The sequence below is a fragment of the Pseudomonas protegens CHA0 genome (assembly GCF_000397205.1).
Classification (GTDB): Bacteria; Pseudomonadota; Gammaproteobacteria; order Pseudomonadales; family Pseudomonadaceae; genus Aquipseudomonas; species Aquipseudomonas protegens.
In genome coordinates this window covers 6,619,715-6,674,068 of record NC_021237.1, presented here as the reverse complement: position 1 = coordinate 6,674,068, position 54,354 = coordinate 6,619,715, and the positions used below count along the sequence as shown (strand labels likewise).

Annotated in this window: 55 protein-coding genes and 2 pseudogenes (2 of these 57 only partly in view); 31 read left to right on the top strand and 26 right to left on the bottom strand. The window is 62.9% G+C overall.

Annotated elements, in window-relative coordinates; genetic code table 11:
• Positions 1–55, top strand: the 3' portion of a protein-coding gene (rph, locus tag PFLCHA0_RS30010; RefSeq protein ID WP_011064229.1) for a ribonuclease PH. 668 nt of this gene lie to the left of the window's left edge; 55 of the gene's 723 nt are visible here — the last part of the coding sequence; the start codon falls outside the window, past its left edge; the stop codon is at positions 53–55.
• Positions 56–85: 30 nt separating this feature from the next.
• Positions 86–454 (top strand): DUF4870 domain-containing protein, encoded by a 369-nt coding sequence (locus PFLCHA0_RS30005; RefSeq protein WP_011064228.1) that lies wholly within the window; start codon positions 86–88, stop codon positions 452–454.
• A 61-nt stretch (positions 455–515) separates the two neighbouring features.
• Here the strand turns inward: PFLCHA0_RS30005 and PFLCHA0_RS30000 are convergent, their stop codons facing one another.
• Positions 516–1,295, bottom strand: coding sequence for an exodeoxyribonuclease III (locus PFLCHA0_RS30000; protein ID WP_011064227.1), 780 nt, complete (start codon positions 1,293–1,295; stop codon positions 516–518).
• A gap of 81 nt (positions 1,296–1,376) precedes the next feature.
• Here PFLCHA0_RS30000 and pyrE point away from each other — a divergent pair, with 81 nt between their 5' ends.
• Entirely contained in the window at positions 1,377–2,021 is a 645-nt protein-coding gene (gene pyrE / locus PFLCHA0_RS29995) for an orotate phosphoribosyltransferase (RefSeq protein WP_011064226.1), read from the top strand.
• A 151-nt stretch (positions 2,022–2,172) separates the two neighbouring features.
• Here the strand turns inward: pyrE and argB are convergent, their stop codons facing one another.
• The 4 genes and pseudogenes from argB to coaBC all read right to left on the bottom strand — a co-directional run bounded on the left by argB (position 2,173) and on the right by coaBC (position 6,431).
• Positions 2,173–3,078: an acetylglutamate kinase gene (gene argB / locus PFLCHA0_RS29990; protein WP_011064225.1), complete on the bottom strand. Its 906-nt coding sequence runs from the start codon at positions 3,076–3,078 to the stop codon at positions 2,173–2,175.
• A gap of 24 nt (positions 3,079–3,102) precedes the next feature.
• Positions 3,103–4,503 (bottom strand): annotated as a pseudogene (locus PFLCHA0_RS29985) (phosphomannomutase/phosphoglucomutase); the annotation flags it as partial.
• A gap of 258 nt (positions 4,504–4,761) precedes the next feature.
• Positions 4,762–5,217, bottom strand: coding sequence for a dUTP diphosphatase (gene dut / locus PFLCHA0_RS29980; RefSeq protein ID WP_011064223.1), 456 nt, complete (start codon positions 5,215–5,217; stop codon positions 4,762–4,764).
• Between the two features lie 5 nt (positions 5,218–5,222).
• Entirely contained in the window at positions 5,223–6,431 is a 1,209-nt protein-coding gene (coaBC, locus tag PFLCHA0_RS29975; RefSeq protein WP_011064222.1) for a bifunctional phosphopantothenoylcysteine decarboxylase/phosphopantothenate--cysteine ligase CoaBC, read from the bottom strand.
• Between the two features lie 132 nt (positions 6,432–6,563).
• On the opposite strand from coaBC, the gene radC reads away from it, so the two are divergent.
• Positions 6,564–7,238 carry a RadC family protein gene (gene radC / locus PFLCHA0_RS29970; RefSeq protein ID WP_011064221.1) on the top strand — a complete coding sequence of 225 codons (675 nt, stop codon included), beginning with the start codon at positions 6,564–6,566 and terminating at the stop codon, positions 7,236–7,238.
• A 48-nt stretch (positions 7,239–7,286) separates the two neighbouring features.
• Here the strand turns inward: radC and PFLCHA0_RS29965 are convergent, their stop codons facing one another.
• Entirely contained in the window at positions 7,287–8,870 is a 1,584-nt protein-coding gene (locus PFLCHA0_RS29965; protein ID WP_015637469.1) for an ABC transporter substrate-binding protein, read from the bottom strand.
• Between the two features lie 475 nt (positions 8,871–9,345).
• Between PFLCHA0_RS29965 and rpmB the strand changes: the two genes are divergently transcribed.
• Both rpmB and rpmG read left to right on the top strand, forming a co-directional pair.
• On the top strand, positions 9,346–9,582 hold the full coding sequence (rpmB, locus tag PFLCHA0_RS29960; protein ID WP_011064219.1) for a 50S ribosomal protein L28: 237 nt from the start codon (positions 9,346–9,348) through the stop codon (positions 9,580–9,582).
• 11 nt (positions 9,583–9,593) lie between these two features.
• Positions 9,594–9,749, top strand: coding sequence for a 50S ribosomal protein L33 (rpmG, locus tag PFLCHA0_RS29955; RefSeq protein WP_003177274.1), 156 nt, complete (start codon positions 9,594–9,596; stop codon positions 9,747–9,749).
• 58 nt (positions 9,750–9,807) lie between these two features.
• Here the strand turns inward: rpmG and PFLCHA0_RS29950 are convergent, their stop codons facing one another.
• The gene (locus PFLCHA0_RS29950) at positions 9,808–10,170 is read right to left on the bottom strand and encodes a cupin domain-containing protein (protein ID WP_015637468.1); all 363 of its coding nucleotides are present in this window, start codon (positions 10,168–10,170) and stop codon (positions 9,808–9,810) included.
• Between the two features lie 238 nt (positions 10,171–10,408).
• On the opposite strand from PFLCHA0_RS29950, the gene PFLCHA0_RS29945 reads away from it, so the two are divergent.
• Together PFLCHA0_RS29945 and PFLCHA0_RS29940 are read left to right on the top strand one after the other, a co-directional pair.
• Positions 10,409–11,902: an aldehyde dehydrogenase gene (locus PFLCHA0_RS29945; protein WP_011064217.1), complete on the top strand. Its 1,494-nt coding sequence runs from the start codon at positions 10,409–10,411 to the stop codon at positions 11,900–11,902.
• 127 nt (positions 11,903–12,029) lie between these two features.
• A complete protein-coding gene (locus PFLCHA0_RS29940) occupies positions 12,030–13,175 on the top strand; it encodes an MFS transporter (protein ID WP_015637467.1) in 1,146 nt (381 codons plus the stop codon).
• A 4-nt stretch (positions 13,176–13,179) separates the two neighbouring features.
• Here the strand turns inward: PFLCHA0_RS29940 and PFLCHA0_RS29935 are convergent, their stop codons facing one another.
• Entirely contained in the window at positions 13,180–14,748 is a 1,569-nt protein-coding gene (locus tag PFLCHA0_RS29935; protein ID WP_015637466.1) for a phospholipase D family protein, read from the bottom strand.
• A 66-nt stretch (positions 14,749–14,814) separates the two neighbouring features.
• Positions 14,815–16,239, bottom strand: a complete 1,425-nt coding sequence (locus tag PFLCHA0_RS29930; RefSeq protein ID WP_011064214.1) for an aminotransferase-like domain-containing protein — start codon at positions 16,237–16,239, stop codon at positions 14,815–14,817.
• Between the two features lie 179 nt (positions 16,240–16,418).
• On the opposite strand from PFLCHA0_RS29930, the gene PFLCHA0_RS29925 reads away from it, so the two are divergent.
• The gene (locus PFLCHA0_RS29925) at positions 16,419–16,664 is read left to right on the top strand and encodes a DUF1127 domain-containing protein (RefSeq protein ID WP_011064213.1); all 246 of its coding nucleotides are present in this window, start codon (positions 16,419–16,421) and stop codon (positions 16,662–16,664) included.
• 27 nt (positions 16,665–16,691) lie between these two features.
• Here PFLCHA0_RS29925 and PFLCHA0_RS29920 read toward each other — a convergent pair whose 3' ends face one another.
• Entirely contained in the window at positions 16,692–17,984 is a 1,293-nt protein-coding gene (locus PFLCHA0_RS29920; protein WP_011064212.1) for an NAD(P)/FAD-dependent oxidoreductase, read from the bottom strand.
• 148 nt (positions 17,985–18,132) lie between these two features.
• On the opposite strand from PFLCHA0_RS29920, the gene PFLCHA0_RS29915 reads away from it, so the two are divergent.
• Positions 18,133–18,486 (top strand): YkgJ family cysteine cluster protein, encoded by a 354-nt coding sequence (locus PFLCHA0_RS29915; RefSeq protein WP_011064211.1) that lies wholly within the window; start codon positions 18,133–18,135, stop codon positions 18,484–18,486.
• A gap of 42 nt (positions 18,487–18,528) precedes the next feature.
• Here PFLCHA0_RS29915 and PFLCHA0_RS29910 read toward each other — a convergent pair whose 3' ends face one another.
• A complete protein-coding gene (locus PFLCHA0_RS29910) occupies positions 18,529–19,017 on the bottom strand; it encodes an Lrp/AsnC ligand binding domain-containing protein (protein WP_011064210.1) in 489 nt (162 codons plus the stop codon).
• A 156-nt stretch (positions 19,018–19,173) separates the two neighbouring features.
• Here PFLCHA0_RS29910 and dadA point away from each other — a divergent pair, with 156 nt between their 5' ends.
• From dadA to PFLCHA0_RS29880, 6 genes are all read left to right on the top strand, one after another.
• Complete coding sequence (gene dadA, locus PFLCHA0_RS29905; RefSeq protein WP_011064209.1) at positions 19,174–20,475, top strand: D-amino acid dehydrogenase; 1,302 nt, start codon at positions 19,174–19,176, stop codon at positions 20,473–20,475.
• Positions 20,447–20,800 carry a RidA family protein gene (locus tag PFLCHA0_RS29900; RefSeq protein ID WP_011064208.1) on the top strand — a complete coding sequence of 118 codons (354 nt, stop codon included), beginning with the start codon at positions 20,447–20,449 and terminating at the stop codon, positions 20,798–20,800. The genes dadA and PFLCHA0_RS29900 overlap by 29 nt, the downstream gene beginning before the upstream one ends.
• Positions 20,801–20,891: 91 nt before the next feature.
• Positions 20,892–21,965: an alanine racemase gene (alr, locus tag PFLCHA0_RS29895; RefSeq protein WP_015637463.1), complete on the top strand. Its 1,074-nt coding sequence runs from the start codon at positions 20,892–20,894 to the stop codon at positions 21,963–21,965.
• 131 nt (positions 21,966–22,096) lie between these two features.
• Positions 22,097–22,645 (top strand): cupin domain-containing protein, encoded by a 549-nt coding sequence (locus PFLCHA0_RS29890; protein ID WP_015637462.1) that lies wholly within the window; start codon positions 22,097–22,099, stop codon positions 22,643–22,645.
• A 182-nt stretch (positions 22,646–22,827) separates the two neighbouring features.
• Complete coding sequence (locus tag PFLCHA0_RS29885; RefSeq protein ID WP_011064205.1) at positions 22,828–23,244, top strand: c-type cytochrome; 417 nt, start codon at positions 22,828–22,830, stop codon at positions 23,242–23,244.
• Between the two features lie 136 nt (positions 23,245–23,380).
• The gene (locus PFLCHA0_RS29880) at positions 23,381–25,312 is read left to right on the top strand and encodes an acetyl-CoA hydrolase/transferase C-terminal domain-containing protein (RefSeq protein WP_015637461.1); all 1,932 of its coding nucleotides are present in this window, start codon (positions 23,381–23,383) and stop codon (positions 25,310–25,312) included.
• Between the two features lie 105 nt (positions 25,313–25,417).
• On the opposite strand, the gene PFLCHA0_RS29875 is transcribed toward PFLCHA0_RS29880, so the two are convergent.
• On the bottom strand, positions 25,418–25,990 hold the full coding sequence (locus tag PFLCHA0_RS29875; protein WP_011064203.1) for a xanthine phosphoribosyltransferase: 573 nt from the start codon (positions 25,988–25,990) through the stop codon (positions 25,418–25,420).
• 56 nt (positions 25,991–26,046) lie between these two features.
• Positions 26,047–28,056 (bottom strand): DNA helicase Rep, encoded by a 2,010-nt coding sequence (gene rep / locus PFLCHA0_RS29870; RefSeq protein ID WP_011064202.1) that lies wholly within the window; start codon positions 28,054–28,056, stop codon positions 26,047–26,049.
• Positions 28,057–28,324: 268 nt separating this feature from the next.
• Between rep and PFLCHA0_RS29865 the strand changes: the two genes are divergently transcribed.
• Positions 28,325–29,998, top strand: coding sequence for a putative bifunctional diguanylate cyclase/phosphodiesterase (locus tag PFLCHA0_RS29865; RefSeq protein WP_011064201.1), 1,674 nt, complete (start codon positions 28,325–28,327; stop codon positions 29,996–29,998).
• An 18-nt stretch (positions 29,999–30,016) separates the two neighbouring features.
• On the opposite strand, the gene PFLCHA0_RS29860 is transcribed toward PFLCHA0_RS29865, so the two are convergent.
• A complete protein-coding gene (locus tag PFLCHA0_RS29860; protein ID WP_011064200.1) occupies positions 30,017–31,423 on the bottom strand; it encodes a NorM family multidrug efflux MATE transporter in 1,407 nt (468 codons plus the stop codon).
• A 150-nt stretch (positions 31,424–31,573) separates the two neighbouring features.
• On the opposite strand from PFLCHA0_RS29860, the gene PFLCHA0_RS29855 reads away from it, so the two are divergent.
• The 4 genes and pseudogenes from PFLCHA0_RS29855 to PFLCHA0_RS29845 all read left to right on the top strand — a co-directional run bounded on the left by PFLCHA0_RS29855 (position 31,574) and on the right by PFLCHA0_RS29845 (position 35,751).
• The gene (locus PFLCHA0_RS29855; RefSeq protein ID WP_011064199.1) at positions 31,574–32,494 is read left to right on the top strand and encodes a LysR substrate-binding domain-containing protein; all 921 of its coding nucleotides are present in this window, start codon (positions 31,574–31,576) and stop codon (positions 32,492–32,494) included.
• Positions 32,495–32,686: 192 nt separating this feature from the next.
• Positions 32,687–33,808 (top strand): annotated as a pseudogene (locus PFLCHA0_RS32500) (Cache 3/Cache 2 fusion domain-containing protein); the annotation flags it as partial.
• Positions 33,803–34,663 (top strand): methyl-accepting chemotaxis protein, encoded by an 861-nt coding sequence (locus PFLCHA0_RS32495; protein WP_370059457.1) that lies wholly within the window; start codon positions 33,803–33,805, stop codon positions 34,661–34,663. The pseudogene PFLCHA0_RS32500 and the gene PFLCHA0_RS32495, both read left to right, overlap by 6 nt.
• A 119-nt stretch (positions 34,664–34,782) precedes the next feature.
• Positions 34,783–35,751, top strand: coding sequence for a Ca2+-dependent phosphoinositide-specific phospholipase C (locus PFLCHA0_RS29845; protein WP_015637460.1), 969 nt, complete (start codon positions 34,783–34,785; stop codon positions 35,749–35,751).
• Between the two features lie 3 nt (positions 35,752–35,754).
• Here PFLCHA0_RS29845 and PFLCHA0_RS29840 read toward each other — a convergent pair whose 3' ends face one another.
• On the bottom strand, positions 35,755–36,681 hold the full coding sequence (locus PFLCHA0_RS29840) for an ABC transporter six-transmembrane domain-containing protein (protein ID WP_015637459.1): 927 nt from the start codon (positions 36,679–36,681) through the stop codon (positions 35,755–35,757).
• A gap of 113 nt (positions 36,682–36,794) precedes the next feature.
• Here PFLCHA0_RS29840 and PFLCHA0_RS29835 point away from each other — a divergent pair, with 113 nt between their 5' ends.
• The gene (locus PFLCHA0_RS29835; RefSeq protein WP_015637458.1) at positions 36,795–37,373 is read left to right on the top strand and encodes a TetR/AcrR family transcriptional regulator; all 579 of its coding nucleotides are present in this window, start codon (positions 36,795–36,797) and stop codon (positions 37,371–37,373) included.
• A gap of 112 nt (positions 37,374–37,485) precedes the next feature.
• Positions 37,486–38,700, top strand: coding sequence for an aldose 1-epimerase family protein (locus PFLCHA0_RS29830; RefSeq protein ID WP_015637457.1), 1,215 nt, complete (start codon positions 37,486–37,488; stop codon positions 38,698–38,700).
• Positions 38,701–38,704: 4 nt separating this feature from the next.
• Here PFLCHA0_RS29830 and PFLCHA0_RS29825 read toward each other — a convergent pair whose 3' ends face one another.
• Positions 38,705–40,198 (bottom strand): YifB family Mg chelatase-like AAA ATPase, encoded by a 1,494-nt coding sequence (locus PFLCHA0_RS29825; protein WP_011064193.1) that lies wholly within the window; start codon positions 40,196–40,198, stop codon positions 38,705–38,707.
• 186 nt (positions 40,199–40,384) lie between these two features.
• On the bottom strand, positions 40,385–40,645 hold the full coding sequence (locus tag PFLCHA0_RS29820; protein WP_015637456.1) for an accessory factor UbiK family protein: 261 nt from the start codon (positions 40,643–40,645) through the stop codon (positions 40,385–40,387).
• A gap of 416 nt (positions 40,646–41,061) precedes the next feature.
• Between PFLCHA0_RS29820 and glnK the strand changes: the two genes are divergently transcribed.
• The 4 genes from glnK to sutA all read left to right on the top strand — a co-directional run bounded on the left by glnK (position 41,062) and on the right by sutA (position 43,832).
• Complete coding sequence (gene glnK / locus PFLCHA0_RS29815; protein ID WP_002555808.1) at positions 41,062–41,400, top strand: P-II family nitrogen regulator; 339 nt, start codon at positions 41,062–41,064, stop codon at positions 41,398–41,400.
• Positions 41,401–41,433: 33 nt separating this feature from the next.
• Positions 41,434–42,771 carry an ammonium transporter gene (locus PFLCHA0_RS29810; protein ID WP_011064191.1) on the top strand — a complete coding sequence of 446 codons (1,338 nt, stop codon included), beginning with the start codon at positions 41,434–41,436 and terminating at the stop codon, positions 42,769–42,771.
• 209 nt (positions 42,772–42,980) lie between these two features.
• The gene (locus PFLCHA0_RS29805) at positions 42,981–43,406 is read left to right on the top strand and encodes a secondary thiamine-phosphate synthase enzyme YjbQ (protein WP_011064190.1); all 426 of its coding nucleotides are present in this window, start codon (positions 42,981–42,983) and stop codon (positions 43,404–43,406) included.
• 102 nt (positions 43,407–43,508) lie between these two features.
• Positions 43,509–43,832: a transcriptional regulator SutA gene (gene sutA / locus PFLCHA0_RS29800; protein WP_007926654.1), complete on the top strand. Its 324-nt coding sequence runs from the start codon at positions 43,509–43,511 to the stop codon at positions 43,830–43,832.
• A gap of 126 nt (positions 43,833–43,958) precedes the next feature.
• On the opposite strand, the gene PFLCHA0_RS29795 is transcribed toward sutA, so the two are convergent.
• Genes PFLCHA0_RS29795 through lptM form a run of 6 tightly spaced genes read right to left on the bottom strand, consistent with a single transcriptional unit; the run spans position 43,959 to position 48,551 of the window.
• On the bottom strand, positions 43,959–44,663 hold the full coding sequence (locus PFLCHA0_RS29795; protein ID WP_015637455.1) for an HAD family hydrolase: 705 nt from the start codon (positions 44,661–44,663) through the stop codon (positions 43,959–43,961).
• Positions 44,663–45,559, bottom strand: coding sequence for a tyrosine recombinase XerC (xerC, locus tag PFLCHA0_RS29790; protein WP_015637454.1), 897 nt, complete (start codon positions 45,557–45,559; stop codon positions 44,663–44,665). The genes PFLCHA0_RS29795 and xerC overlap by 1 nt, the downstream gene beginning before the upstream one ends.
• 2 nt (positions 45,560–45,561) lie before the next feature.
• The gene (locus PFLCHA0_RS29785) at positions 45,562–46,287 is read right to left on the bottom strand and encodes a DUF484 family protein (RefSeq protein WP_011064187.1); all 726 of its coding nucleotides are present in this window, start codon (positions 46,285–46,287) and stop codon (positions 45,562–45,564) included.
• A gap of 13 nt (positions 46,288–46,300) precedes the next feature.
• The gene (gene dapF / locus PFLCHA0_RS29780) at positions 46,301–47,131 is read right to left on the bottom strand and encodes a diaminopimelate epimerase (protein ID WP_011064186.1); all 831 of its coding nucleotides are present in this window, start codon (positions 47,129–47,131) and stop codon (positions 46,301–46,303) included.
• 4 nt (positions 47,132–47,135) lie between these two features.
• Entirely contained in the window at positions 47,136–48,383 is a 1,248-nt protein-coding gene (lysA, locus tag PFLCHA0_RS29775; protein WP_015637453.1) for a diaminopimelate decarboxylase, read from the bottom strand.
• A 9-nt stretch (positions 48,384–48,392) separates the two neighbouring features.
• On the bottom strand, positions 48,393–48,551 hold the full coding sequence (gene lptM, locus PFLCHA0_RS31520; protein WP_011064184.1) for an LPS translocon maturation chaperone LptM: 159 nt from the start codon (positions 48,549–48,551) through the stop codon (positions 48,393–48,395).
• Positions 48,552–48,790: 239 nt separating this feature from the next.
• Here lptM and cyaY point away from each other — a divergent pair, with 239 nt between their 5' ends.
• From cyaY to rnk, 3 genes are all read left to right on the top strand, one after another.
• Positions 48,791–49,123 (top strand): iron donor protein CyaY, encoded by a 333-nt coding sequence (cyaY, locus tag PFLCHA0_RS29765; RefSeq protein WP_011064183.1) that lies wholly within the window; start codon positions 48,791–48,793, stop codon positions 49,121–49,123.
• Positions 49,124–49,127: 4 nt separating this feature from the next.
• Entirely contained in the window at positions 49,128–49,361 is a 234-nt protein-coding gene (locus tag PFLCHA0_RS29760; RefSeq protein ID WP_015637452.1) for a DUF1289 domain-containing protein, read from the top strand.
• Positions 49,362–49,503: 142 nt separating this feature from the next.
• On the top strand, positions 49,504–49,917 hold the full coding sequence (rnk, locus tag PFLCHA0_RS29755) for a nucleoside diphosphate kinase regulator (protein WP_011064182.1): 414 nt from the start codon (positions 49,504–49,506) through the stop codon (positions 49,915–49,917).
• A 7-nt stretch (positions 49,918–49,924) separates the two neighbouring features.
• Here the strand turns inward: rnk and PFLCHA0_RS29750 are convergent, their stop codons facing one another.
• The 3 genes from PFLCHA0_RS29750 to PFLCHA0_RS29740 all read right to left on the bottom strand — a co-directional run bounded on the left by PFLCHA0_RS29750 (position 49,925) and on the right by PFLCHA0_RS29740 (position 53,665).
• A complete protein-coding gene (locus PFLCHA0_RS29750; protein WP_015637451.1) occupies positions 49,925–52,771 on the bottom strand; it encodes a class I adenylate cyclase in 2,847 nt (948 codons plus the stop codon).
• A gap of 169 nt (positions 52,772–52,940) precedes the next feature.
• Positions 52,941–53,186, bottom strand: coding sequence for a TIGR02647 family protein (locus PFLCHA0_RS29745; protein WP_011064180.1), 246 nt, complete (start codon positions 53,184–53,186; stop codon positions 52,941–52,943).
• A gap of 194 nt (positions 53,187–53,380) precedes the next feature.
• A complete protein-coding gene (locus PFLCHA0_RS29740; RefSeq protein WP_011064179.1) occupies positions 53,381–53,665 on the bottom strand; it encodes a hypothetical protein in 285 nt (94 codons plus the stop codon).
• A gap of 125 nt (positions 53,666–53,790) precedes the next feature.
• Here PFLCHA0_RS29740 and PFLCHA0_RS29735 point away from each other — a divergent pair, with 125 nt between their 5' ends.
• On the top strand, positions 53,791–54,354 hold the 5' portion of the coding sequence (locus PFLCHA0_RS29735; RefSeq protein ID WP_015637450.1) for a glutathione S-transferase. It continues 84 nt past the right edge of the window; the window shows 564 of its 648 coding nt (coding positions 1–564); it begins with the start codon at positions 53,791–53,793; its stop codon lies beyond the right edge, outside the window.

Here is a 54,354-nt window from a genome sequence, read left to right as displayed (position 1 = left end):
CCAGCAAGGCATGAACGAGATTTTCCAACTGCAGCAAGCCGCGCTCGCCGATTGATGGGCGCAGGTCTTCAGCAAGGAGAGCACCATGAGTGATGAACAACTGCCGCTGCCTACGCCGAGCCACGAAGTCCGGCAATGGGCGATGTTTTGTCACCTGTCCGCCTTACTGGGGATCTGGGTTCCTTTCGGCACACTGATCGGACCGTTGATTCTCTGGCAGATGAAGCGCGAAACCGATCCCTTTATCGATGCCCAGGGCAAGGAAGCACTGAACTTCCAGCTAACCGTCGCCATTGCGTCGGCGGTGTGCTTCCTGTTGATGATCGTGGTGATCGGGTTCTTCATGTTCGGCCTGCTGGCGATCGGAGCCCTGGTGCTGACCATCATCGGCGGAGTCAAGGCTGGCGAAGGGGTGCCTTATCGCTACCCCTTCACCTGGCGCCTGATCAAGTAGCTCGAGCAAGCACAAAAAAGCCGACAGCGATGTCGGCTTTTTTGTGGCGGTGAAAGGACGCTTAGATGGTCAGCGTCCAGTCATAGTCCACGATCAGCGGTGCGTGCTGCGAGAAGCGTGGCTGGCGCGGCAGGCGAGCGCTGCGGACAAAGCGACGCAGGCCGGGAGTCAGCAACTGGTAGTCGAAACGCCAGCCCAGGTTCAGCATCTCGGCCTGTTCGTTGTCCGGCCACCAGCTGTACTGGTCGCCTTCACGGCTGACTTCACGCAATGCGTCGACATAACCCATGTTGCCAATGATCTCGTCCATCCAGGCACGTTCAGGTGCCAGGAAGCCCGGAGATTGCTGGCTGTCGCGCCAGTTCTTGATATCCAGCTTCTGTTGCGCCACGTACAGCGAGCCACAATAAATGTACTCGCGACGTTTGCGCCGCTGTTTATCCAGATAACGGGCGAAATCGTCCATTAGCTTGAACTTCTGGTTCAAGTCTTCATCGCCGTTCTGCCCTGATGGAAGCAGCAAGGTCGCGATGCTGACCTTGTCGAAATCGGCTTGCAGGTAGCGCCCGTAACGATCGGCTGTCTCGAAGCCGAGGCCGCTGATGACCGCCTTCGGCTGCAACCGCGAATACAAAGCCACACCGCCTTGGGCAGGGACTTCGGCATCGCAGGCATAAAGGAAGTAGCCATCCAGTTGGAAGGCTGGGTCGTCCAGTTCAAAGGCAGAGGCGCGGGTGTCCTGCAGGCAGATGACGTCGGCATTCTGTGCCTGCAGCCAACTGAGCAAACCACGCTCCACTGCAGCCTGAATACCATTGACGTTCACACTGATGATCCGCATAAATGGCCCCAAAAATCACGTGCGTGTATGATACCCGAGCTCTACCTAATTAGCTAAATCCGTGGTATCTGGGGTTTTTTCATGCAGGCGTATCAGCGCGATTTCATTCGTTTTGCCATCGATCGCGGGGTTTTGCGCTTCGGTGAGTTCACCCTGAAGTCCGGGCGCACCAGCCCTTACTTCTTCAATGCCGGCCTGTTCAACAGCGGTTCGGCGCTGGCCCAGCTGGGGCGTTTCTACGCCGCGGCAATCGTCGAAAGCGGCATTCCCTTCGATGTGCTGTTTGGCCCGGCCTATAAAGGCATTCCTCTGGCGGCGGCCACTGCGGTGGCGCTTGCCGAGCATCACCAGCGCGATCTGCCCTGGTGCTTCAACCGCAAGGAAGCCAAGGCTCACGGCGAAGGCGGCAGCCTGGTGGGGGCTCCCTTGACCGGCGATGTGCTGATCATCGACGACGTGATCACCGCCGGTACGGCGATCCGCGAAGTGATGCAGATCATCGAGTCCCAGGACGGCGCCAAGGCGGCCGGGGTGCTGATCGCCCTGAACCGTCAGGAACGCGGCAACGGCGAGTTGTCGGCGATCCAGGAGGTCGAGCGTGACTTCGGCATTCCGGTGGTGAGCATTGTCTCCCTGACCCAGGTCCTGCAGTTCCTGGCGGATGATCCGGCGCTCAAGCAGCATCTGCCAGCGGTGGAAGCCTACCGCGCGCAGTACGGAATCTGACCTGTAGGAGCCGGCTTGCCGGCGAAGAGGCCTTTGGGCCTTGAGTTGCCCGCGTGAGTGCCTTCGCCGGCAAGCCGGCTCCCACAAAGATTGCGTCGATAAAAAAGCCCCCGCCCGGGATCCCGGGCGGGGGCTTTTTTGTGCCTGGTGCTTAAGGGCGCTTGCGGTTGCTGATCAGGGTGCCGACACCCGTATCGGTGAAGATCTCCAGCAAAATCGCGTTGGGCACGCGACCGTCGATGATCAGCGAACTGCCGACCCCGCCTTGCACGGCTTCCAGCGCGCAGCGGATTTTCGGCAGCATGCCGCCGTAGATGGTGCCGTCGGCGATCAGTTCGTCGACCTGCTGGGTGCTCAGGCCGGTGAGGACCTTGCCCGACTTGTCCATCAGGCCGGCGATGTTGGTCAGCAGCATCAGCTTTTCGGCTTTCAATGCTTCGGCCACCTTGCCAGCCACCAGATCGGCGTTGATGTTGTAGGACTCGCCGTTGGCGCCGACCCCGATCGGTGCGATCACCGGGATGAAATCACCCTTGACCAGCAGGTTCAGCAGGTCGGTGTTGATCCCGACCACTTCGCCCACATGGCCGATATCGATGATTTCCGGGGTGGTCATTTCCGGCGTCTGGCGGGTCACGGTGAGTTTTTTCGCCCGGATCAGCTCGGCATCCTTGCCGGTCAGGCCGATGGCGCTGCCGCCGTGACGGTTGATCAGGTTGACGATGTCCTTGTTGACCTGGCCACCGAGGACCATCTCCACCACGTCCATGGTTTGCGCATCGGTCACGCGCATGCCATCGACGAAGTGGCTTTCAATGGAAAGGCGCTTGAGCAGGTCACCGATCTGCGGGCCGCCACCGTGCACCACCACCGGGTTGATCCCGACAGCCTTCATCAGCACGATGTCGCGGGCGAAGCCGGTTTTCAGCTCCTCGCTTTCCATAGCGTTGCCGCCGTACTTGATCACCAGGGTCTTGCCGACATAGCGGCGAATATAAGGCAGCGCTTCGGATAGGACCTTGGCGGTATTGGCGGCGGCATCGCGTTCGATGGTCATTCAGGGCTCCGGTGCTTCAAACAATCAAAACGGTAGTTGGAGATCAGGTGCAACACGTTTCAGCTGGGTGTGGAACACATCCTTGATGCGCTGCAGTTCGGCTGCATCATCAGCCTCGAAGCGCAGCACCAGCACAGGGGTGGTGTTGGAGGCGCGAACCAGGCCCCAGCCCTTGGCATAGTCGACCCGCACCCCGTCAATGGTGGTCAGGTCGGCGCCTGCACCCCACTGCGCGTCGTGCAGGGCGTCAATGATGCTGAATTTGCTCTCTTCGGTCACATGGATATTGATTTCCGGCGTAGAAATATCGTTCGGGAAGGTGGCGAACAACTCTTCCGCGGTGGATTTTTCCTTGCTGAGGATCTCCAGCAACCGTGCGGCGCTATAAATGCCGTCGTCGAAGCCGAACCAGCGTTCCTTGAAAAACACATGGCCGCTCATTTCGCCGGCCAGTAGAGCGCCGGTCTGTTTCATTTTCTTTTTGATCAACGAGTGACCGGTCTTCCACATTAGCGGGCGACCGCCATATTCCTTGATCAGCGGAATCAGGCGTCGGGTGCATTTGACGTCGAAGATGATCTCCGCATCCGGGTTGCGCGCCACCACGTCCTTGGCGAACAGCATCAGCAGGCGGTCGGGGAAGACGATGCTGCCGGTGTTGGTCACCACGCCGACACGATCGCCGTCGCCGTCGAAGGCCAGGCCCAGGTCGGCGCCGGTTTCCTTGACCTTGGCAATCAGGTCCTCGAGGTTCTCGGGCTTGCCCGGATCCGGGTGGTGGTTGGGGAAGTTGCCGTCCACTTCGCAGAACAGCGGGATCACTTCGCAGTTCAGGGCTTCGATCAACTGTGGGGCAATCACCCCGGCGGCGCCGTTGCCGCAATCCACCACGACTTTCAGGCGGCGGGCCAGCTTGACGTCACGGATGATCTCCTCGGCGTAGCGCGGCAGGATGTCGACCTGGGTGACGCTGCCCTGGGCGCTGCTCAGGTTGTTGCTCTTGAGGCGCTCGTGCAGGGCCTGGATCTGTTCATTGGCCAGGGTGTCGCCGGCGATGACGATCTTGAAACCGTTGTAGTTCGAGGGGTTGTGGCTGCCGGTGAGCATTACGCCGGACTTGCCGGCCAGTACGTTGGCCGCGTAATACAGGGCCGGGGTCGGCACCAGGCCGACGTCGCTGACGTGGCAGCCGCTGTCGTGCAGGCCCTGGATCAGTTGCGCCACCAGTTCCGGCCCGGACAGGCGGCCATCGCGGCCCACGGAGACGTTCGGTTCACCCTGGGCCAGGCTCTGGGAGCCGATGGCGCGGCCGATCCAGTAGGCGGTTTCAGCAGTCAGGGTTTGCGGTACAACGCCGCGGATGTCGTAGGCGCGGAAGATGCTGTCGGGGAATTTCGGGGCGACTTTAGCTGCGTTGCTCATCACTGAGGGTGCTCCATCTGAAGGGGTGCAGTACGGCCGTGAGAGGACAGGCCGGCAGGCTCAAACTGAAGGGTATGACGGCGTTTTCAGCATAGAGTTCGTACTGCGAAAGTGCCATCTGACGGGCTCCGTCCCCTCCGGAACCGGTCAGCAGCCCGGCCTGGCGGGGGCCAGGCACCCTGCAAAAAAATGCTGGTCCTCGGTCCTTGATTGCTCTCGCAAGGGGGCGGAGCAGGCAGGCTGCCCACTCCGAGAGGCAGATCAGTGGCTGCCGGAGTGGCCGAAGCCACCTGCGCCGCGCTGGCTTTCATCAAAGGCTTCGACCACTTCGAAATGCGCCTGGACCACAGGCACCAGCACCAGTTGGGCGATGCGCTCGCCGACGGCGATGTTGAAGGCGGTCTGGCCACGGTTCCAGCAGGACACCATCAGTTCGCCCTGGTAGTCCGAGTCGATCAGGCCCACCAGGTTGCCCAGCACGATGCCGTGCTTATGGCCCAGGCCGGAGCGCGGCAGGATCAGCGCTGCCAGGCCCGGATCGCCAATGTAGACCGACAGCCCGGTAGGGATCAGCAGCGTCTGGCCTGGCTCCAGAAGGGTGTCTTCCTTGAGCATGGCTCGCAGGTCGAGGCCGGCGGAGCCCGGCGTGGCGTACTGCGGCAGAGGGAATTCGTTGCCGATGCGTGGGTCGAGGATCTTGGCTTGTAAAGCGTGCATGCGAGTTAAACCTGGTTCAGCCGTTCGGCGATAAAAGAGATCAGCTGGCGGGCAATCTTGCCCTTGCTGGTCTGGGCGAAGAGAGTTGCGTGCAACTCCCGGTCAATCACGCTGCAGGCGTTTTCCTCGCTGTTGAAGCCAATGCTCGGGTTGGCAACGTCGTTGGCGACGATCAGGTCGAGGTTCTTGTCCTTCAATTTGCGTGCAGCGTAGTCGAGCAAGTTTTCGGTTTCTGCGGCGAAACCGACACTGAAAGGCCGATCCGGACGGCTGGCAATGGTGGCCAGGATGTCCGGGTTGCGCACCATCTGCAGCAACAGGCCGTCACCTTTCGTAGGGTCTTTCTTTAATTTTTGTGGGGCGACGACTTCCGGTCGGTAGTCCGCGACCGCCGCAGAGGCGATGAAAACGTCGCATGGGATCGCCGACTCACAGGCCGCGAGCATGTCCCGGGCGCTGACAACGTCGATCCGCGTGACTCTATCGGGGGTTGGCAGGTGTACCGGCCCAGTGATCAGGGTCACCCGGGCACCGGCTTCAACCGCGGCCTCGGCCAGGGCGAAGCCCATTTTTCCTGAGCTATGGTTGGTGATGTAGCGCACCGGATCGATGTTTTCCTGGGTCGGCCCGGCGGTAATCAGCAGGTGCTTGCCGGTCAGCGCCAGATGCTGGAAACAATCGGCGGCGCACTGGGCCAGGTCGTTGGCCTCCAGCATGCGGCCCAGGCCGACATCGCCACAGGCCTGGCTGCCGGAAGCCGGGCCGAAGACCTTCAGGCCACGGCTTTGCAGCAGTTGGGTGTTGGCTTGGGTGGCAGGGTCGCGCCACATGGCCTGATTCATCGCCGGGGCGATGGCGACGATGGCATCGGTGGCCAGCACCAGGGTGGTCAGCAGATCGTCGGCAATGCCCTGGGCCAGGCGGGCAATCAGGTCCGCGGTGGCCGGCGCGATCAGCACCAGGTCGGCCCACTTGGCCAGCTCGATATGGCCCATGGCGGCTTCGGCAGCCGGGTCCAGCAGGTCGAGGTGGACCGGGTGCCCGGAGAGCGCTTGCATGGTCAGCGGGGTAATGAATTCACTGCCGCCCCGGGTCATGACCACGCGCACTTCGGCGCCCTGGTCGAGGAGTCGGCGAACCAGCTCCGCGCTCTTGTAGGCGGCAATGCCGCCGCCGACGCCGAGCACGATGCGTTTCCGATACAGCCGCTGCATAGGCCTGTCTTTCCGTTCAGTGATTGCTGCGTGGCATGCCCCCTCCCCAGGTGAAATACCACGCAAAAAAGAGGGGGCTAAGATAGCACAGCGCCCGCTGTCGAACAGCGGCGCCATGCACAGGGAGGTGTGATGAGTATTCGTGACTGGCCCGCGGCGGAGCGTCCGCGGGAACGGCTTCTGGAGCAGGGCGCCATCAGCCTTTCCGACGCCGAGCTACTGGCTATTTTCCTGCGCACCGGGGTGGCCGGTAAAAGCGCGGTGGACCTGGCGCGGCATCTGTTGCGGCGCTTTGGCAGCCTGCGCAGGCTGCTGGAGGCCGATCAACTGACCTTCACCCGCCAACTGGGGCTGGGCCCGGCCAAGTACGCCTTGTTGCAGGCGGTGCTGGAAATGGCCCGACGGCATCTGGCGGAGAAACTGCATCGCCAGTCCGCGTTGGAGAACCCGCTGGTGGTGCGCGATTACCTGAAGTCGATGCTGCGCCACGAGCCCCATGAAGTGTTCGGTTGCCTGTTTCTCGACACGCGGCATCGTGTACTGACCTTCGAAGTGCTGTTTCAGGGCTCCATCGACAGCACCACGGTGTACCCGCGGCAGGTGATCAAGCGCGCCCTGGCGCACAATGCAGCGGCGGTGATCCTCTGCCACAACCACCCGTCAGGCATTTGCGAGCCCAGCCCGGCCGACCGGGTAGTGACCCGACGTTTGCAGGAGGCACTGGAGTTGATCGATGTGCGGGTGCTGGACCACTTCATCGTGGGGGAGGGCGACCCGCTGTCGATGGCCGAGTACGGCTGGATCTGAATGCGGCCGGCTTCAAGGCCTGGGTGGGCCTTGAAGCCGGCCGGCAGTTCACTTGATGCTGACTTTCGAATAGTCCTGGCGCCCGAAGGGGCTCACCTGGTAGCCCTCGACCTGCTTGCGAGTCAGGGCGAAAGCGGTCGGGTGTGCCAGGGGCAGCCACAGCGCCTGCTGCTGGATCTGGGTCTGGGCCTGTTGGTACAGCTTGCTGCGCACACCCTGTTCGCTGGTGGTCTTGCCGGCCGTGATCAGCTTATCCAGGTTCTGGTCGCAGTAGCGGGCGAAGTTGGTGCCGGACTTGACGGCGGCGCAGGTGAACTGTGGCGAGAGGAAGTTATCCGGGTCGCCGTTGTCGCCAGCCCAGCCCATGAACAGCAGGTCGTGCTCGCCGGCCTTGGCGCGGCGGATCAGTTCACCCCATTCGATCACGCGGATTTCCGCCTGGATCCCCACTTGGGCCAGGTCCGATTGCAGCAACTGTGCGCCCAGGCTGGGGTTGGGGTTGAGCAGGCTGCCAGAAGGGCGGGTCCAGAGGGTGGTCTGGAAGCCGTTCTTCAGGCCAGCCTTGGCCAGCAGTTGGCGAGCCTTTTCCGGGTCGTGGGCGTACCCGGGCAGGTCCTTGGCGTAGCTCCAGGTATTGGGCGGGTAAGGGCCGTTGGCGGCTTCGGCGGTGCCTTCAAAGACCGCCTTGAGGTAGCTGCCCTTGTCGAAGGCCAGGTTGATTGCCTGGCGTACCTCGGGTTTGTCCAGGGGTGGGTGCTGGCTGTTGATGGCGACGAAGGCGGTCATGAAGGCTGCGGTGTGCTCGACCTTCAGTGCCGGATCCTCGCTGGCGGCCTGGACATCCAGGGGCTTGGGCGACAGCGCGATCTGGCACTCGTTGCGGCGCAGCTTCTGCAGGCGCACGTTGGCGTCCGGGGTGATGGCAAAGATCAGCGAATCGACCGCAGGCTTGCCGGCAAAGTAGTCGCGGTTGGCCTTGTAGCGGATCGAGGCGTCTTTCTGGAAGCGCCCGAAGATGAATGGGCCGCTGCCGATCGGCTGGCTGTTGAGCTTCTCCGGAGTGCCGGCCTTGAGCAGTTGCTCGGCGTACTCCGCCGAGTAGATCGAGGCGAAGCCCATGCTCAGGGTGGCGAGGAAGGTCGAATCGGCGTGGTCCAGGGTAAAGCGTACGGTCAACGGGTCCAGGGCATCGATCTTCTTGATCAGGCTGGGCAACTGCAGGGACTGGGCGTGGGGAAAGCCGCTCTGGGCGATCTTGTGCCACGGATGGGCCGGATCGAGCATGCGCTCGAAGCTGAACTTGACGTCTTCGGCGGTCAGCTCGCGGCTGGGGTTGAAATACTCGGTGCGGTGGAACTTGACCTTGGGGTGCAGTTTGAACACGTAGGTCAGGCCGTCGGCAGAGACCTCCCAGCTGTCGGCAAGGCTGGGGACTACCTTGCCGCTATCAGCGTCGAACTCCACCAGGCGGTTCATCAGCACGTCGGCGGATGCGTTGGTGGTGGTCAGTGAGTTGTACTGCACCACGTCGAAGCCCTCCGGGCTGGCTTCGGTGCAGACGCTCAGCGCGGCAGCCTGGGCCAGGGGGCTCAGGAGAGGGGCGAGCAGGAGCGGGAGGGCGGCAAGACGCATGGTCGGGTTCCTTGTGCAGATCGAAAGCCCATCTGCGAGTGCAGTCTGGAAATGCCTTACCCTAGTGGGCTCTTTGTAAAATGACTATCCCTTTTGTATCGAGTGACGAAACCTCGGGCTCGGCCGGGGTTCCAGGCGTGATTTTCCGCAGGCATGACCGCGCCCAATGGCGGTTTTGTGCCTGGGGTATCGGGAGAAATATATTCTGCGACGAGCGGTAGATTTCTGCGGTAGCCTTTGCCGCAGGCGTCCGGCGCAAGAAAATCAGGACTTTTCGTCATCCTGGGCACAGCGGTTGTTGTTGCTCTGGGGTCTTTCTGGTATAAAGCAGCGCTCTTTTCTAGGGGCCCGGTTCCTTCGCTTGTAGGTGTAGCCGGTAAGACCCTAAAGAAACGCGGCGCCTGGCGCCAAATGACTGAGAGATTAAGCGGCCAACCCATGCCGGGTTGGGCATGTGGTTTTAGAGGGCTGAGGCATGTCTAGAGTCTGTCAAGTTACCGGTAAGGGTCCGGTGACTGGGAATAACATTTCCCACGCAAACAACAAAACCCGTCGTCGTTTCCTGCCGAACCTGCAGCATCACCGCTTCTGGGTTGAGTCCGAGAAACGTTTTGTGCGTCTGCGCGTATCTGCCAAAGGCATGCGTATCATCGACAAGCGCGGCATTGATGTCGTGCTGGCCGAAATCCGTCGCGATGGCGGCAAGGTTTAAGGGAGCTAATCATGCGTGAATTGATTCGTTTGATCTCGAGCGCCGGTACTGGTCACTTCTACACTACCGACAAGAACAAGCGTACTACTCCGGACAAAATCGAGATCAAGAAATATGATCCGGTTGTTCGCAAGCACGTGATCTACAAGGAAGGCAAAATCAAGTAATTGATTTTTCTTCTGACAAAAAAACCCGCCTTCAAGCGGGTTTTTTTGTGCCCGGGATTCAGGCTTTCTGTTCGAAGGCCACATAGACCTTGCGGCAGGGCTCCAGCACTTCCCAGGTGCCCTTGAAGCCGGCCGGGATCACGAAGCGGTCGCCGACTCGCAGAGTCTTGGCATTGCCGTCGTGATCACGCAGTACCGATACGCCCTGGAGGATCTCGCAGTATTCGTGCTCGGTGAAGTTCACCGTCCACTGGCCTACGGCGCCTTCCCAGATCCCGGCATTGAGCTGGCCGCACGGGCTGGCGTAATGGTTGAACACCGCCTGCTCGGGGTCGCCCTTGAGGATTTTTTCCGCAGCGGGGCGGTAGCGTTCGCCCTCGGTGGTGGCCTGGCTGAAGTCGACGACGTTGTGGATGCTCATTGTTGTATTCCCCCGTGATTGCGGCGCGAGTGGCTATGAAGGCCAAAGTCTATGTTTATTAAAATGCACATAGCAATGGCGTTTGCCCGGGCTTTGTCAAATATATTGAAAGTACAGGTGTCGCTGGTTTAGGGTGGCGGGTGCCTTTGGCCGAAAACAGGCTGGCCGGGCAGAATTCTTCAGCAGTGCCGGCGTAGTTCGCATGGCGCTTGTATACAAATAAGAGGAGGACACTCGTATGACCACCCTGACTCGTGCCGACTGGGAACAACGTGCCCGCGACCTGAAAATCGAAGGTCGTGCCTACATCAACGGCGAATACACCGCATCGGCTTCCAGCGACACCTTCGAATGCATCAGCCCGGTAGACGGTCGCGTACTGGCGACCATCGCCAGCTGTGATGCCGCCGATGCCCAGCGCGCCGTGGAAAACGCCCGCGCCACCTTCAACTCCGGCGCCTGGTCGCGCCTGGCGCCGGCCAAGCGCAAGTCGGTGATGATCCGCTTTGCCGGCCTGTTGAAGCAGCACGCTGAAGAACTCGCGCTCCTGGAAACCCTGGACATGGGCAAGCCCATCAGCGACTCCCTGGATATCGACGTTCCCGGCGCCGCCCAGGCCCTGAGCTGGAGCGGCGAGGCCATCGACAAGATCTACGATGAAGTCGCTGCCACCCCTCACGACCAGTTGGGCCTGGTCACCCGTGAGCCGGTAGGCGTGGTCGCGGCCATCGTGCCGTGGAACTTCCCCCTGATGATGGCTTGCTGGAAACTGGGCCCGGCCCTGTCCACCGGTAACTCGGTGATCCTCAAGCCTTCGGAAAAATCCCCGCTGACCGCCATCCGCATCGCTGCCCTGGCAGTGGAAGCCGGGATTCCGGCGGGCGTGTTCAACGTACTGCCAGGCTACGGCCACACCGTCGGCAAGGCCCTGGCCCTGCACATGGACGTGGACACCCTGGTGTTCACCGGCTCCACCAAGATCGCCAAGCAGTTGCTGGTCTACTCCGGCGAATCCAACATGAAGCGCGTGTGGCTGGAAGCCGGCGGCAAGAGCCCGAACATCGTGTTCGCCGATGCTCCGGACCTGCAGGCCGCCGCCGAATCCGCCGCCAGCGCCATTGCCTTCAACCAGGGCGAAGTCTGCACCGCCGGCTCGCGCCTGCTGGTGGAGCGCTCCATCAAGGATAAATTCCTGCCGCTGGTGATCGAGGCCCTCAAGGGCTGGAAGCCGGGCAACCCGCTGGACCCGGCCACCAATGTCGGTGCCCTGGTGGACACCCAGCAGATGAACACCGTGCTGTCCTACATCGAAGCCGGGCATGCCGATGGCGCCAAGCTGGTGGCCGGTGGCAAGCGCACCCTGGAAGAAACCGGTGGCACCTACGTCGAGCCGACCATTTTCGATGGTGTCAGCAACGCGATGAAAATCGCCCAGGAAGAGATCTTCGGCCCTGTACTGTCGGTGATCGCCTTCGACAGCGTGGAAGAGGCGATCCAGATTGCCAACGACACGCCTTACGGCCTGGCAGCTGCGGTGTGGACCGCCAACATCTCCAAGGCCCACCAGACCGCCAAGGCCCTGCGTGCCGGCAGCGTCTGGGTCAACCAATACGACGGCGGCGACATGACCGCGCCGTTCGGCGGCTTCAAGCAGTCGGGCAACGGTCGCGACAAGTCGCTGCATGCGTTCGACAAGTACACCGAGCTGAAAGCCACCTGGATCAAGCTCTGAGTCTTGTCGTTTGAGGCGGGGCAGTGCCCCGCCTGATGTCGATCCATAGCGCAGCCGGACTTTCCGCAAGGGGAGTCCGGCTGTGTTGTCTGTGCCTTGCGAAACAATGATCCACAGGAGCGTGGAAATGCGTTGGGCGACCTATTTCGCCGTTTTGGCCGCAGTCTTGAGTGTCGGCCTGGCCCTGGGCGTGACCATGCCCCTGGTGTCGTTTCGTCTCGAAAGCTGGGGCTACGGGCCTTTTGCAATTGGCGTGGTGGCGGCGATGCCGGCCATTGGCGTGTTGCTCGGGGCGAAGATCTCCAGCCGCCTGGCGGCGCGCTTCGGCACCGCCAGCCTGATGCGCCTGTGCCTGTGGGGTGGGGCGATCTCCATTGCCTTGCTGGCGCTGCTGCCCAGCTATCCGTTGTGGTTGGTACTGCGCCTGATACTGGGAGTGGTCCTGACCATCATCTTCATTCTGGGGGAAAGCTGGATCAATCAGCTGGTGGTGGAGCAGTGGCGTGGCCGGCTGGTGGCGCTGTATGGCGCAAGCTATGCCTTGAGCCAGCTGGCCGGGCCCCTGCTGTTGGGCGTGCTGGATACTGAGCATGATTACGGCTTCTGGACCGCGGTGGGTTTGCTGGTGGTATCACCGCTCCTGCTGTTGGGGCGCAGCGGGGCGCCGAGCACCGAGTCGTGCAGCGTGACCCTGTTTGACCTGTGGCACTTCTGTCAGAAGTTGCCGGCGATTGCCTGGGCAGTTGCATTGTTCGCTACTTTCGAGGCGCTGATTCTGACCCTGCTGCCGGTATATTGCCTGAGCCAGGGGTTCACCGAAGACATTGCCCTGGCCATGGTCAGCACCGTGGTGGTGGGGGATGCACTTTTGCAACTGCCGATTGGCGCCCTGGCGGATCGGATTTCCCGGCGCGGCCTGTTCACCGGCTGCGCGGTGATCCTGCTGTGTTCCAGCCTGGCCATTCCGCTGTTGCTGGGCACCGTGCTGATCTGGCCACTGTGGGTGTTGTTCGGGGCCAGCGCCGGGGGCTTGTTCACCTTGTCGCTGATCCTGATCGGGGAGCGTTACCGCGATGATGCACTGGTGCGGGCCAATGCCCATGTGGCGCAGCTCTGGGGCATTGGCTGCCTGATCGGGCCGCTGGTGGCAGGGGCCGGCAGCCAGTGGGTGAGCGGCCACGCCATGTTGCTGCTGGTGGCGGCCGGGGCTTTTGGCTTGCTTGTCCTGCTGCTGCGCCAGGGGGCCTTTGGCGAAGCCCAGGCTGCGTTGTAGCCACTCAGAGCATGCGTTCCAGGCCGATGCGGGTGCTCAGCCAGGCATTGAAGCGGCGCCACCAGTTACCGGGTTCATGGCCCAGGCTGTGCAACTGGCCCTGGTCCTCGGTCACCCAGACCAGCTTGCCGTCCAGCAGCTTGACCTGGTAGCTCAGGGCCGGCGCCATCCCCTGCAGGGCCAGGGCGCGGACATGTTCAGCCAGCTCGGGGCTGTCCACCAGCACCCCGACCTCGGTGTTCCACAGCACCGAACGGGGGTCGAAGTTGAACGAGCCGATGAAGCTCTTTCGTCGGTCGAAGATCATCGCCTTGCTGTGCAGGCTGGAGTCGGAGCCCTTGTAGGAGCCGCTGTGGAACAGGTGCGGCCCGCTGCCACCGCGCTCGCCGGGTTGTCGGCGCAGTTCGTAGAGCTTCACTCCATGTTCCAGCAATGCCTTGCGATAGGGCGCATAGCCGCCATGCACCACTGGCACGTCGGTGGCTTCCAGGGAGTTGGTCAACAGGCTCACCGAGACTCCGGCGTCCGCGCGCCCGGTCAGGTACACCAGCCCAGGCTGCCCCGGAACGAAGTAGGCCGAGATCATGATCAGCTCCTTGCCGACCCCGCTCAGTTCCGGTGCCAGCTGGGTGGTGAGCAGCAGGTGCGGGTCGGGGTCACCCTTGGCCAGGACCTTGGCCGGAGCGTCCCACAGGGCCTGGTTCCAGGCCCAGATCAGTTCCTTGCGCCAGATGTCCATGCGCGGCTGGGTCTGGTAGGTCATTAACTGCCGGTACAGCGCCTGGTTCTGCCGGCGGCTGTCCTGCAAGGATTCCTCGAGGCGCAGCCGGGTGTTGTCCAGCGCCTTGGTGGAAGGTGTGCTGGACAGGAACTCGCCGATGGGGCGGCTCAGGGCGCTGTTCCAGTACTGGTCGAAGCTGTGGCCCAGTTGCTCGGCCACCGGACCCACGCTGAACATGTCGATGTCGGTGAAATTCAGGTTGGGCTGGGCGTCGAAGTATTCATCCCCCAGGTTGCGCCCGCCCACGATGGCCACGCTGTTGTCTGCCAGCCAGAGCTTGTTGTGCATCCGCCGATGCTGCTGCGACAGGTTGAACAGGCGGCCCATGGCCCGGGTCAGGCCGGTGCTGCGGCCCAGGTGCAGAGGGTTGAACAGGCGGATCTGGATCTGCGGGTGGGCGGCCAGGGTGGCGATGATCTGGTCCAGGCCGTCGCTGGTGGTGTCGTCCAGCAGGATGCGTACCCGCACGCCACGGTCGGCGGCCTTGAGCAGCTCGTCCACCAGCATGCGGGTGCTGATGCCGTCGTGGACGATGTAGTACTGCAGGTCGAGGCTGCTTTGCGCGTTGCGGATCAGCTCGGCGCGGGCCATGAACGCTTCGGTGCTGTTGGGTAGCAGGCGAAAGCCGGAACGCCCCTGGTAGGGTGCGGCCTGGGCCCGGATCGACTGGGCAAAGCCCGAATCACGGGCGGGCAGGGCCTGGCTGGGTTGGTACGGCACCTCGCGGGTAGCGCAGCCGCCCAGCCCGAGGCTCAGCAGCAGAAGCCAGGTGAAGGCCTGTATAGGGTTCAAGTCAGGTCATCTCGCATCACGGCACGGGTTGGCATGGGACGGCTGGCTTCCTGCTTCGGGTCGGGGTCAGTCCGAGGTTTCACTGAGCAGCTTGATGGCTGCAGCGCCGACCTTGCGTACCGCGTCTTCGATCTGCGCGGTTGGCTTGGCAGCGTAGTTCATCCGCAGGCAATTGCGGTACTTGCCCGAGGCGGAAAAGATGCTGCCCACGGCAATCTGCACCCCTTGCTCGAGCAGCACTCGGTTGAGCTTCAGAGCATCAAAGCCCTCGGGGAGTTCGATCCACAGCATGAAACTGCCCTGTGGCCGGCTGGCGCGAGTGCCGGCGGGGAAGTAGCGGCTGACCCAATCGAGCATCAGGTCACGATTGCGCTGGTATTGGGTGCGCATTTTGCGCAAATGCGGCTCGAAGTGCCCGCTCTTGAGAAACTCGGCGATGGCTACTTGGGGCTGCGGGGCCGTGGAGCCGGTGCTGATGTATTTCATGTGCAGTACACGTTCCAGGTAGCGACCGGGCGCTACCCAGCCGATGCGCAGGCCTGGGGCCAGGGTTTTCGAGAACGAGCTGCACAGCAGCACCCGGCCATCATCGTCGAAGGACTTGATGGTGCGCGGGCGCGGGTAGGTGTAGGCCAGTTCGCCATACACATCGTCCTCGATGATCGCCACGTCGAAGCGCTGGGCCAGGGTCAGCAGTGCCCGCTTGCGCGGCTCCGGCATGATGTAGCCCAGGGGGTTGTTGCAGTTGGGCGTCAACTGTATGGCCTTGATCGGCCACTGTTCCAAAGCCAGTTCCAGAGCTTCCAGGCTGATTCCGGTAATGGGGTCGGTGGGGATCTCCAGGGCCTTCATGCCCAGGCCCTTGAGGGTCTGCATGGCGCCGTGGAAGCTCGGCGAGTCCACGGCGACGATATCCCCCGGCTCGCAGATGGCGCGAATGCTGGTGGACAGCGCCTCGTGGCAGCCGGTGGTGATCACCAGGTCGCCGGCCCCCAGCTGGCAGCCGGAATCCAGCATCAGTCGCGCGACCTGTTCGCGCAGCTCCAGCACGCCGTAAATGTTGTCGTAGTGCAGGCCTGGCATGTCCTGGCGCCGGCTGAGGCGGGCCAGGGCCCGAAGCAGAGGCTTGAGGGTGGGGGTGGTGATGTCCGGCATGCCGCGGCCCAGTTGCACCACGTCCTTGCGCGGCACGGCGCGAATCAGTTCCAGCACCTGGTCCCACTGCGAGATCTCTACCGGTCGCTGGGCCGGGCGGCCAACGGCGGGCAGGGCGGGCAGTTCGCGGCTGGGCGGCACGAAGTAGCCGGACTTGGGCTTGGGCATCGCCAGGCCGTTGTCTTCCAGCAGGCGGTAGGCCTGCTGCACGGTGCTCAGGCTGACCCCGTGCTCGACGCTCAGGGCGCGCACTGAGGGCAGTCGATCGCCGGGGCGGTAGAAGCCCTGCTCAATGCGGGTGCCCAGGAGTTCGGCGAGGTTGACGTAGAGGGTCATGGCATTGGCTCGTAGTGGGGGCGCGAGGACCGGTACAGATGGGGCAAAAATACAGGATTCAGCAGGATTTTTGGCAAAACTGTATGGAGTTAATACCGCTGTATTGAGTCTGTAATGGTTTTTGCGCACCAAGCATCCTATTGGCTCATGGCAACTTTGAGCAAACAGGAGCAATACAGATGAACGGCTTGAGCGATGTGCGTCTGTCGTTACGGAGTCAGGAGCTGCAGGCAGAGCAGGAGCAGGCACTGGCGGCACGCCTGCCACGCTCCGCACCGCCTGGGCTGAGCCCGCTGGGTCTGTACTGGCATCGGCTGCGCACGCGCAAGGCGTTGCTGGAGCTGACTGCCGAGCAGTTGCGCGATGTCGGCCTGAGCCGGGAAGAGGCGCGGGCCGAAGGTCTCAAGCCGTTCTGGCGGCTGTAGGCCGACGCCGCGCAGCCACGGGGAGGGTCAGAGCAGTTCCTTCAAGCGGTGCCAGAGCATGCCCAGGGCCAGCAGCGGCGAGCGCAGATGCTTGCCGCCCGGGAAAGTGATGTGCGGCACCTTGGCGAAGAGGTCGAAACCGCCGCCGTGCTGGCCGCTGATGGCCTCGCCCAGCAGCTTGCCCGCCAGGTGCGTGGCATTCAGGCCGTGGCCCGAATAGGCCTGGGCGTAATACACATTGGGCTGGTCCTTGAGCCGGCCGATCTGCGGCAGGCGGTTGGCGCCGATGCCGATCATGCCGCCCCACTGGTAGTCGATCTTCACTGCGGCCAGTTGCGGGAACACTTCCAGCATCTTCGGCCGCATGTAGGCGGCGATGTCCTTGGGGTCACGGCCCGAATAATGACAGGCACCCCCGAACAGCAGGCGCCGGTCAGCCGAAAGGCGGTAGTAGTCCAGGGCCACGCGTTGGTCGCAGACCGCCATGTTCTGCGGCAGCAGTTCCTGGGCCAGGGCCGGGCTCAAGGGTTCGGTGGCGATGATGTAGCTGCCGGCCGGAAGCACCTTGCCCCCCAACTCCGGATTGAGATCGTTGAGGTAGGCGTTGCAGCCCAGTACCAGGGTCTTGGCCCGGACGGTGCCGCGACTGCTGTGGACCTTGACCTCGGGGCCGTAGTCGATGCGGGTCACCGCAGAGTGCTCGAACAGTTGCACCCCCAGTTGCTGCGCCGCCCGGGCTTCGCCCAGGGCCAGGTTCAGCGGGTGCAGGTGGCCCGAACCCATGTCGATCAAGCCGCCAACATAGCGCTTGGAACCCACCACGCTGTGCATTTCATCGGCCTGCAGCAGCCGGGTCTGGTGGCGATAGCCGAGGCTGCGCAGTTCCTCGGCGTCTTCGGCGAAGCCGGCAAGGTCGGCCGGCTTGTTGGCCAGGTCGCAGTAGCCCCAGGTCAGGTCGCAAGGGATCTGGAAACGCTCGATGCGTTGGCGGACGATCTCCACCGCCTCCAGCCCCATGAGCTTCATCTGCCGCACTCCGTCCTCGCCTATCACCTTGGTGAACTGGTCGAGGCCGTGGCCGACGCCGCGAATCAACTGCCCGCCATTGCGCCCGCTGGCGCCCCAGCCGATCTTGTGCGCCTCCAGCAGGACCACGCTGAGGCCACGCTCGGCCAGTTCCAGCGCGGTGTTGAGCCCGGAAAAACCGCCCCCGACCACGCACACATCGGCTGTCAGATCGCCCGCCAACGCTGGGTAGTCAGGTTGCGGCAGGCTGCTGGCGGCATAGTAGGAAGCGGCGTGCTGAAGGCTGGCGGGCATGGGATGCGTCCTGATGATGGTGTCGGTAAAAATGCGCGGAGCATAAGTCGGGCCTTTGCGCCGGGGCAACCGCAGGACGCCCGGTCCTGTCTGCCGCCAGGCATTTAGGGCAGAATTCACGGCTATTCATGCCCCGGTAGTCTTTTTCATGAGCTGTAACCGTCAAATCGTCCGCAGCCTGCGTCAGCAGATTCCCTCTTTCGAGTGCGTTCCCGGCTGCCACGACTGCTGCGGCCCGGTGACCACCTCGCCGGAGGAAATGTCCCGCCTGCCGCGCAAGACCGCTGCCGAGCAGGAAGCTGCCATGGACGAGCTCAACTGCGTGCACCTGGGGCCCAACGGTTGCACCGTGTATGACGAGCGTCCGCTGATCTGCCGCCTGTTCGGCACCACGCCGAGCCTGCCTTGCCCCAACGGCCGGCGCCCGGTGGAGATGATCCACCCTCGGGTCGAAAAACAGATCCACGACTACATGGCCAGCACTCGCCAGGTCCTGGTCTAGCCCCGCGCACCCCGGCTTGCCGGAAGGCTTCACCCTCTCGCTTCAATCCGGAATCGGCAGGCTCAGGCTCTCCTTCACTTCTTCCATGACGATGTAGCTCTTGGACTCGCGCACGTGGGGCAGCTTGAGCAGGATGTCCCCCAGCAACTTGCGGTAGGACGCCATTTCCGAGATCCGCGCCTTGACCAGATAGTCGAAGTCGCCGGACACCAGGTGGCACTCCAGTACGTGGGGCAGCTTCAGCACCGCCCGGCGAAACTCCTCGAAGGTATCGCCGGACTTGTAGTCCAGGCTGATCTCGACGAACACCAGCAGGCTGCCCTTGAGGTGCTGCGGATTGAGCCGCGCGTTGTAGCCCATGATGATCCCTTCGCGCTCCAGGCGGCGCACGCGCTCGGTGCAGGGGGTGGTGGAGAGGCCCACTCGCTCCCCCAGCTCGGTGAAGGAAATGCGTCCGTCGGCCTGGAGTATCCGCAAGATATTGCGATCGATCTTGTCCAGGGCCCGACGGGTCTGATGGTTGGTGCGCATAGGGGATGCCCCTCCGTGAAAAGCAATATCGCCGAGAATTCTCGCCAAATATAGGCGGTTATATAGTGAAAATCACTGCTCAATGTTTCTTACACTGCGCCCATCTTTGCTCTGAATAACAAACGTCAGCGGTCAAGCCGCGATGAGGATATGAAAATGCGCGTTCTGGTCTTGGGCAGTGGCGTTATCGGAACCACCAGTGCCTATTATCTGGCTCGAGCCGGATTTGAAGTGACCGTAGTGGACCGTCAGCCGGCCGCCGCCATGGAAACCAGCTTCGCCAACGCCGGCCAGGTCTCGCCTGGCTATGCGTCGCCCTGGGCCGCTCCGGGTGTACCGCTCAAAGCCATCAAATGGCTGCTGCAGCGCCACGCGCCACTGGCGATCAAGGCCACGGCCGACATCGACCAGTACCTGTGGATGGCGCAGATGCTGCGCAACTGCACCGCCAGCCGCTATGCGGTGAACAAGGAGCGCATGGTGCGCCTGTCCGAATACAGCCGTGACTGCCTCGACGAGTTGCGAGCGGAAACCGGCATTGCCTACGAAGGCCGCAGCCTGGGCACTACCCAGCTGTTCCGCACCCAGGCGCAGCTGGACGGTGCGGCGAAAGACATCGCCGTGCTCAAGGAATCCGGCGTGCCGTTCGAACTGCTGGACCGCGAAGGCATCGCCCGGGTCGAGCCGGCCCTGGCCAACGTCACTGACATCCTCGCCGGTGCCCTGCGCCTGCCCAACGACCAGACTGGCGACTGCCAGATCTTCACCACGCGCCTGGCGGAAATGGCCAGCAAGCTGGGTGTGGAATTCCGCTTCGGCCAGGACATCCAGCGCATCGACTTTGCCGGTGACCGGATCAACGGCGTGTGGATCGACGGCAAGCTGGAAACCGCCGACCGCTACGTGCTGGCCCTGGGCAGCTACTCGCCGCAATTGCTCAAGCCGCTGGGCATCAAGGCGCCGGTGTACCCGCTCAAGGGTTACTCCCTGACCGTGCCGATCACCAATCCGGCCATGGCCCCGACTTCCACCATCCTCGACGAAACCTACAAGGTCGCGATCACCCGTTTCGACAACCGGATCCGGGTCGGCGGCATGGCGGAGATAGCCGGTTTTGACCTCTCGCTCAATCCGCGCCGGCGTGAAACGCTGGAGATGATCGTCAACGATCTCTATCCTCAGGGCGGCGACCTGTCCCAGGCCAGTTTCTGGACCGGGCTGCGTCCCACTACTCCGGATGGCACGCCGATTGTGGGCGCCACGCCGTTCCGCAACCTGTTCTTGAACACTGGCCACGGTACGCTCGGCTGGACCATGGCTTGCGGTTCCGGTCGCCTGCTGGCGGACCTGATGGCCAAGAAAAAGCCGCAGATCAGCGCCGAAGGCCTCGATATTTCCCGTTACGGTAACCCTCAGGAGTCAGCTAAACATGTCAATCCAGCGCCAGCTCACCAATGAGCGCATGAGCCAGATTGTTGTCCACGGCGGTACGGTGTATCTGTCCGGGCAAGTCGGCGATGACATGCAGGCCGGGATCGAACAGCAGACCCGCGAGACCCTGGCCAACATCGAACGCCTGCTGGACCTGGCCGGTACCGACAAGAGCAAGCTGCTGTCGGTGACCATCTACCTGAAGGACATCGATGCCCACTTCGCTGGCATGAACAGTGTCTGGGACCAGTGGCTGCCAAAAGGCGTGGCGCCGGCCCGGGCCACGGTCGAAGCCAAGCTGTGCGAACCGGAAATCCTGGTCGAGCTGTCCGTAGTGGCCGCTCTGCCTTAAGCGACAAGATCCCTCTCCCGGTGCCGGTGGCGGCTCGCCGTTATCCAGCACCGGTTTTTTATTCCCCATGACCGCCTAGAAGTCTGCCGCCATGCGCCCTGCCCGTGCCCTGATCGATCTCCAAGCCCTGCGTCACAACTACCAACTGGCCCGTGAAACCTCGGGAGTTCGTGCTCTCGCGGTGATCAAGGCCGATGCCTACGGCCATGGCGCGGTGCGCTGCGCCCAGGCACTGGAAGGCGAGGCCGACGGTTTCGCCGTGGCCTGCATCGAAGAAGCCCTGGAGCTGCGCGCCGCGGGCATTCGTGCGCCGGTGCTGCTGCTGGAAGGTTTTTTCGAAGCATCCGAGCTGGCGCTGATCGTCGAGCATGATTTCTGGTGCGTGGTGCATTCGCTGTGGCAACTCGAAGCCATCGAGCAGGCGGCCGTGGCCAAGCCACTGACGGTCTGGCTCAAGCTGGATTCGGGCATGCACCGGGTCGGCCTGCATCCCAAGGATTACCAGGCGGCGTATCAGCGCCTGCAGGCCAGCGGCAAGGTCGAGAAGATCGTGCTGATGAGCCACTTTGCCCGCGCCGATGAACTGGACTGCCCGCGTAGCAGCGAGCAGGTGGCGGTATTCGAAGCGGCTCGCCAGGGCCTCGGAGCGGAAATCAGCCTGCGCAATTCGCCGGCGGTCATGGGCTGGCCCAGCGTACCCAGCGATTGGGTGCGCCCGGGCATCATGCTCTACGGTTCGACGCCGTTCGAAGAAAACAACTCGGTGGCCGCGCGCTTGCAGCCGGTAATGACCCTGGAGTCCAAGGTGATCTGCGTGCGTGAACTGCCGGCCGGCGAGCCGGTGGGCTACGGCGCCAGGTTCATCACCGACAGGCCAATGCGCATCGGCGTGGTGGCCATGGGGTATGCCGACGGTTATCCGCGCCATGCGCCTACTGGTACGCCGGTACTGGTGGCCGGCCAGCGCAGCCGCCTGCTGGGCCGGGTGTCCATGGACATGCTGTGTGTCGACCTGACGGACGTGCCCCAGGCCGGTCTTGGTTCGACCGTGGAGTTGTGGGGCAAGAACATCCTCGCCAGCGATGTTGCGCAGGCCGCCGATACCATCCCTTATCAGCTGTTCTGCAACCTGCGCCGGGTACCGTTGGTGTACTGCGAAGGCTGAGATTCCGTGGGCTGTACCGAAAGTCGCCTTCCCGGGGGGAATCGGGAGCAAGTGTTGTAAATACTGAACGCTGTCGCCATGATAACGCTCAATTACAACAACGCCTGATTCCCGCCTAGGAGGCTGCCGCATTGGACGTCGGTGAACGACTGCAATCCATCCGTAAACTGAAAGGTCTTTCCCAGCGTGAACTCGCCAAGCGTGCGGGCGTCACCAATAGCACCATTTCAATGATCGAAAAGAACAGCGTCAGCCCCTCGATCAGCTCGCTGCGCAAGGTGCTGGGCGGCATTCCCATGTCCATGGTGGAGTTCTTCTCCGAGGAAATTCTCCAGGAAACGCCTTCTCAGATCGTCTACAAGGCCCACGAACTGATCGACATCTCCGATGGTGCGGTGACCATGAAGCTGGTGGGCCGGGCTCATCCGAGCCGCGCCATTGCCTTCCTCAACGAGATCTACCCGCCGGGTGCCGATACCGGTGAAGAGATGCTCACCCATGACGGCGAGGAAACCGGGATTCTCCTCGAGGGGCGCCTGGAACTGGTGGTAGGGCTTGAAACATTTGTCCTCGAAGCCGGCGACAGCTACTACTTTGAGAGTACGAAGCCGCACCGTTTCCGTAATCCGTTCGATGTTCCGGCGCGACTAATCAGCGCAGCCACTCCGGCGAACTTCTAGATCAAGAGGCGTCCTGCAAGGCTTGCAGAGAGGCCCCCAGCGACATTTTGCCGCGAATAAGACCCCTTCGACTTTGGGGTTGTTTCAGTGTGGCGGGCTAACCGTTATACTTTCGCCCGCCTGCGAAACCGTGGCCGCAGGCGTGACTAGCCACCATTGAGGGTGTACGCGTGAACCTAATTATGAAAATGCTGGCCGCACCAGCAACCGTATTGGCCCTTTGGGCAGTCAGCGCTCAAGCTGCGACTAATGATGATATTGCCAAGCGTCTTGAGCCTGTCGGCCAGGTCTGCGTCCAGGGGCAGGAATGCAAGGGTATGGAAGTGGCCGCCTCTGCGGGCGGTGGCGGTGGCGCGAAATCCCCGGATGACGTGATCGCCAAGCACTGCAACGCTTGCCACGGCACCGGCCTGTTGGGCGCACCGAAAATCGGTGACACCGCAGCCTGGAAAGAGCGCGCCGATCACCAGGGCGGCCTCGACGGCATCCTGGCCAAGGCCATCACCGGGATCAACGCAATGCCGCCTAAAGGCACTTGCGCCGATTGCTCCGATGACGAGCTCAAAGGTGCAATCCAGAAGATGTCCGGCCTGAAATAAGCCGCCATCTTCAGCGAAAAAGCCGCTTACGAGCGGCTTTTTTGTGGGCGTAATTTGCCCTGTGTACTGGTCAATGCAGCAAACTCCCGGCAAGCTCGGTCCAACCTCAATTCATGGACGGTCCCCGGAGGGTCAGATGCTGCAATCCTGTTCTATCGAGCATGCGGTGGATGAAGTGCTCGCGCGTTTGCCGCAACACATTCACATGGGCATGCCCCTGGGGCTGGGTAAACCCAATCGTTTCGCCAATGCCCTGTACCGGCGCATCGCCGGGATGCCGGAACGCCAGCTGACCATCTACACCGCTTTGAGCCTGGGCCGGCCGGCCCTGGGCGACGGTTTGCAGAAGCGCTTTCTCGAACCCTTCGTCGAACGGGTATTCGGTGACTACCCGGAGCTGGATTTTCTCGCTGACCTGCATCGCGACAGCCTGCCGGCGAACATTCGCGTCGAGCAGTTCTTCATGCAGCCCGGCAGCCTCCTGCACAGTGCCCCGGCGCAGCAGGACTACGTCAGCAGCAACTACAGCCATGCCGCCCGGGACATCAACGCAGCCGGTCTGAACCTGGTGGCGCAACTGCTGGCCAGGGACCCGCAAGACGCGGGACGCCTGAGCCTGAGCTGCAACCCGGACATCACCCTCGACATGTTGCCGATGATTGCCAAGCGCCGGGCGCAGGGGGAAACCATCCTGATCCTCGGCCAGGTCCACAGCGACCTGCCCTATATGCCGGGTGACTCGGAAATCGATGCCGCGGACCTCGACCTGCTGATCGACGAAGAGGAACGCAGTACGTTGTTCTCCACGCCGAACATGCCCGTGGGCATCCAGGACCATTGCATAGGCCTGCACGCCAGCACCTTGGTGCGCGACGGCGGCACCCTGCAGATCGGCATTGGCTCCATGGGCGATGCGCTGACCGCGGCCTTGCTCGCACGGCAGGCGGACAACGAGGGCTACCGCGCACTGCTGGCAGACCTGCAGGTGGATTACTGGCAGCCGCTGATCGATCGCGAAGGGGGTGTCGAGCCCTTTGCCCAGGGGCTCTACGGCTGCAGCGAAATGTTCGTCAACGGCCTGCTGGCCCTGGCCGACGCGGGCATCGTGCGGCGCAAGGTGTACCCGACGGTGGCGCTGCAAGAGCAAGCCAATGCCGGCACCCTGGATCCGGATTCGGCTGTCGGCGGGGTCTCGATCCATGGCGGTTTCTTCCTTGGCCCGCGCAGCTTCTATCAGCGCCTGCGGGAGCTGCCCAAGAGCAGGCTGGCGCAGTTCAACATGACCGCCATCAGCTACATCAACGAGCTGTATGGCCATGAGGAGCTCAAGCGTCTGCAACGCCGGGATGCGCGCTTTATCAACAGCGCCTTCACCATGACCCTGATGGGTGCGGCGGTGTCCGACCAGTTGCAGGGCGGGCGCGTGCTGAGCGGGGTGGGCGGGCAATACAACTTCGTCGCCCAGGGCCATGCCCTGGCGGATGCCCGCTCGGTGCTGATCCTGCGCAGCTGGCGCGAGTCGGCGGGGGAAGTGAGCTCCAACATTGTCTGGGAATACGGCCACTGCACCATCCCCCGTCACCTGCGGGACATCGTGATCACCGAGTACGGCATCGCCGATCTGCGGGGCAAGACGGACGCCAAGGTGATCGAGGCGTTGCTCAATATCAGCGATTCACGCTTCCAGGCCGGATTGATCGAGCAGGCACAGAAAGCCGGCAAGCTGGCGAAGGACTTTCGTCTGGAGCCGCGTTTTGCCGACAACAGCCCACAGCGTTTGCAGAACATTCAGGCGCGTCATCGCCACCTGTTCCCGGAGTATCCGCTGGGCAGTGATTTCAGCGCCCAGGAGCGCGATCTGCTGCGGGCGCTGAACTGGCTCAAGAGCAAGTTCAAGCTCAGCGAGATCCTCGAGCTGGGCAAGGCGGCACTCGACGCACCGGAGCCCGCGGCGTTTGCCGAGCACTTGGAACGCATGGGGCTGGAGAAACCCGAAGGCCTGCGTGAAGACCTGTACCAGCGGTTCCTGCTGGCGGGTCTGCAGGCCACGGCCCCCAACTTGTCGTAGGAGACGGCTTGCCGGCGAATGGGCCTTCAAGTCTTGCGCTGCTCTCAAGGGCGTCTTCGCTGGCAAGCCAGTTCCTACACAAGTCTGTTGCTCTGGCGGGCGGGGTTACTCGATGAAGGTGACCACGCCGCCGGCCAGGGATTTGACCCGGGCCAGGGATTCCACGCGGTAGCCCTGGGAGTCCAGTTCGGCACGGCCGCCCTGGAACGACTTCTCGATGACGATGCCCAGGCCGGCCACGGTGGCGCCGGCCTGCTTGATGATCGAGATCAGTGCCTGGGACGCCTTACCGTTGGCCAGGAAGTCGTCGATGATCAGCACGCGGTCGCTGCTGGTCAGGTGCCGCGGGGAAATGGCGACGGTGCTTTCCACCTGCTTGGTGAAGGAGTACACGGTGGCCGACAGCAGGTTCTCGGTCAGGGTCAGGGACTGGTGCTTGCGGGCGAAGATCACCGGCACGCCCAGGTTCAGACCGGTCATGATCGCCGGGGCTATCCCTGAGGCTTCGATGGTGACGATCTTGGTGATGCCCGAATCCTTGAACAGCGTGGCGAATTCGTCGCCGATCAACTTCATCAACTGCGGGTCGATCTGATGGTTCAGAAAGGCGTCGACCTTCAGTACTTGATCGGAAAGCACGATGCCTTCTTCGCGAATTTTCTTGTGCAGTGCTTCCACGGAGCTTCCTCTACTGGCCACGTCTGGGCCAAAGGTCTGTTAAAAAATAGTCGATTTTAACGCTTTAACATCGCGCGTATATCCGCCAAGGCGCTATTGCCGCGAACGGCCTTCACTTCGGTCGGGGTGTCGTCGTTGCCTTCCCAGGCCAGATCGTCCGGGGGCAGCTCATCGAGGAAACGGCTCGGCGCGCAGTCGATGATTTCACCGTACTGCTTGCGCTTGGCTGCAAAGGTAAAGGCCAGGGTCTGACGCGCGCGGGTAATGCCCACGTAGGCCAGGCGCCGTTCTTCCTCGATGGTATCGGCTTCGATACTGGAGCGGTGCGGGAGGATTTCCTCTTCCATGCCCATGATGAACACGTAGGGAAATTCCAGACCCTTGGAGGCATGCAAGGTCATCATCTGCACGCCCTCGGCGCCGTCTTCCTCTTCCTGCTGACGTTCCAGCATGTCGCGCAGGACCAGCTTGCCGATGGCGTCTTCGACGGTCATCTCGCCGTCTTCGTCTTTTTCCAGGGTGTTCTTCAAGGCCTCGATCAGGAACCAGACGTTGCCCATCCGGTAGTCCGCCGCCTTGTCGCTGGAGCTGTTGGTGCGCAGCCAGTTCTCGTAGTCGATGTCCATGACCATGCTGCGCAGGGCGGAAATCGGGTCTTCGCCGGCGCACTGTTCGCGGACCCGGTCCATGAAGCGCTTGAAGCGCGCCAGGCGGTCGGTGAAACGGCTGTCCAGATGTTCGCCCAGGCCGATTTCGTCGGTGGCGGCGTACATCGAGATCTTGCGTTCGGTGGCGTAGTTGCCGAGTTTTTCCAGGGTCGTGGAGCCGATTTCCCGGCGCGGCACGTTGATCACCCGGAGGAAGGCGTTGTCGTCATCCGGGTTCACGATCAGGCGGAAGTAGGCCATCAGATCCTTTACTTCCTGGCGTCCGAAGAAGCTGTTACCGCCGGACAGGCGATAGGGCACCTGGTGGTGCTGCAGCTTCAGTTCGATCAGCTTGGCCTGGTAGTTACCCCGGTAAAGAATGGCGAAGTCGCTGTAGGGGCGGTCGGTGCGCAGGTGCAGGCTGAGGATTTCCATGGCCACCCGTTCGGCCTCGGCATCTTCGTTGCGGCAGCGGATCACGCGGATCTCGTCGCCGTGGCCCATCTCGCTCCACAGCTGCTTTTCGAATTCGTGGGGGTTGTTGGAGATCAGCACGTTGGCGCAGCGCAGGATACGGCTGGTGGAGCGGTAGTTCTGCTCCAGCATCACCACTTTCAGGGACGGGTAGTCGTCCTTGAGCAGCATCAGGTTTTCCGGGCGTGCGCCGCGCCAGGCGTAGATCGACTGGTCGTCGTCGCCCACCACGGTGAACTGGTTGCGCTTGCCGATCAGCATCTTCACCAGCAGGTACTGGCTGGCATTGGTGTCCTGGTATTCGTCCACCAGCAGGTAGCGCACCTTGTTCTGCCATTTCTCCAGGATGTCGGCGTGCTCTTCGAACAGCTTCACCGGCAGCAGGATCAGGTCGTCGAAGTCCACTGCGTTGAACGCCTTGAGCGTGCGCTGGTAGTGGGTGTAGACGATGGCGGCGGTCTGTTCCTTGGGGTTGCGGGCGTTTTCCAGGGCCTCGGCGGGCAGGATCAGGTCGTTCTTCCACGAGCCGATCATGTTCTTGATCTCGTCGACGCCGTCGTCCCCGGAATACTCCTTCTGCATGATGTCGGTCATCAGGGCCTTGACGTCGGTCTCGTCAAAGATCGAGAAGCCCGGCTTGTAGCCCAGCCGCACATGCTCCTTGCGGATGATGTTCAGGCCCAGGTTGTGGAAGGTCGAGACCGTCAGGCCACGGCCTTCGCCGCTGCGCAGCAGGGTGCCGACCCGCTCCTTCATTTCCCGCGCGGCCTTGTTGGTAAAGGTCATGGCGACAATGTACTGGGCGCGGATGCCGCAATTCTGGATCAGGTGCGCGATCTTGCGGGTGATCACGCTGGTCTTGCCGGAGCCTGCGCCGGCGAGCACCAAAAGAGGGCCGCCGACATAGTTCACGGCTTCTTGCTGCCGGGGATTGAGTCGGGACATGACGGTAAAAAGGGATCGGTTACGAAAAGGGCGGGCATTTTAACAGGCTGGACGGATTCTGCTGCCTCTGTCCGACTTGTGACGTACAACGCGATCTAAATTTGCCGGTTTTGATACTTTCCCTCAGGATGCGCGCTGAATATGCGTCTAATGTTCGAGTTAGAGCGGTACAAGAAATTGCGTATGATAATCAATATCAATTGTTATTGTTTATTTGCGCGCCATAATGCCCGCCGCCAACTTAATTTGCAGAGTCTAGGGAGCTAGCTTGTCTAAGCCTGTCGAACCCTTGCGTTTGCTGCTACTGGCTGAAGAGCCGGTGTGGACAGCGTTGTTGCGCGAGTGTGTCGCTCCGTTGGGAGACTCGGTGGTATTGATCAGTGCTCCCAGCTGGGAGTCTGTCAGCCGTTTGTTTGAAGACGACCGCAACGCGGTCCTGTTGACCCTTCCTCATTTGCAGCCCGGCCCCGGGCGTTGCAGCCTGCCCACCGTGTTGCTGCTGGACCAGGAACCGCCCGTAGCCCCTGTAGGCGTCAGCGACTGGTTGGTGAGTTCCTGCCTGAGTACCGATGCCCTGCGCCGTTGCCTGCGCCATGTACGTGAGCGCGGCCTGCTGGAAAACACCCTGCAGCGCCTGGCAGAGCAGGACCCCCTGACCGGCATCGCCAACCGCCAGGGGTTCCAGACCTTGCTGGCCGCGCGCCTGGCGGAAAACGAAGGCCGTGGCCTGGCCCTGGGCCATCTCGACCTGGACAATTTCCGCCACGCCAACGACGCCCTGGGCCACCAGGCCGGCGACCGGCTGATCCTGCAGGTGGTCTCGCGCCTGAAAAGCCAGCTTGAGGCCGGCGATCAACTGGCCCGCCTGGGCAGTGATGAGTTTGCCTTGCTCATCGACACCCGCCGCGCTCCACAGCGGGCCGAGTGGATGGCCGAGCGCATCACCGAAGCCATGGCCGAGCCCTATTGGGTCGATGGCGAAAGCCTGCTGATCGGCTGCAGCCTGGGGATTGCCCATGCCCGGGCCAATGCCGGCGCCGACCCGCTGATGTGGCATGCACACATCGCCATGCAACAGGCCAAGAGCACCCAGGGCTGCACCTTTCATATCTTCAACGAGCGGATCAATCGCAACGCTCGCAGCCTGGCCGACCTGGAAAGCGAACTGCGCCGGGCCCTGCGCCGCGACGAACTGGAGTTGCACTACCAGCCCCGGCTGAACCTGCATGACGGCAAGATCGTGGGCCTCGAAGCCCTAGTGCGCTGGCGCCATGGCGAGCGCGGCCTGCTGCCGCCCAGCGAGTTCGTGCCCCTGGCCGAGCAGAGCGGGCTGATCGTGCCCCTGGGCTACTGGGTGATTTCCCGAGCCCTGCGGGACATGCAGGCCCTGCGCGAACGCGGCCTGCCGCCGTTGCACATGGCGGTGAACCTGTCGTTCCGCCAGTTCCAGGACAGCCAACTGCTCTCGACCCTGAGCCGCCTGATTGCCGAGCGCGGAGTCGAGGCCCAGTGGCTGGAATTCGAATTGACCGAGACCGCAGTGATGCGCCGCAGTGACCTGGTGAAGCAGACCATGGATGCCCTGGGTCGCCTGGGAGTGCGTTTCTCCCTGGACGATTTCGGTACCGGCTTCTCTTCCTTCGTCCACCTCAACAGCCTGCCCATTACCCTGCTCAAGGTGGACAAGAGCTTTGTCGGCGGCATGGAGCAGCGCGAAGAGAACCGCAAGCTGGTCCACGCCATGATCAACCTGGCCCATAACCTGAACCTGAATGTGGTGGCCGAAGGCGTGGAGACGGCGGAACAGCTGGCCTTGCTGCGGGGCTTTGGTTGCGACCAGGCCCAGGGCTATCTGATCAGCAAGCCGCTGCCCCTGGCGGAACTGATGGACTATCTGACCTTCGGCAGCAGCCAGCAGGCGCTGCAGGAAGGGACGGTTTAAACCGACGCCGGTTCGGGCTCAATCCGCCTGGCCGGCCTGGAGAGTCATGGCCGGCACGGGCGGCTCACGCCGGATCATGCGGCGCATTCGCCACTCGAATGCCAGGGTCAGGCTGATGGCCGCACACGCCAGCCCCAGGGCCAGGCCCCACCAGACACCGGTCGGCCCCCAGCCCAGGGTGAAGGCCATCAGCCAGGCTGAAGGTGCGCCAATCAGCCAGTAGCAGCCCAGACCCACCAGGAAGGTAGTCTTGGCATCCTTGAGGCCCCGGATCGCGCCCATGGCGATGGTCTGGGTACCGTCGAACAGCTCGAACCAGGCGGCCACCGCCAGCAGGCTCACGGCCAGCCGGATCACCTCGGCGAAGGCCGGGTCGTTGTGGTCGAGGAACAGCCCGATCAGTTGGTTGGGCAGCAGCCAGAAGATCATGGCGAACCCCAGCATCGCCACCGCGCCAAAGGCGATGCCCACGCGCCCGGCCAATCGTGCATCGAGCAATTGCCCGGCGCCGTAATGCTGGCCGATGCGCATGGTGATGGCGTAGGAAATCCCCGCCGGCACCATGAACGCCACCGAGACGATCTGCAGGGCGATCTGGTGCGCTGCCAGTTGCGTGCTGCCCATGGTGCCCATGCACAGGGCGGCGAAGGCAAACAGCCCGACTTCCACCGCGTAGGTGCCGCCGATGGGCAGGCCCAGGCGCCACAGTTCCCGCAGGTAATGGGTGTTCAGCCGGGACAGGCCCTGGCGCAGCGGGTAGGCGGCGTAGGCCGGGTGGCGCTTGATGTGCCAGGCCAGGGCCACGGCCATGCAGTTGGCGACGATGGCGGTCACCAGGCCAATGCCCACCAGGCCGAGTTTCGGCAGGCCGAACATGCCGGTGATCAGCGCGTAGTTGAGGAGGAAGTTGGCCACGGTGCCGCCCAGGCTGATGACCATCACCGGCGTGGCCCGGCCGATGGCGCTGGTGAAGCCGCGCAGGGCCATGAAACTCAGGTAGCCGGGCAGGGCGAACGGCAGGATCAGCAGGAACTGGCCGGCGGCGTGGACGTTGCTTTCGGTCTGGCCGAACAGCAACAGCAGCGGCTTGAGGTTCCACAGCAGCAGGCCGGCCACCAGGGCCATCAGCCAGGCCAGCCAGAGCCCGGCCTGGGTCAGGCGCGCGGCGCCCTCGATGTCGCCAGCGCCCTGGCGGATCGCTACCAGCGTGCCCACCGCGGCAATCACGCCGATGCAGAAGATTGATACGAAGGAGTAGCTGGCCGCACCCAGGCCGCCGCCGGCCAGGGCCTCGGGGCTCAGGCGGGCCATCATCAGGGTGTCGGTGAGGACCATCAGCATGTGCGCCAGCTGCGAGGCGATCAGCGGCCCCGCCAGCCGCAGGATGGCCCAGAGTTCGGTACGTGCTGGATGCTGCATGGTCATCAGGCTCGATCAGGGGAAAGTCCGGGAGAGCGCTGATTCTCGGCGCTCTTGGCCCATAGCACAAAGGGATAAAAACGATTGCTGGCATGATTAAAACTCATGCGAAGCACTTTCTGGTAGCGTGGCCCTGTCACGTTCTGGAGTGTCTGCATGTCCCGTCGTCTTCCTCCGCTGTATGCCCTGCGCGCCTTCGAGGCAGCGGCCCGGCACAGCTCGTTCACCCGGGCAGCCGAAGAGCTGTCGATCACCCAGAGTGCGGTCAGCCGGCATATCCGGACCCTGGAGGATCACTTCGCTTGCCGGCTGTTCCAGCGCAGCGGGCGCAACTTGCAACTGACCGAGGCGGCGCGCTTGCTGCTGCCGGGGATACGCGAGGGCTTCGGTGCCCTGGAACGGGCCTGCAATACCCTGCGTGCCGAAGATGACATCTTGCGCATGAAGGCGCCCTCGACCCTGACCATGCGCTGGCTGTTGGCGCGACTCAGCCGCTTCCGCCATTTGCAGCCGGGCAATGAGGTGCAGCTCACCAGTGCCTGGATGGACGTGGACTCGGTGGACTTCAACCAGGAGCCCTTCGACTGCGCGGTGCTGCTGAGCAATGGCCACTTCCCCCCGGACTGGGAGGCCAGCTACCTGTTTCCCGAACTGCTGATTCCGGTGGGCGCGCCGAACCTGCTCAATGATCAGCCCTGGGACGTGGCGCGCCTGGCCGCCACCGAGCTGTTGCACCCGACCCCGGACCGCCGCGACTGGCGCAGTTGGCTGGAGCACATGGGCCTGACCGACCAGGTGTCCCTCAAGGGCGGGCAGGTGTTCGACACCCTGGAGCTGGGGATGATTGCCGCTGCGCGGGGTTATGGCGTGTCCATGGGGGACTTGCTGATGGTGGCCGAGGATGTGGCCCAGGGTCGCTTGAGCCTGCCCTGGCCGACAGCGGTGGCCAGTGGCCTGAACTACTATCTGGTGTGGCCCAGGACCCGGCCCGGAGGCGAGCGTTTGCGGCGCCTCAGCGACTTCCTTCAGGGCGAGGTCCAGGCCATGCAACTGCCCGCCGTAGAGCGCCTGGGCTGAAACGTTGCAGTACCCGGCTGGCGGGGCGTGCAAATATCCCTGCAAAGCGCTCAAGTATTGGCTTGTGCCGCCGAATCCATGGGTTATGGAACCAGCGTTCAGGAAGGTCCTAACTGATTAAAAATCTTAGAATTATGACTGCCGAGGGTGCTGACCGATCAGGATGATCCGCCTTCTCGGCAAGGAGCCATCATGTCCCAACCCCGTGCCCGCATAGCCTCTCAGCTAGGGCTCGCCCTTGCCTTGATACTCGCCCTGGTGATCAGCGGCAGCACCCTGTTCGCCTTGCGTTCGCTGGACTCGGCGAACCTCGACACCCGAGAGGAACACCTGGCCAGTGAAGCCCGCCTGCTGGCCGATCAGCTCAACACGTTCCACGGCAGCCTGCGCGAGAGCACCCAGCGCCTCAGCGGCCTGTTCGAAAACCGCTTCAGCAGCGGCCTGAGCCTGCATCCGGAACAACCGGTGAGCGTGGCCGGGGTGCAGACCCCGGGATTGCACCTGGGGGATGTGGTGCTGAACAACAACTTCGCCGAAGTCGACCAGTTCAAGCAGATGACCGCCGGTGTGGCGACCTTGTTCGTGCGCAGTGGCGATGACTTCGTGCGGGTCAGTACCTCCCTGAGCAAGCAGGATGGCAGCCGCGCCATCGGCACCTTGCTCGACCATGCCCACCCGGCCTATCAGAAACTCATGGCGGGCCAGGGTTATGTGGGCCGGGCCTTGCTCTTCGAACGCTTCTACATGACCCAGTACACCCCGGTGCTGGACCGCAGCGGCAAGGTCATCGCGGTGCTGTTTGTCGGCTTCGATTACACCGATGCGCAAAATGCCCAGTTCGCCAACCTCAAGCGCTTCCGCATCGGCCAGAGCGGCTCCCTGGCCCTGCTCGACGAGCAGAACAAGTGGCTGGTGCCACCGGCCGGCGTGCAGGCGCCGGAGCAGGCGGCGCAGGTCATGGCGCAAGCGGCCAAGGAGCCGGGTAAGGGGCGTTTCTGGAGTGATCAGGGCGAAGACTTCTACAGCCTGGCAGTGCCGTTCGAGGGGGGCCCCTGGTCGGTGGTGGCGAGCATGCCCAAGGCAGAGATCCGCGCGGTGACCTGGAGCGTTGGTATTCGGCTGGTGATCGGCAGCCTGCTGGCCATGCTGCTGGCGGTGGGCGCTACGGTCTGGCTGCTGCGCAGCAAGCTGGCACCGCTGAGCGACCTGGTGCGCCAGGCCCAGGCCCTGGGCGGCGGTGACCTGAGCGCACGGCTGAACGTTGCCAGCCATGACGAAATCGGCCAGTTGGCCCGCAGCTTCAACCAGATGGGCGAAGCCCTGTCGACCATGGTCGAGCACATCCGCCGCTCTGCCGCCGAGGTCAATGGCCGGGCCCAGGTGCTGTCCGGCTTGTCCAGCGGTGCATATGAAGGCATGGAGCAGCAGTCCGGCGAGATCACCAGCATGGCCGGGGCGGTGGAGGAGTTCAGCGCCACCTCGCTGAACATCGCCGACAACATGGGCAGTACCCAGCGCCTGGCCCAGGAAAACGCCCAGCAGACCCATATTGGCCGCACCTCCATGCAAGAGGCCTCGTCTTCCCTGGAACAGATCGCCGGAGCCCTCAACAGCACGGCCACGGTGATCAACACCCTGGGCCAGCGCTCCCAGGAGATCGGCGGAATTGTCGGAGTGATCACCGCGATTGCCGACCAGACCAACCTGCTGGCCCTGAATGCCGCTATCGAGGCCGCCCGGGCCGGTGAGCAGGGCCGCGGTTTTGCCGTGGTGGCGGATGAGGTACGCAACCTGGCCTCGCGTACCCGTGAAGCCACGGATGAAATTTCCCAGATGATCACCAGCATCCAGCAGGAAACCGGCCACGCCATCCAGACCATGGAGCAGGGCAACCGCCTGATGCAGGAAGGCCTGTCGCGCAACGCCGACGTGGCCTCGGCCCTGGCCCTGATCGACGAGCAGAGCCGCAGCGCCGGCGAGCAGTTTGCCGCCATCACTACCGCGACCCAGGAGCAGAGCAGCACCGCCACGGTACTCAGCAGCAATCTGCAGAGCATTGCCCAGGCCAACAGCGAGCAGCGTGAAGTGGTGTCCAACCTGGCGGTCACTGCCCGTGAGCTGGAAACCCTGGCCGCGGACCTGCGCCAGGAAGTCGATCGCTTCCGCTGACGGCTGCCGCCTCGCCCCTCAATCCGGGTTGGGGGGCGAAAGTTGCAATGAGGCCTGATTCGACTAAAACAGATGAGCAGTGGTTTGCCCCAAGGACCTCCCTTTCAGCAGGAGCTGGCATGACTCATCTTTCCCGTTTCGTCCCCCGCGCCCTGGCGCTGTCGGCACTCCTGCTCAGCCCGGCGGCGTTCAGCCAGGAAAGCCCGGCGTTCATCGCCCCGGCTACCTGGAATACCCCGTTCAACGGCATCGCCCAGGTGGCCTGTCACAACTGCTACGAGAAGCAGTACGCAAGCACCTTTAGCAGCGTGCTCGACAGTGTGCGCACCCTGGAACTGGACTTCTGGGACCAGCGCGATGCGGTGACCGGCGGCTCGCCCCGGCACTGGTTCGTGCGGCACAACCCCGGCACCCTGTTCCAGTCCGGCAACGACAACAATTGCACGGGCGATGGCACCGGCAAGAACGATCTCGAAGCCTGCCTCAACGACGTGAAGAACTGGAGCGACAACCACCCCGGGCACTTTCCCATTACGGTGATCCTCGACAAGAAGCAGGGCTGGTCGAAGGAAAGCTCGGGGCGCACGCCCAAGGATTTCGATGAGCTGGTGACCCGGGTCTTCCAGGGCAAGCTCTATACCCCCCAGGACCTGGCCACGCACATCGGCAGCAGCGCGGGCGCCTTGCAGGGCAACCTCAAGGGCAAGTCCTGGCCCACCGCCAGCCAGCTTCAGGGCAAGGTCCTGCTGGTGCTCAACCACTCGGAAAACCAGAAGCTCTCGCAGTACGCCGAGGCCCGGACTTCCAGCGCCAAGGTGTTCATCTCGCCGGTGACCAATGGCCAGAACGATGTCAGTGGCAAGGTCAGTGGCATGTCCGGCCAGTCGTCCGGCTACGTGGCCATGAACAACATGTCCAAGGGCGACAAGAAGTGGGCGGCCCAGGCCTTTGCCTACAGCCATGTGGGCCGGGTCTGGGGCGATGACGGGGTGTCGTTCGCCCAGCACATCAGCGAGAAGGTCAACCTCTCGGCCTACTACAAGTTCGCCGAGCAGAACGCCGGCGGCTATCGCATCCGGCCGTTCTGAGCTTCACCGGGGTTCGGTCGGTTCACCGAGCCCCGGGTCCACGCGCTTGCCGATGTCCCGCAGGCGCGCCAGCTGATCGACCATGGTCGGTGCTTCATCGACGCTGCTGACAAAGGTCCACAGGTAGGTCATCACCGCATACACATGGCCGGCCTTGATCTCGGGCGACAGCGCCAACTGGCTGATGGCAATGACGAACAGCACCGCTGCCACAGCGCCAAGGAACAGATAGGCCGCGGCTTCCCGATCCGAGAGCCCGATGCGCAGCCGCGACAGCAGGCGATAGTGACGCTGCAGCGAGACCGCGCCGACCCTGGCCACCAGGCCGATTTCCTTTTCCAGCCGGTTATTCAGGCGTTCGTGCAGTTGCTGGTTGCGCCGGGCAAAACGTGGCAGCAGGGTCATGCACAGCAACAGCGCCGTGAGGCAGGCGAGGCCGATCCAGGGTTCGATCACCAGCAGCATCACTGCCGCCCCGACGATCGACACCAGGGCCGTGGCGATGGTCGGCACGTGCTTTTCGAAGAAGTCGACGAACTCCCGGGCCAGCACCACCCGCGCCGCGGCGGTGGAGGTGTCCTGCTGTTGCAGGCGCTGGTTGAGAATCACCGGCACCGCCAGGTCCGCGTAGATGCGGGTGAAGGTACGGGTGTCCACCGCACGCCGCGCCGCGCCCACTACCCAGAAGCCCAGCACCACCAGGGCATAGATCAGCGCATGGGCAGCGTCGCCCCGCAGGATCGAATCCACGGCGAAGCCGGCGAACAGCGGGTAGGCCAGCAGCAGGGCGTTCTCCAGGGCCACCAGGGACAAGGTGACGAACAGCTTGCCCGGATAGGCCCGGGCAATGGCCTTGAGGGTCTGGCTGGCGGTCTGCTGGCCGATTTTCTGGGTTGGATTCACGACGATGAGTGGGGTGACGGCGGACATAAGTGCACCACAAGAGTGATAACGGTTAATATTGAGCGACTGCTCAATTATCTTTGAGCGAACGCTCAAAATGCAAGCGCCGTCCATCCTGGCGCCAAGAGGCCTGATTGCACATGTCGCGTAACGACCGTAAAGACCAGATCATCCAGGCGGCCCTGGAATTATTCCGCAGCAAGGGTTTCGCCGAGGTTTCCACCCGTGACCTGGCCGAGCATGCGGGGCTGTCTCGCAGCCACGTCTATCACTACTTCAGTGACTGGAAGGGGCTGCGCCGCGAAGCCTTCGTGCGGTTTGCCGATGACCAGCTGGAGGCGGTGGGCCAGCCCCTGCGCGGTGCCGCGCCCATGGACGCCTTGCTGGGGTTTCTCCGTGACTGCCTGCCCGATTCCGCCGAAGCCGGCTGGGCGCTGTGGCTCGATGCCTGGGACGAAGCCATGCATGACGCCGAGCTGGCGCAGGCCTACCTGAGGATCAACGGCCAGTGGCGGGACATGCTGGCGGCGATCATTGCCGATGGGGTCCGCACGGGGGTGTTCCGCTGCGCCAGCCCCGAGCGCGCGGCAAGGCAACTGTTCGCCCAGACCATGGGTTACGCCGATGACCTGTTGCTACGGGCCTCCCCCGAAGCTGCCCAGGCGGCGTTGCAGGAAGTCATGGAAGTGGCTGGCCTGCTGCTGGGATTCGAGGGCTGACAGGAAACGGCCAGTGGAGTGGAGTTTGTCCGGCTAATTGGGGTTTTTTGCCTTGCTGAAACGATTCTTCAAGGCTATAAAAACCGTACAACTCCAAAAAAGGCACTCCTGCATGACTCCGCTGAAACTGCTGGTCACCCTTGGCGCGCTGGCCGCCACCTCCCACGCCATGGCCTGGGACTATGTATTGCTCGATACCGACAAGGCTCTCCGCAACCTGCACCTGACCAGTGAACAGTTGGGGGTCAAGACCGAGCGGCCGTTTTCCGTGACCCTGCGCACCCTGCATGGCGGACGCCAGGAGGGGGTGAGCATCGTCGACATCGACAACGGCGTGATGCAGCTCTCGGTGGTGCCGACCCGGGGCATGAATGTGCTGCAGGCCTCGATGGGCGATGTGCGCCTGGGCTGGGATTCGCCGGTCAAGGAGGTGGTCAACCCGGCCTTCATCGAGCTTAACGGCCGCGGCGGCCTGGGCTGGCTGGAGGGCTTCAACGAACTGGTGGCCCGCTGTGGCTATGAGTGGGTCGGGCACCCGGGCCTGGATAATGGCGAGCTGCTGACCCTGCACGGCCGCGCGGCCAACATCCCGGCGAGCAAGGTCACGCTGCATATCGACGAGCAACCGCCGTATGCCATTCACCTGCGGGGCGAGCTCAAGGAGCAGGCGTTCAAGAAAGTGGATTTCAGCGTCGCCACCGAACTGGTGACCGAACCCGGCAGCACCCGGTTTGCGCTCAACGACACCCTGACCAACAACGGCGACTACCCCAAGGAATACCAGGCGCTCTACCACAGTAACTTCAGTACGCCGTTCCTGGAGCAGGGGGCGAAGTTCGCCGCGCCGGTGAAGCAGGTTTCGCCGTTCAATGACAAGGCCCGGGCCGACCTGGCGGACTGGCAGACCTATCGCGGCCCGACCCGCGACTACGACGAAACCGTGTACAACCTCGTGCCCTACGCCGACGCTCAGGGCGAGACCCTGGCGGTGTTGCATAACAAGGCCGGGAGCCTGGGTGTTTCCCTGGGCTTCAACACTCGACAACTGCCGGTGTTTTCCCTGTGGAAAAACACCGACACCCAGGGCCAGGGTTATGTGACGGGTTTGGAACCGGGCACCAGCTTTTCCTACAACCGCCGTTACCAGCGCCCGTTGCATCTAGTGCCGAGCATTGGCGCCAAGGAGCAGCGGCAATTCCAGATTCGCTACAGCCTGTTGGCCGATAAAGCCGCGGTGGATAAAGCCCTGAGCCGTGTCAGCCAGATCCAGGATGGGCGTCAGACCGAAGTGCGGCCAACACCCTTGGTAGACCTGTCCCGGGAATGAACCTTCAATCGGCGCTGGGCCGGTAATGCAGGGCTTCGGCCAGGTGCTCGCGGCTGATTCGCGCGGCCTGTTCCAGGTCCGCCAGGGTACGCGCCACCTTGAGCAAACGGTGAGCGGCCCGCAACGACAGGCCCAGGCGTTCGCAGGCCGCTTCCAGCCAGCGCTCGTCGGTTGTGGATAATTTGCAGTGGCGACGCAGGCCGGGCAGGTCGAGAAAGGCGTTGGCGCAGCCCTGGCGCTCGCGTTGCAGCTCGCGGGCCCCGGCGACCCTGGTGGCGGCTGCGGCGCTGTCATTGCCCGGTTGCGGCTCGGGGTTGAGGGCGGTGGCTTCGCGGGCCACGGTCAGGTGCAGGTCGATGCGATCCAGCAGCGGCCCGGATAACTTGTTGCGATAGCGCTGGATCTGCTCCGGTGTGCAACGGCAGCGTCCGCTGGGCTCGCCAAGATATCCACAGGGGCAGGGGTTCATCGCTGCCACCAATTGGAAGCGTGCCGGGAACTGCACCCGGTCCCGGGCTCGGGCAATGACGATCTGCCCGGACTCCATGGGCTCGCGCAGCACTTCCAGGACCTTGCGGTCGAACTCCGGCAGTTCATCGAGAAACAGCACGCCGTGATGGGCCAGGGTGATTTCCCCAGGCTGGGGTTTCGAGCCGCCTCCGACCAGTGCCGCACCCGAAGCCGAATGGTGGGGCTGGCGAAACGGCCGCTGTGGCCAGTAGCGCAGGGGCTTGTGGCTGGCCACCGACTGGATCGCCGCGACTTCCAGGGCTTCATCTTCCTGCAGCGGTGGCAGCAGGCCGGGCAAGCGGCTGGCCAACAGGGTCTTGCCGGTGCCTGGCGGGCCGCTGAACAACAGGTTGTGGGCGCCCGCCGCGGCGATCAGCAGGGCGCGCTTGGCGGCGAGCTGGCCTTGCACTTCGCTGAGATCGGGGTAGGGGAAGTGGCTCTGCACCAGGCCGTCGCTGACATAGGGCGCAATCGGCGCGTGGCCGTTGAAATGGGCAACGGCCTCCAGCAGATGATCCACCGCGATCACCTTTAGGCCGCTGGCCAGGCAGGCTTCTTCGGCATTGGCCCGGGGCACCAGCAGGGTATGCCCGGCGTCGCGTGCCGCCAGTGCGGCGGGCAGTACGCCGCGTACCGGGCGCACCGCGCCGGAGAGTGCCAGCTCCCCCAGGCATTCGATGTTGTCCAGGGCCAGGGCCGGCACCTGCACGCTGGCGGCAAGGATGCCCAGGGCGATGGCCAGATCGAAGCGCCCGCCGTCCTTGGGCAGGTCCGCCGGCGCCAGGTTGAGGGTGATGCGCCGGGCCGGAAAGTTGAACCCGGCATTGAGGATTGCACTGCGCACCCGGTCCTTGCTTTCCTTGACCGCGGCTTCCGGCAGGCCCACCAGGGTCAGGCTCGGCAAGCCGTTGGCCAGGTGCACTTCAACACTGACAGCCGGAGCCTGGACGCCGACCTGGGCACGGCTGTGGATGATTGCCAGGGACATGGGGAGAGCTTCCTTGCGACAGCGGGAACCGCGTCCTGCGGTGCTGCAAGGATAGATGAGGGGGCTGGCCAGAGGAGCGCCCGAATGGGCACAGGATATGTCGTCGGTGCACGAGCCTTCGCCGGCAAGCCAGTTCCTACAGGACAGGTCTGTAGGAGCCGGCCTGCCGGCGAACCCGGATTCAGATCACTGCGCTACCGGGTTCAGCCGGGCTTCCAGCTCCGCCACCTTGGCTTCGAGGCTTTCCAGGCGCGCGCGAGTGCGGGCCAGGACCACCATCTGGCTGTCGAATTCTTCCCGGCTGACCAGGTCCAGCTTGCTGAAGCCGCTTTGTAGCAGGGCCTTGAGCTGGCTTTCGATTTCATTGCGGGGCAGGGGTGTTTCACCGCTGAGCAACCGCGAGGCGTGGCCGCTCAGGGCGTCGAGAAGGTCTTTGGGCGCGAGCATGGGAGAGTCCTGAATTGCAGTCGGCCCGCAGTGTATCACGCAGCAACGACGCTCCAGGTGGCCCCGGGTTGCACGTTTTTCGCGCATCTGGCCGGGCGCCAGCGCACCGTTTTTGTGCGTATCCCGGGTGCCGTTTTCCCGCATTCCCTGCCGGCTCGGGGCAAGGGACTGAAATCACTGATTTTTCCCGAGCTGGCAAGCTTTCTGCTTAGACCCTGGTGACCCATGCACTGATGCAGTCGCTGTGACGAATGCAGTGCGGCAGGCGGAGCGGGGAGTGTTTCGTCAGACAGCGGTTAGCTGGCGTCGGTCGGGCTGAGGAAGGCCGACGGTGCGTTACAAAGCCAGGCACTGCGCTTAGACTTGAGTCGGGTTTGTTTTCCTGGGGCAAGTCCACCAATTCGGGAGAGAGTTTCATGAAGCTAGTCACTGCCATCATCAAGCCGTTCAAGTTGGACGACGTGCGCGAGTCGCTGTCCGAGATCGGCGTGCAGGGCATTACCGTCACTGAAGTCAAAGGCTTCGGCCGGCAGAAGGGTCACACCGAGCTGTATCGCGGTGCGGAGTACGTGGTGGATTTCCTGCCCAAGGTGAAGATCGATGTCGCCATTGACGACAAGGATCTTGACCGGGTTATCGAGGCGATAACCAAGGCCGCCAACACCGGCAAGATCGGTGACGGCAAGATCTTCGTGGTCAATCTGGAACAGGCTATTCGCATCCGTACCGGCGAAACCGATACCGACGCAATCTAAGCCGCCAAACCCAACGCCCCAGGAGAAAACAATATGACTCTGCGTAAATTCGCAGGGCTAGGAGCCCTTTTGTCCCTCGTAATGCCAGGCCTGGCCATGGCGGCAGACGAAGCGGCGGCTCCAGTCCTCAACTCCGGCGATACCGCCTGGATGCTGACCTCCACAGCCCTGGTGCTGTTCATGACCATTCCTGGCCTTGCGCTGTTCTACGGCGGCATGGTGCGGTCGAAAAACATTCTTTCGGTAATGATGCAGTGCTTCGCCATTACCGGCCTGATCACTGTCCTGTGGTTCATCTACGGCTACAGCATGGCGTTCGACACCACCGGGATGGAAGCCGGCGTGGTCAACCTCAATTCCTTTGTGGGCGGTTTCTCCAAGGCCTTCCTGGCGGGCATCACCCCGGCCAGCCTGACCGGCCCGGCTGCGCTGTTCCCTGAAGCGGTGTTCGTCACCTTCCAGATGACCTTCGCCATCATCACTCCAGCGCTGATCGTCGGTGCCTTCGCCGAGCGGATGAAATTCTCCGCCATGCTGATCTTCATGGGCGTGTGGTTCACCCTGGTGTATGCGCCGATCGCCCATATGGTCTGGAGCGGTCCGGGCTCGCTGCTGGGCGACTGGGGCGTGCTGGACTTTGCCGGCGGCACCGTAGTGCACATCAACGCCGGTATCGCGGGCCTGGTGGCCTGCCTGGTGCTGGGCAAGCGCAAGGGTTTCCCGACCACGCCGATGGCGCCACACAACCTGGGTTACACCCTGATGGGCGCAGCCATGCTGTGGATCGGCTGGTTCGGCTTCAACGCCGGTTCCGCCGCTGCCGCCAACGGCACCGCCGGCATGGCCATGCTGGTAACGCAGATCGCGACGGCTGCCGCCGCCCTGGGCTGGATGTTTGCCGAGTGGATCACCCACGGCAAGCCTAGCGCGCTGGGCATCGCTTCGGGTGTGGTCGCAGGCCTGGTGGCAATCACTCCGGCTGCCGGTACCGTTGGCCCGATGGGCGCCCTGATCATCGGTCTGGCGGCCGGTGTGGTGTGCTTCTTCTGCGCCACCAGCCTCAAGCGCAAGCTGGGATATGACGATTCCCTGGACGCCTTTGGCGTGCACGGCATCGGCGGCATTCTCGGTGCGATCCTCACCGGTGTGTTCGCTGCTCCGTCCCTGGGTGGCTTCGGCACCGTGACCGATGTGGCCGCTCAGGTCTGGATCCAGGCCAAGGGCGTGGGTTTCACGGTGATTTACACCGCGATCGTCACCTTCATCATCCTCAAGGTTCTGGACGCGGTCATGGGGCTGCGGGTGAGCGAGGAAGAAGAAGCGGTCGGCCTCGATCTGGCACAACACAACGAGCGTGGTTACAACCTGTAATCGCGCAAGAAAAAAAGCCCGGCTCCGGCCGGGCATTTTTTTGCCTGATGTTTGTCATTGAGAAAGGCTGAAAGGATTTTCTGACAAGCATTGGCGTGTTTGCCGTGACGATTTCCGGCAGGGCAAATGCTTACACTAAAGCAGGATTATTCGGCGCTTTGTTTTTTCCCTGAGCGCGCTAGAATGCGCGCCGAAGCGTGGAGATCGGTATGTGGCAACAGACCCTGATTACCCTGCGGGCCAGGCCCCGGGGCTTTCATCTGGTGACGGACGAGTTGCTCGCCGGCCTGCCTGAGTTGAAGGCATGTCGGGTTGGTCTGCTGCATCTGTGGCTGCAACATACCTCGGCCTCGTTGACCATCAACGAGAACGCCGATCCGGCGGTACGGCGTGACTTCGAGCGTTACTTCAACACCCTGGTGCCTCAAGGCATGGCCGGGTACGAACATAACGACGAAGGCGCGGATGACCTGCCGGCGCACTTCAAGGCCAGTTTGCTAGGCTGTCAGCTGACTTTGCCGGTAGCGGCGGGGCGTCTGGCGTTGGGCATCTGGCAAGGCGTTTATCTGGGCGAGCATCGCGATCATGGCGGTGCTCGCAAAGTCCTTGCCACCTTGCACGGTGATAAGGCATAAGCCGCTGAGTATCAGTGGACGTTGATTTTTTTCCAGCGGCCTTCGACAGTCGGCACAGCTGGGCTATAACTAATCTGCTTTTCGCAAGTCATGAGGTAGAACATGAGCGACGATGATCTGGAAAACGACGACCTCGAAGTAGGTGACGAAGACGAAACCGAAGAAGGTCTTGAAGCGGCTGCCGACGATGTGGCGGAAGACGATGGCAGTGATGTTCCTGCTCCAACCGCCAAAGGCAAGGCCAAGGCTGCCGTCTCGGTAGACGAGCTGCCGAGTGTAGAAGCCAAGAACAAGGAGCGTGATGCACTGGCGCGTGCCATGGAAGAGTTCCTGGCCCGTGGCGGCAAAGTGCAGGAAGTCGAGGCCAACGTGGTCGCCGATCCGCCCAAGAAGCCTGATAACAAGTACGGCAGCCGGCCTATCTGAGCCTTGCACCTTGCTTGCTGAAAAAGCCCGCCGTCGCTGCGGGCTTTTTCATGGGCACCCTTCTCGGAAACGGCGCCGAGCGCCGGCGCTTGCTGTAGGAGCGAGCTTGCTCGCGAAAGCGCCGGTTCAGGCGCCGCGATGCCAGCGGGCAAGCAGCCCGGGTAGTTCAATCAGGCTGCGGATCTCGGCGTCTGGCGCGCGTTCGGCTTCCCAGGTCTTGCCGTTGGGATTGAACCAGATCGCACGCAGCCCTGCCTGCTGTGCGCCGGCAATGTCATCCCCCGGGTGGTCGCCGATATGCACGGCGGTGTCGGCAGTCGCTTCGCCACGCTGCAAGGCTTCGTGGAACAGCCGGGCGTCGGGCTTGGCGATGCCGATGTCCTCGGCGCACAGCGCGAACTTGAAATAGTCCGCCAGGCCCAGGCGGCGCACGTCGGCGTTGCCGTTGGTGACCACGCCAAGGGCGAAGTGATTGGCCAGGGCTTCCAGGGTCGGCTGGACTTCTGGAAAGATCTCCAGCTGATGCCGGGCATGCAGGAAAACTTCAAAACTCTGGTCGGCCAACTGGTTGGCCTGGGCATGGTCATACCCGGCTTCTTCTAGGGCATGAAACAGCACCTGGCGGCGCAGGGCGCTGATCCTGTGCTTGAGGTTCGGCTGGGCGAGCAGCACCCGCTCGCGAATGGCCCACAGATGCTCCACCGGCACGCCTCCGAGATTGGGTGCGTGTTCGGTCAGCCACTGGCGCAGGGTGGCTTCGGCACTGACGATGACCGGGGCGGTATCCCACAGGGTGTCGTCGAGGTCGAAGGTGATCAGCTTGATGGTCATTACTCACCGCCTTTGTTGCGTTTGGCCCGTGGGTGGGCGCTGTCATAGACCGCCGCCAGGTGCTGGAAGTCCAGGTGGGTGTAGATCTGCGTGGTCTTGATGTCCGAATGCCCCAGCAGCTCCTGCACGGCGCGCAGGTCCTGGGAGGATTCCAGCAAATGGCTGGCAAAGGAATGGCGCAGCATGTGCGGGTGCAGGTTCTGCCCCAGTTCGCGCTCGCCGGCGGCCTTGACCCGCAGCTGGATGGCCCGCGGCCCCAGGCGCCGGCCCTTCTGGCTGACGAACAGGGCACCATCAGGCGGGTTGCTCAGGGCGCGCAGGGGGAGCCATTGCTCCAGGGCTGACCGAGCCTTCTTGCCCACCGGCAGGACCCGGGTCTTGCTGCCCTTGCCATGGACCTGCACCAGGCCGTCCGCCAGGTCCAGCTGATCGAGGTTGAGGCTGGTCAGTTCGGAAAGGCGCAGGCCGCAGGAGTAGAAAAGTTCGAGAATCGCCTGGTCGCGGTGGGCCAGGAAGTCGTCTTCCACGGCGCCATCGAGCAACTGCAGGGTGCGGTCGGTGTCCAGGGTCTTGGGCAGGCGTCGTTCGCCCTTGGGCGGCGCCAGGCCGTTGGCCGGGTCGTGAGTGCACAAGCCTTCGCGGTTCAGGTAGTGGTAGAGCCCGCGTACCGCTGACAGCAGGCGCGCCAGGCTGCGGGACGACTGGCCCTGCTGGTGCAGGCGGGCAATCAGGCTGCGCAGGCCCTGGATGTCCAGGTCGGTCCAGCTGCGCACCTGCATTTTCTCGCAGAACTCCAGCACCTTCTCGAGGTCGCGCCGGTAGGCTTGCAGGGTGTGGGGCGACACCTGGCGCTCACTGCGCAGATGCGCGCAGTAGGCGTCCAGCTGTTGTTGCATGGTCAGCGTACCGAGCGCAGCGAGTGGGTGAAGCGCGGCAGAACGCGGCCGGTGACTTCGGCGATGTAGTTGAGGAACAGGGTGCCCACCGAGCTCTTGTAGTGCTGCGGATCACGGCTGGCTATCGCGAGTACGCCATGCATGCCCTGATGCGCCAGGGCCACCACAGCGGTAGAACCGATCTGCTTGCGCTGCTCTTCGCCGAAAAGGAAATCCAGCTCGTGTTCGCGCAGGCTGCCGCTGACGCTCTTGCCTTCGGACAACAGGCCGCCGATGGCGCCCTGGGCTTCGGCGGCGGAGACCCAGCGCCCCACCGGCATGGCGCTGTCGCTGAACAGGATCAGGCTGACGAAGGGCACCTGGAAATCCTGGCGCAGGCTGTCTTCGACGCTCATCACCACTTCTTCCAGGCTGGTGGCGTCCATCAGCGCGAGGATCAGGCGGCGGGTCTTGTCGAACAGCCGGTCGTTGTCCCGGGCCACGTCCATCAGCTGCGAAAGGCGATGGCGCATCTCGATGTTGCGCTCGCGCAGGATCTTCATCTGCCGCTCCACCAGCGATACGGTGTCGCCGCGCTGATGGGGAATGCGCAAGGCCGGGAGCAGTTCATCGTGGTCGACGAAGAAGTCCGGATGGGCCTCCAGGTAGGCGGCGACGGCTGCCGCCTCCAGGTTTTCGGACGGTGATTGGTCGGGCGTTTCGGCAGGAACCTGCGGCTGATCAGTCATGGATTTCGCTCACTTAAAGACGCACCTGTCCTTCGTATACGCGCACTGCCGGGCCGGTCATCATCACCGGTTGGCCAGGGCCTGCCCATTCAATGGACAGGCGCCCGCCCGGCAGGTCGATCAATAGGGGCGAATCCATCCACCCCTGGCTGATCGCGGCCACAGCAGCAGCGCAGGCACCGGTGCCGCAGGCCTGGGTTTCCCCGGCGCCGCGTTCCCAGACCCGCAGTTGCGCGCGCTGGCGGTCCAGGACCTGGAGAAAACCGACGTTGACCCGCGCCGGGAAGCGCGGGTGGTGTTCGATCTTCGGACCCAGCTCGTGCACCGGCGCGCTGTTGATGTCATCCACCCGCAACACGGCGTGGGGGTTGCCCATGGACACCGCGGCCAACTGCACCTGGCGGCCATCGACGTCCAGGGTGTAGCTGTCGGCCTGGGCCGGCGCCTGGAACGGAATGTCCGCCGGTACCAGGCGCGGCGCGCCCATGTTGACGCTGATCTGGCCGTCGTTGCGGATATCCAGCTCGATCACGCCGCTCTTGGTCTCGACGCGGATCTGGCGCTTGGTGGTCAGGCGCTTGTCCAGCACGAAGCGGGCAAAGCAGCGTGCACCATTGCCGCACTGTTCCACTTCGGAGCCGTCGGAGTTGAAGATCCGGTAGCGGAAATCCACATCCGGGTTGCTCGGGGCCTCGACGATCAGCAACTGATCGAAGCCAATCCCGGTATTGCGATCACCCCATTGTTTGGCGTGCTTGGGCAGAATATGCGCGTGCTGGCTGACCAGGTCGAGAACCATGAAGTCATTGCCCAGGCCGTGCATCTTGGTAAAACGCAGCAGCATGGTCTTACTCCGGCAGCAGGCTTTCGCCAGCGAATAACTCGGCTACCGTCTCGCGGCGACGTACTTCAACAGCCTGGTCACCATCGACCAGTACTTCTGCGGCACGGCCGCGGGTGTTGTAGTTCGAGCTCATGACGAAACCATAGGCACCAGCGGAATGCACCGCCAGCAGGTCACCCTCGGCCAGGGCCAGGGTGCGTTCCTTGGCGAGGAAGTCGCCAGTTTCACAGATCGGGCCGACGATGTCGTAGGTACGGGGTTCGGTATCTCGCGGGCGCACGGCGCTGACATCCATCCAGGCCTGGTACAGCGCCGGGCGGATCAGGTCGTTCATGGCGCCGTCGACGATGGCGAAATCCTTGTGTTCGGTGTGCTTGAGGTATTCGACCCGGGTCAGCAGGACGCCGGCGTTGGCCACGATGAAGCGGCCCGGTTCGAATACCAGGGCCAGGTCGCGACCGTCCAGGCGCTCGCGCACGGCCTTGACGTAGTCGGCGGCCAGCGGTGGCTCTTCGTCGCGATAGCGCACGCCCAGGCCGCCACCCAGATCGATGTGGCGCAGGTAGATGCCGCATTCACCGAGGCGGTCCACCAGGTCCAGCAGGCGGTCGAGGGCGTCGATAAAGGGTTCCAGGGTGGTCAGTTGCGAGCCGATATGGCAGTCGACACCGACGATTTCCAGGTTCGGCAGCTGCGCGGCGCGGATGTACACATCCTCGGCGGTGGCAATGTCGATGCCGAACTTGTTTTCCTTGAGCCCGGTGGAGATATAGGGGTGAGTGCCGGCATCCACGTCCGGATTGACCCGCAGCGAGACCGGTGCACGAACGCCCAGCTCGGCCGCTACCAGCTGCAGGCGCTCCAGCTCCTCGGCGGACTCGACGTTGAAGCAGTGGACGCCGACTTCCAGGGCACGACGCATGTCGTCACGGGTCTTGCCAACACCGGAGAAGACAATCTTGTCGGCTTGCCCGCCCGCAGCCAGGACCCGCTCCAGCTCGCCCCGGGAGACGATGTCGAAACCGGCGCCCAGGCGCGCCAGGACATTCAGTACGCCCAGGTTGGAGTTGGCTTTTACCGCGAAGCAAACCAGGTGCGGCATGCCGGACAGGGCCTGGGCATAGGCCTGGTACTGGGCTTCGATGTGCGCACGGGAATAGACGTAGGTGGGCGTACCGAAACGTTCGGCAATGGCGGACAGGGCTACGCCTTCCGCGAACAGCTCCCCGTCGCGGTAGTTAAAAGCGTCCATGGTTTGCCCTTAGTAGGTGTCGTGCTTGTGCGACTGCGATTGCGACTTCGCCTGCTCTTCAGGGGATTTGCTGTCATCAGGCAGGTACAGCGGGCCTTTCTGGCCGCAGGCGGTAACGAGGCAAGCAACCGCGACGAGCGCAGCAAGGGAAGAGATCAGGCGCTTCATGGCGAAATCCTTGAGAATGCGTAAATTGCGCCCGAGTATACCGGCCACCCGGCAGCTTGCCTATGCAGCGTAACTCCCGTCCAGCGGGCCTTTGCCAAGGCCCGGCCGGTGGCTTTGGTCGGGCGGTCGTGCAATGGGCGTCGCATTTATTTCCTCGTTCGGTATCCTTTGCATTCGCCGGGGAGCGCCCGTATCTTGCGGCGCTTGAGCGTGAGTAGACACTTTTCGAGGTTCCCGCAATGAGTTTGACCGAAGCCCGTTTTCACGACCTGGTGGATGCCACCCAGCAGACGCTGGAGGATATTTTCGATGAGAGCGACCTGGACATCGACCTGGAAAGCTCGGCCGGGGTGCTCACCGTCAAGTTCGACAACGGCAGCCAGGTGATCTTCAGTCGCCAGGAGCCTTTGCGCCAACTCTGGCTGGCCGCGCGTTCGGGTGGTTTCCACTTCGACTACGACGAGGAAAGCGAGCGCTGGATGTGCGACAAGAGCGAAGAGCAGTTGGGGGAAATGCTGGAACGCATTGTCCTGGAGCAGGCCGACATCAAGCTTGAGTTCGAAGGGCTCTGATACCGTGACCCAGCCCGCCCCGGCCCGACCGCCCAAGCCGCTCTACAGCAACGTCAGCCCGGCGGTGAGTTCACCGTGCATCAGCCTTTGTCGCCTCGATGAGGAGAAGGTCTGTCGCGGCTGTTTTCGCCATGTGGAGGACATCCGTGAATGGCGTTCGGCCGATGATCAGCGCCGGCGAGTGATCTGCGCCCAGGCGCTGCAGCGCAAACAGAGTGCGGCGGCAGGCGAGATTTAGCTTCGTACTCGTACGGTTTGTTTATTCAGTGTGCTGTGATAGTGTCCAGCTTCGCCTCGCTACATCGAGGCCGGTGAGAACCCCGTCTTATTTGGCGGGGTTTTGCTTTTTTGTGCAGAAAAAATAGGAGTCAGCCAGGATCATGAGTACTGCACCATCCATCATCCTTACCCGCCTTGACGTGCAACGTCTGGAGCGCCTGATCGACAGTCTGGACGACTCGCTGCCAGGTGTCATTGCACTGCAAACCGAGTTGGATCGTGCCGAAACGCTGGTGGGTCACGATGAAGTACCGGCCGGTGTCGTAACCATGAATTCGCGTGTGCATTGCCGTGAAGAAAGCAGCGGCAAGGACTACCACCTGACCCTGGTGTATCCACAGGACGCCAACGCCGACGAAGGCAAGATTTCCATCCTGGCACCGGTGGGCAGCGCTCTGCTGGGCCTGCAGGTAGGCCAGTACATCGACTGGCCGGCTCCGGGTGGCAAGACCTTGAAGCTGACCCTGCTGGAAGTTGAATACCAGCCGGAAGCCGCAGGCGACTACCACCTCTGATCCTTGGCTAGACCTGCTCGAGCGCGTCGTTCAGTGCGCGCTCCAGGCTGGCCTTGTAGCGCAGATACAGGATGCTCGGGCTTTGCACGTCACCGAGCAGCCCTGAAAGATCCAGGTCAGTGATGTAGCAGCGATAGCGCTCTGTTTCATGGCGCTGCCCGACGATTTCCTGGGCCACCGCGGCGAACAGTTGATCGCCATATTCCAGATCGGAAAACTCCCGTTGATTGCAGTACAGCGAGACCTGCACCTGGTCCGGTGCGGCCTTGCCGATGATCGCCTGTACGTCATAGAAGGCTTTGTCCACCGGCGTCGGTGGGGCTGGCCGCGGCTCTACCCGACGTGCGCGGCCCGTGCCTGAGGGCAGAATCTGCAAGTAGAGTGTGTCCAAAGGTTTCTCGGGCTGGTTGCTGTCCATCGGCAGCAGCGCCTCGCGGCGGTAGAGAATCGACTGCAGGAAGCGCTGCAGGGGCACCAGCAGGCTGTGTTCGTCGTGATAGGGCAGGGTCTGCTGCCACAGCGCGTTGTACTCATCGAGCACGTAAAGCTCCGCGTACTCGTCGATGATCCGATAGAACACCTGGATGCAGTCCGGCTGGCCCATGGGCAGGATCAGCGCCAGGTCGTGGTCTTCCAGGGCCATCGGGTCAAGGTGCAGTGGGCTGTAGCGGCTCTGCTCCTGCCCCAGGTACTCCAGCAATGCGGCAGGGGTTGCCATGGCCCGGTGCCGAACCTGCCCGGGCACCAGTTCAAGCACGTGGTAGTGCTGCTGCACCTGGATCAGGTAGCGGTAGTTGAGCTGGCTGAGCAAAAGGTTGTGCGCGGTTTCGAACAGTTCTTCCACCCGGCGGGCAATGAATTGCGCGCGGTTGTGACAGAAGCAGCGTACCCGCAGCCGCGGCTGCGTGCCGCCCGGCAGATTGTTCAGGTAGTCCCGCAGGCAGTCGAGCAGCGCATGCTCGGCGTCGTAGCGGCCGACCATTACCTCGTTCCAGCTATTGAGGGTGACCTGATCCAGGGTCAGCACCAGATTCTCGCGTACCCCGGCATAGCTCAGGGAGTCGGTGCGCTCGGTGGTCATCAGAATGTTCAGGTCGCGGTGGTGCTTGAGGGGGTCGACCCCGACGTTCACCAGGATCAGCACTTCGCAGGGCACGGCGGCGTGCAGCAATTGTTCCTCGCTGACCGTCGTCAAAGGCAGTGGCACGGTCTGCTGCAGGCTGCCCAGCAGGTTGAACAGTTCGAATTCGCTCAGGTCGCTGCTGCCCGGGTGCAGGGCCAGGCGGGTACTGCTGTCGATCACGCCGTTGCGATGGCACCAGGTAAGCAGCTCCAGCAGCTCGCGACTGCGCTTGATCGGGGCGAAATGCTCCCACTCCAGGGCGGTCAGGCTGCCGTTGTACAGTCCCCAATGGTTCTGTCCGGGTTCCTTCTTGTTCGGCGACTGCACCAGGGTCAGGGTGTCTTCAGCCAGGTCCGGGGCAATGCCGGGGTTGATGAACTCGATCTTCCCGGCCTTGCGCTCGAAGGCCGCGTACAGGCGCCGGCCCAGGACATTCAGGTCACGCTTGTTGATCAGGCTGGCGGCCTGCTCGGTGCGGGCGAACTGGGTCAGGAAGCGATAGCTGTAGTTGAGCTCGTTGACCAGGGCCCTGCGCTCGCTGCTGACCTGGCGCACCTTCCACTGGCTGCGGCTGTCCAGCAAGGCCAGTTGGCGTTGGTCCCAGCCCCATTCACTGGCCAGGCGCTCCAGTAGAGCGCGCTGCCAGTTCGGGCTGCGGGTGGTGTTGCCGACGGTAAGCTTGCGGTTGACCTTGAGGTACAGGCTGCGCCGTACCAGCTCCAGGCGCTCCGGCTCGCCGCGAGCCTTGAGGTATTCCTCGATGCGCCGGTAGACCACGATGTAGGGGTCCAGCTCATCCAGGTCCAGGCGGTTGGCAAACACCGCCTGCTTGAAGCGCAGGCTCAGGCACTGGACCTTGGGATGCTCGCTGGCATAGACCTCGATCAGCAGCAGCTTGAGTACGGACTTGTAGGGCGACTCGATGCCCTTGAACAGTTGCCACAGCCCGGCGCCGATGAACTCGCCGGGCGGAATGCGTGCCATGTGGCCCAGGTCGAGGTTTTCCTCGGCGGGGACAAAGCGCTTGGACAGCAGGGTGTCGATGTACTGTTCGTAACGGCGTTCTTCGTACACCGGTACCAGCCACCACAACGGCGTGCGCCCGGCCAGCCAGATCGCGGTGCGGTAGAACTCGTCCAGCAGCAGGTAGTGCTGGGTGGTGCCGCAGTCGTCCGAACTCAGCTGAGTGTCCCGCTCCCCGCGGACAAAGCGATTGGGGTCGATCAGGAAAAAATGAGCTTCAGCACCCTGGCCGGCCGCCCAGGTCTCCAGCAATTGGCACTTCTTCTGCAACTCGGCCAACTCGTTTTCTCCCAGATCCGGCGCATGGCACACCCACACGTCCATGTCGCTCTGGTCTGCCTGGGCCAGGGTCCCCAGGCTGCCCATGAGAAACAGGCCATGAATCGGCCGTGGCGGGTTGCCGTGGCGCGGCTTGTAGGAAAACGATCGGGTCAGGCGCTGGGCTTCGGCCAGGGCCTGGGGGTCGGGTTCGTAGCAGGAAAGCCCCGCCGGGGTGGCTCCGGATACATAACCGGGCAACAACGGGTGATTGACGTGAAAGAACAGCGGCAACAGGTTGAGGACCAACTGCTGGCGTGTCGACAGCCCTTCCATTGCCCGGGCCATGCGCCCTTCATTGAGCTTCAGGAAACGCGCACGCAGTTGGCTGAGAACCTTGCGATCGATTCCTTCATCCAGATCGGGACGGATTTCATGGGTATGGGGCATTTCAAGCGGAGCTCGAACGTGGCGGTATTGAAGACGGCGAGCAGTTTACCGTCAGACAGGGCTCAGCCTTAAACTGATTTTATTTTTTGACGCCAGATTTCTAGCGTATTCAGAAGGAGGCGCCTACGGAATCCGACAGACGGGAACCCCGCAGGCCGATGCAGGTTGTTCAGGCGACTTCTTTGACGTTCAGGATGGTCAGCAGGCCCTGGGCATGTTCAGCGGCGTCCCGCCCGAGGCTGGTCAGATAGCCTCCATCGGGTTGGGTGATCAGTTCCTTGTCAAACAGGCGTTGGGCGGCGGCGATGGCAGAAGGGGCGGCGGTCTGATGGATTTTCAGGCCTTCCTGGGAGTTGTCCAGGTTGAAGAGTGCAAGGATTTCCAGTTCGGCAACCAACTCAGGGGTATACGACATAAGGACTCCAGACTTTCTAGGAATTAGAGGTCAGCGTTCTTAAGGTGAACGCAGAAAGGCGGCGTGTCCAGCGTTCGCTGAGGAGTTTTATCCCCGGGTGCAGCGGTATTTGGCCGCAGGGTGGTGGCAGTGTAGTCGGGGCGCGAGGCACGGGCGGGAAAGAGTGCCGGAGCCTGCGCTCCGGCAGCGCGGTGTCACTGCTTTTCGGGAGGCAGTTCCGGCAGGGCGCGAAGGGCGGCTTCGTACCATTGGGTGTCGAAGGCGCGGTCCTGTTCGAGGATGGCGTCGATCTCGATCGCCAGTACATGGGCCATCAGATTGAGGATTTCCTCGCGCTCGTAGCCCACCAGGGTGAGCTTGTTGAACGTGGCCTTGGCCGCTGGTGGGTTGTCGCTTTCGATCTGGTTCTCGATCGCTTCGATCAGGGTATTTTCGGCGAACTCTTCTTCGTCGGTGTCGATATCGGTTGGCTCGCTCATGGCAGGCTCCTCAAGGAAAGGTCGCCAGTTTACTCGTATTCAGCGGCTCGATGCTGCTGGCCAGAGTGGGATTAACCTTCTATAAAAACCCCCTGCCAACCCCTGCACGGCCTGGAGGCTACGGGATGTTCAAGCTCTATGGGTTCGCCATCAGCAACTACTACAACATGGTCAAGCTGGCCTTGCTGGAGAAGGGGCTGCCTTTCGAAGAGGTGCTGTTCTACGCCGGCCAGAGCCCAGAGGCGCTGGCTATCAGCCCTCGGGGCAAGGTTCCGGTACTGGAGGTGGAGCAGGGCTTCATCAGCGAAACCAGTGCGATTCTCGATTACCTGGAGCAGGTGCGGACGGCGCCGGCGCTGTTGCCGAAGGATGCGTTCGAACGTGCCCAGGTGCTGGCACTGGCCAAGGAGATCGAACTGTACATAGAGCTGCCGGCCCGGGCCTGTTTCCCTGAAGCGTTCTTCGGCGCGACCCTGCCCGAGGCGATCAAGGAGAGGGCCGGGATCGAATTGCTACAAGGCTTTGCCGCATTGCGCCGGCATGCCCGGTTCGCCCCTTATGTAGCGGGCGCCAGCCTGAGTGTGGCGGACCTGTATTTTCAGTACAGCGTGAACCTTGCCCTGATAGTCGGGGACAAGTTGTTCGGAATCGATTTTTTGGCCGAGATGCCCGAGGCCCGGGCCTTGCTC

Excerpts from the sequence above, each read along its gene's own strand:
- PFLCHA0_RS30005 (WP_011064228.1), top strand. The coding sequence starts at position 86 with ATGAGTGATGAACAACTGCCGCTGCCTACGCCGAGCCACGAAGTCCGG.
- PFLCHA0_RS30000 (WP_011064227.1), bottom strand. The coding sequence starts at position 1,295 with ATGCGGATCATCAGTGTGAACGTCAATGGTATTCAGGCTGCAGTGGAG.
- pyrE (WP_011064226.1), top strand. The coding sequence starts at position 1,377 with ATGCAGGCGTATCAGCGCGATTTCATTCGTTTTGCCATCGATCGCGGG.
- argB (WP_011064225.1), bottom strand. The coding sequence starts at position 3,078 with ATGACCATCGAACGCGATGCCGCCGCCAATACCGCCAAGGTCCTATCC.
- dut (WP_011064223.1), bottom strand. The coding sequence starts at position 5,217 with ATGCACGCTTTACAAGCCAAGATCCTCGACCCACGCATCGGCAACGAA.
- coaBC (WP_011064222.1), bottom strand. The coding sequence starts at position 6,431 with ATGCAGCGGCTGTATCGGAAACGCATCGTGCTCGGCGTCGGCGGCGGC.
- radC (WP_011064221.1), top strand. The coding sequence starts at position 6,564 with ATGAGTATTCGTGACTGGCCCGCGGCGGAGCGTCCGCGGGAACGGCTT.
- PFLCHA0_RS29965 (WP_015637469.1), bottom strand. The coding sequence starts at position 8,870 with ATGCGTCTTGCCGCCCTCCCGCTCCTGCTCGCCCCTCTCCTGAGCCCC.
- rpmB (WP_011064219.1), top strand. The coding sequence starts at position 9,346 with ATGTCTAGAGTCTGTCAAGTTACCGGTAAGGGTCCGGTGACTGGGAAT.
- rpmG (WP_003177274.1), top strand. The coding sequence starts at position 9,594 with ATGCGTGAATTGATTCGTTTGATCTCGAGCGCCGGTACTGGTCACTTC.
- PFLCHA0_RS29950 (WP_015637468.1), bottom strand. The coding sequence starts at position 10,170 with ATGAGCATCCACAACGTCGTCGACTTCAGCCAGGCCACCACCGAGGGC.
- PFLCHA0_RS29945 (WP_011064217.1), top strand. The coding sequence starts at position 10,409 with ATGACCACCCTGACTCGTGCCGACTGGGAACAACGTGCCCGCGACCTG.
- PFLCHA0_RS29940 (WP_015637467.1), top strand. The coding sequence starts at position 12,030 with ATGCGTTGGGCGACCTATTTCGCCGTTTTGGCCGCAGTCTTGAGTGTC.
- PFLCHA0_RS29930 (WP_011064214.1), bottom strand. The coding sequence starts at position 16,239 with ATGACCCTCTACGTCAACCTCGCCGAACTCCTGGGCACCCGCATTGAG.
- PFLCHA0_RS29925 (WP_011064213.1), top strand. The coding sequence starts at position 16,419 with ATGAACGGCTTGAGCGATGTGCGTCTGTCGTTACGGAGTCAGGAGCTG.
- PFLCHA0_RS29920 (WP_011064212.1), bottom strand. The coding sequence starts at position 17,984 with ATGCCCGCCAGCCTTCAGCACGCCGCTTCCTACTATGCCGCCAGCAGC.
- PFLCHA0_RS29915 (WP_011064211.1), top strand. The coding sequence starts at position 18,133 with ATGAGCTGTAACCGTCAAATCGTCCGCAGCCTGCGTCAGCAGATTCCC.
- PFLCHA0_RS29910 (WP_011064210.1), bottom strand. The coding sequence starts at position 19,017 with ATGCGCACCAACCATCAGACCCGTCGGGCCCTGGACAAGATCGATCGC.
- dadA (WP_011064209.1), top strand. The coding sequence starts at position 19,174 with ATGCGCGTTCTGGTCTTGGGCAGTGGCGTTATCGGAACCACCAGTGCC.
- PFLCHA0_RS29900 (WP_011064208.1), top strand. The coding sequence starts at position 20,447 with ATGTCAATCCAGCGCCAGCTCACCAATGAGCGCATGAGCCAGATTGTT.
- alr (WP_015637463.1), top strand. The coding sequence starts at position 20,892 with ATGCGCCCTGCCCGTGCCCTGATCGATCTCCAAGCCCTGCGTCACAAC.
- PFLCHA0_RS29885 (WP_011064205.1), top strand. The coding sequence starts at position 22,828 with ATGAAAATGCTGGCCGCACCAGCAACCGTATTGGCCCTTTGGGCAGTC.
- PFLCHA0_RS29880 (WP_015637461.1), top strand. The coding sequence starts at position 23,381 with ATGCTGCAATCCTGTTCTATCGAGCATGCGGTGGATGAAGTGCTCGCG.
- rep (WP_011064202.1), bottom strand. The coding sequence starts at position 28,056 with ATGTCCCGACTCAATCCCCGGCAGCAAGAAGCCGTGAACTATGTCGGC.
- PFLCHA0_RS29860 (WP_011064200.1), bottom strand. The coding sequence starts at position 31,423 with ATGACCATGCAGCATCCAGCACGTACCGAACTCTGGGCCATCCTGCGG.
- PFLCHA0_RS29855 (WP_011064199.1), top strand. The coding sequence starts at position 31,574 with ATGTCCCGTCGTCTTCCTCCGCTGTATGCCCTGCGCGCCTTCGAGGCA.
- PFLCHA0_RS32495 (WP_370059457.1), top strand. The coding sequence starts at position 33,803 with ATGGGCGAAGCCCTGTCGACCATGGTCGAGCACATCCGCCGCTCTGCC.
- PFLCHA0_RS29845 (WP_015637460.1), top strand. The coding sequence starts at position 34,783 with ATGACTCATCTTTCCCGTTTCGTCCCCCGCGCCCTGGCGCTGTCGGCA.
- PFLCHA0_RS29840 (WP_015637459.1), bottom strand. The coding sequence starts at position 36,681 with ATGTCCGCCGTCACCCCACTCATCGTCGTGAATCCAACCCAGAAAATC.
- PFLCHA0_RS29835 (WP_015637458.1), top strand. The coding sequence starts at position 36,795 with ATGTCGCGTAACGACCGTAAAGACCAGATCATCCAGGCGGCCCTGGAA.
- PFLCHA0_RS29830 (WP_015637457.1), top strand. The coding sequence starts at position 37,486 with ATGACTCCGCTGAAACTGCTGGTCACCCTTGGCGCGCTGGCCGCCACC.
- PFLCHA0_RS29825 (WP_011064193.1), bottom strand. The coding sequence starts at position 40,198 with ATGTCCCTGGCAATCATCCACAGCCGTGCCCAGGTCGGCGTCCAGGCT.
- PFLCHA0_RS29820 (WP_015637456.1), bottom strand. The coding sequence starts at position 40,645 with ATGCTCGCGCCCAAAGACCTTCTCGACGCCCTGAGCGGCCACGCCTCG.
- glnK (WP_002555808.1), top strand. The coding sequence starts at position 41,062 with ATGAAGCTAGTCACTGCCATCATCAAGCCGTTCAAGTTGGACGACGTG.
- PFLCHA0_RS29810 (WP_011064191.1), top strand. The coding sequence starts at position 41,434 with ATGACTCTGCGTAAATTCGCAGGGCTAGGAGCCCTTTTGTCCCTCGTA.
- PFLCHA0_RS29805 (WP_011064190.1), top strand. The coding sequence starts at position 42,981 with ATGTGGCAACAGACCCTGATTACCCTGCGGGCCAGGCCCCGGGGCTTT.
- sutA (WP_007926654.1), top strand. The coding sequence starts at position 43,509 with ATGAGCGACGATGATCTGGAAAACGACGACCTCGAAGTAGGTGACGAA.
- PFLCHA0_RS29795 (WP_015637455.1), bottom strand. The coding sequence starts at position 44,663 with ATGACCATCAAGCTGATCACCTTCGACCTCGACGACACCCTGTGGGAT.
- xerC (WP_015637454.1), bottom strand. The coding sequence starts at position 45,559 with ATGCAACAACAGCTGGACGCCTACTGCGCGCATCTGCGCAGTGAGCGC.
- PFLCHA0_RS29785 (WP_011064187.1), bottom strand. The coding sequence starts at position 46,287 with ATGACTGATCAGCCGCAGGTTCCTGCCGAAACGCCCGACCAATCACCG.
- dapF (WP_011064186.1), bottom strand. The coding sequence starts at position 47,131 with ATGCTGCTGCGTTTTACCAAGATGCACGGCCTGGGCAATGACTTCATG.
- lysA (WP_015637453.1), bottom strand. The coding sequence starts at position 48,383 with ATGGACGCTTTTAACTACCGCGACGGGGAGCTGTTCGCGGAAGGCGTA.
- lptM (WP_011064184.1), bottom strand. The coding sequence starts at position 48,551 with ATGAAGCGCCTGATCTCTTCCCTTGCTGCGCTCGTCGCGGTTGCTTGC.
- cyaY (WP_011064183.1), top strand. The coding sequence starts at position 48,791 with ATGAGTTTGACCGAAGCCCGTTTTCACGACCTGGTGGATGCCACCCAG.
- rnk (WP_011064182.1), top strand. The coding sequence starts at position 49,504 with ATGAGTACTGCACCATCCATCATCCTTACCCGCCTTGACGTGCAACGT.
- PFLCHA0_RS29750 (WP_015637451.1), bottom strand. The coding sequence starts at position 52,771 with ATGCCCCATACCCATGAAATCCGTCCCGATCTGGATGAAGGAATCGAT.
- PFLCHA0_RS29745 (WP_011064180.1), bottom strand. The coding sequence starts at position 53,186 with ATGTCGTATACCCCTGAGTTGGTTGCCGAACTGGAAATCCTTGCACTC.
- PFLCHA0_RS29740 (WP_011064179.1), bottom strand. The coding sequence starts at position 53,665 with ATGAGCGAGCCAACCGATATCGACACCGACGAAGAAGAGTTCGCCGAA.